Source organism: Streptomyces sp. NPDC104202, from assembly GCF_055584185.1.
Window position 1 is genome coordinate 1 of record NZ_JBVJMN010000056.1, and the last position, 57,671, is coordinate 57,671.

32 protein-coding genes (1 of these 32 running past the window's edge) are annotated in these 57,671 nt (G+C 74.1%); 7 read left to right on the forward strand and 25 right to left on the reverse strand.

The window, feature by feature from the left end; all coding sequences use genetic code 11:
- Positions 1 to 110: 110 nt before the first annotated feature.
- Positions 111 to 617 carry a MarR family winged helix-turn-helix transcriptional regulator gene (locus tag ACZ60W_RS28900; RefSeq protein ID WP_469758321.1) on the reverse strand — a complete coding sequence of 169 codons (507 nt, stop codon included), beginning with the start codon at positions 615 to 617 and terminating at the stop codon, positions 111 to 113.
- 107 nt (positions 618 to 724) lie between these two features.
- Here ACZ60W_RS28900 and ACZ60W_RS28905 point away from each other — a divergent pair, with 107 nt between their 5' ends.
- Positions 725 to 1,141: an HGxxPAAW family protein gene (locus tag ACZ60W_RS28905; RefSeq protein WP_469758322.1), complete on the forward strand. Its 417-nt coding sequence runs from the start codon at positions 725 to 727 to the stop codon at positions 1,139 to 1,141.
- A gap of 170 nt (positions 1,142 to 1,311) precedes the next feature.
- Here ACZ60W_RS28905 and ACZ60W_RS28910 read toward each other — a convergent pair whose 3' ends face one another.
- From ACZ60W_RS28910 to ACZ60W_RS28990, 17 genes are all read right to left on the reverse strand, one after another.
- Positions 1,312 to 1,848 (reverse strand): hypothetical protein, encoded by a 537-nt coding sequence (locus tag ACZ60W_RS28910; protein ID WP_469758323.1) that lies wholly within the window; start codon positions 1,846 to 1,848, stop codon positions 1,312 to 1,314.
- Positions 1,849 to 1,924: 76 nt separating this feature from the next.
- Positions 1,925 to 2,704 (reverse strand): MinD/ParA family ATP-binding protein, encoded by a 780-nt coding sequence (locus tag ACZ60W_RS28915; protein ID WP_469758324.1) that lies wholly within the window; start codon positions 2,702 to 2,704, stop codon positions 1,925 to 1,927.
- Positions 2,705 to 3,379: 675 nt separating this feature from the next.
- A complete protein-coding gene (locus ACZ60W_RS28920; RefSeq protein WP_469758325.1) occupies positions 3,380 to 3,976 on the reverse strand; it encodes a sigma-70 family RNA polymerase sigma factor in 597 nt (198 codons plus the stop codon).
- A gap of 206 nt (positions 3,977 to 4,182) precedes the next feature.
- A complete protein-coding gene (locus ACZ60W_RS28925; RefSeq protein WP_469758326.1) occupies positions 4,183 to 5,577 on the reverse strand; it encodes a S8 family serine peptidase in 1,395 nt (464 codons plus the stop codon).
- A gap of 8 nt (positions 5,578 to 5,585) precedes the next feature.
- The gene (locus ACZ60W_RS28930; RefSeq protein ID WP_469758327.1) at positions 5,586 to 9,008 is read right to left on the reverse strand and encodes a right-handed parallel beta-helix repeat-containing protein; all 3,423 of its coding nucleotides are present in this window, start codon (positions 9,006 to 9,008) and stop codon (positions 5,586 to 5,588) included.
- 93 nt (positions 9,009 to 9,101) lie between these two features.
- Complete coding sequence (locus ACZ60W_RS28935; protein WP_469758328.1) at positions 9,102 to 10,613, reverse strand: hypothetical protein; 1,512 nt, start codon at positions 10,611 to 10,613, stop codon at positions 9,102 to 9,104.
- 79 nt (positions 10,614 to 10,692) lie between these two features.
- Entirely contained in the window at positions 10,693 to 11,127 is a 435-nt protein-coding gene (locus ACZ60W_RS28940) for a hypothetical protein (protein WP_469758329.1), read from the reverse strand.
- A 102-nt stretch (positions 11,128 to 11,229) separates the two neighbouring features.
- Complete coding sequence (locus ACZ60W_RS28945; protein WP_469758330.1) at positions 11,230 to 27,954, reverse strand: WXG100-like domain-containing protein; 16,725 nt, start codon at positions 27,952 to 27,954, stop codon at positions 11,230 to 11,232.
- Between the two features lie 148 nt (positions 27,955 to 28,102).
- The gene (locus ACZ60W_RS28950) at positions 28,103 to 28,411 is read right to left on the reverse strand and encodes a hypothetical protein (RefSeq protein WP_469758331.1); all 309 of its coding nucleotides are present in this window, start codon (positions 28,409 to 28,411) and stop codon (positions 28,103 to 28,105) included.
- Positions 28,404 to 28,970, reverse strand: coding sequence for a YbaB/EbfC family nucleoid-associated protein (locus tag ACZ60W_RS28955; protein ID WP_469758332.1), 567 nt, complete (start codon positions 28,968 to 28,970; stop codon positions 28,404 to 28,406). Before ACZ60W_RS28955 ends, ACZ60W_RS28950 begins: the two co-directional genes overlap by 8 nt.
- A 47-nt stretch (positions 28,971 to 29,017) precedes the next feature.
- The gene (locus ACZ60W_RS28960) at positions 29,018 to 31,267 is read right to left on the reverse strand and encodes a hypothetical protein (RefSeq protein WP_469758333.1); all 2,250 of its coding nucleotides are present in this window, start codon (positions 31,265 to 31,267) and stop codon (positions 29,018 to 29,020) included.
- A 34-nt stretch (positions 31,268 to 31,301) separates the two neighbouring features.
- Positions 31,302 to 31,742, reverse strand: a complete 441-nt coding sequence (locus ACZ60W_RS28965; protein ID WP_469758334.1) for a hypothetical protein — start codon at positions 31,740 to 31,742, stop codon at positions 31,302 to 31,304.
- Between the two features lie 146 nt (positions 31,743 to 31,888).
- Positions 31,889 to 32,185: a WXG100 family type VII secretion target gene (locus ACZ60W_RS28970; RefSeq protein ID WP_469758335.1), complete on the reverse strand. Its 297-nt coding sequence runs from the start codon at positions 32,183 to 32,185 to the stop codon at positions 31,889 to 31,891.
- Positions 32,186 to 32,259: 74 nt separating this feature from the next.
- The gene (locus tag ACZ60W_RS28975) at positions 32,260 to 32,598 is read right to left on the reverse strand and encodes a hypothetical protein (RefSeq protein WP_469758336.1); all 339 of its coding nucleotides are present in this window, start codon (positions 32,596 to 32,598) and stop codon (positions 32,260 to 32,262) included.
- A gap of 101 nt (positions 32,599 to 32,699) precedes the next feature.
- The gene (gene eccB, locus ACZ60W_RS28980) at positions 32,700 to 34,172 is read right to left on the reverse strand and encodes a type VII secretion protein EccB (RefSeq protein ID WP_469758337.1); all 1,473 of its coding nucleotides are present in this window, start codon (positions 34,170 to 34,172) and stop codon (positions 32,700 to 32,702) included.
- A gap of 58 nt (positions 34,173 to 34,230) precedes the next feature.
- On the reverse strand, positions 34,231 to 35,610 hold the full coding sequence (eccD, locus tag ACZ60W_RS28985) for a type VII secretion integral membrane protein EccD (RefSeq protein WP_469758338.1): 1,380 nt from the start codon (positions 35,608 to 35,610) through the stop codon (positions 34,231 to 34,233).
- Between the two features lie 82 nt (positions 35,611 to 35,692).
- A complete protein-coding gene (locus ACZ60W_RS28990; RefSeq protein WP_469758339.1) occupies positions 35,693 to 36,073 on the reverse strand; it encodes a hypothetical protein in 381 nt (126 codons plus the stop codon).
- Between the two features lie 275 nt (positions 36,074 to 36,348).
- On the opposite strand from ACZ60W_RS28990, the gene eccCa reads away from it, so the two are divergent.
- Positions 36,349 to 40,425 (forward strand): type VII secretion protein EccCa, encoded by a 4,077-nt coding sequence (gene eccCa / locus ACZ60W_RS28995; RefSeq protein WP_469758340.1) that lies wholly within the window; start codon positions 36,349 to 36,351, stop codon positions 40,423 to 40,425.
- Positions 40,426 to 42,670: 2,245 nt separating this feature from the next.
- Entirely contained in the window at positions 42,671 to 43,123 is a 453-nt protein-coding gene (locus ACZ60W_RS29000; RefSeq protein ID WP_469758341.1) for a hypothetical protein, read from the forward strand.
- Between the two features lie 100 nt (positions 43,124 to 43,223).
- On the opposite strand, the gene ACZ60W_RS29005 is transcribed toward ACZ60W_RS29000, so the two are convergent.
- Entirely contained in the window at positions 43,224 to 43,565 is a 342-nt protein-coding gene (locus tag ACZ60W_RS29005; RefSeq protein ID WP_469758342.1) for a nuclear transport factor 2 family protein, read from the reverse strand.
- A 71-nt stretch (positions 43,566 to 43,636) separates the two neighbouring features.
- Between ACZ60W_RS29005 and ACZ60W_RS29010 the strand changes: the two genes are divergently transcribed.
- On the forward strand, positions 43,637 to 44,509 hold the full coding sequence (locus ACZ60W_RS29010) for a LysR family transcriptional regulator (RefSeq protein ID WP_469758343.1): 873 nt from the start codon (positions 43,637 to 43,639) through the stop codon (positions 44,507 to 44,509).
- Positions 44,510 to 44,549: 40 nt separating this feature from the next.
- Here ACZ60W_RS29010 and ACZ60W_RS29015 read toward each other — a convergent pair whose 3' ends face one another.
- Positions 44,550 to 44,990: a VOC family protein gene (locus ACZ60W_RS29015; protein WP_469758344.1), complete on the reverse strand. Its 441-nt coding sequence runs from the start codon at positions 44,988 to 44,990 to the stop codon at positions 44,550 to 44,552.
- Positions 44,991 to 45,255: 265 nt separating this feature from the next.
- Here ACZ60W_RS29015 and ACZ60W_RS29020 point away from each other — a divergent pair, with 265 nt between their 5' ends.
- Complete coding sequence (locus ACZ60W_RS29020) at positions 45,256 to 45,591, forward strand: SCO4225 family membrane protein (protein WP_469758345.1); 336 nt, start codon at positions 45,256 to 45,258, stop codon at positions 45,589 to 45,591.
- A gap of 48 nt (positions 45,592 to 45,639) precedes the next feature.
- Here the strand turns inward: ACZ60W_RS29020 and ACZ60W_RS29025 are convergent, their stop codons facing one another.
- The 3 genes from ACZ60W_RS29025 to ACZ60W_RS29035 form a co-directional block, all read right to left on the reverse strand.
- Positions 45,640 to 48,072: a bifunctional serine/threonine-protein kinase/ABC transporter substrate-binding protein gene (locus tag ACZ60W_RS29025; protein WP_469758346.1), complete on the reverse strand. Its 2,433-nt coding sequence runs from the start codon at positions 48,070 to 48,072 to the stop codon at positions 45,640 to 45,642.
- Between the two features lie 158 nt (positions 48,073 to 48,230).
- A complete protein-coding gene (locus ACZ60W_RS29030; RefSeq protein WP_469758347.1) occupies positions 48,231 to 48,836 on the reverse strand; it encodes a GOLPH3/VPS74 family protein in 606 nt (201 codons plus the stop codon).
- A 210-nt stretch (positions 48,837 to 49,046) separates the two neighbouring features.
- Entirely contained in the window at positions 49,047 to 51,947 is a 2,901-nt protein-coding gene (locus tag ACZ60W_RS29035) for an ATP-binding protein (RefSeq protein WP_469758348.1), read from the reverse strand.
- 652 nt (positions 51,948 to 52,599) lie between these two features.
- On the opposite strand from ACZ60W_RS29035, the gene ACZ60W_RS29040 reads away from it, so the two are divergent.
- Complete coding sequence (locus tag ACZ60W_RS29040; protein WP_469758349.1) at positions 52,600 to 54,207, forward strand: S8 family peptidase; 1,608 nt, start codon at positions 52,600 to 52,602, stop codon at positions 54,205 to 54,207.
- A gap of 98 nt (positions 54,208 to 54,305) precedes the next feature.
- On the opposite strand, the gene ACZ60W_RS29045 is transcribed toward ACZ60W_RS29040, so the two are convergent.
- Together ACZ60W_RS29045 and ACZ60W_RS29050 are read right to left on the reverse strand one after the other, a co-directional pair.
- Complete coding sequence (locus ACZ60W_RS29045; protein ID WP_469758350.1) at positions 54,306 to 55,763, reverse strand: hypothetical protein; 1,458 nt, start codon at positions 55,761 to 55,763, stop codon at positions 54,306 to 54,308.
- 377 nt (positions 55,764 to 56,140) lie between these two features.
- Positions 56,141 to 57,160 (reverse strand): metallophosphoesterase family protein, encoded by a 1,020-nt coding sequence (locus ACZ60W_RS29050; RefSeq protein WP_469758351.1) that lies wholly within the window; start codon positions 57,158 to 57,160, stop codon positions 56,141 to 56,143.
- Between the two features lie 275 nt (positions 57,161 to 57,435).
- Here ACZ60W_RS29050 and ACZ60W_RS29055 point away from each other — a divergent pair, with 275 nt between their 5' ends.
- Positions 57,436 to 57,671: the 5' portion of a hypothetical protein gene (locus tag ACZ60W_RS29055; protein ID WP_469758352.1), read on the forward strand. The gene runs 37 nt beyond the window's last position; 236 of the gene's 273 nt are visible here — the first part of the coding sequence; its start codon is at positions 57,436 to 57,438; the stop codon falls past the right edge of the window.

The following is a 57,671-nucleotide window of genomic DNA, read 5'->3' on the forward strand; positions in this document are numbered from 1 at the left end:
CGAAAGCGCGAGTACGTCCCGTACGAGCACTTCCCCCCGGCACACCGAGAGCACGCACCAGACGCCGCAGGGCCGCCCTTCGGGCAACGAGGGGAATTTGACGACAGGCCCTAGCGGTCGGCTCCGGGAGATCCGGCCCCGTCCTGGTGGATCTCCTCCAGGGAGTCCTGCAGCAGGTCTCTGGCGCGGCTGAACCAGTCCGCGAGTACGGCGATCTCGTCCGGTTCGTAGTCGGCGAAGAGCGTGCCCAGGCGCTCGTAGAAGGGTCCGTACGCGGCGAGGACGCGCTCCAGCGCCGACTCCTCCATCACGACCCGGACCTTGCGGCGGTCCTGCGGGTCGGGTCGGCGGTGGATGTACTGCGCCTTCTCCAGGCGGTTGAGGACGCCGGTCACCGCGCCGGTGGTCAGGCGGGCCCGGTCGGCGATGTCCCCGGCCACCAGCGAGGTGCCGGCCATGGATGCTTCGACGAGGAAGCCGAGGCAGGTCAGGTCCGTGACGTTGAGACCGAGCAGGCGTGCCATGTCCTGCTGCCCGAACTGCGCGGTCGCGATCATCCGGTCCATCGCGTAGAGCGCCTGCTCGGCCGTCGCCGGAGGGCGTACCTTGCCTTGCACCACACATCCCCTTAGCATCTAAGTAAATTATCTCGCGAGATAAGACATCTCCGGCCGGGTGCGCCCCGGCCGGCCGCTCCAGCATTTCATTTCCCGAGGAGAACACCGTGAGTGCGCACGGAGACCACGACCTGGGCCACACGGCCGCCGGCTGGACCGGCACCGGCATCGCCACACTCGGCTGCACCGTGATGGGCGTGGCCTTCGCCGCCCGCTCGACCGTCGGTTTCGTCCTGGGCGGCGCCCTCGTGATCCTCGCCGCCCTCGCCACCTGGCTCCTCCACCTGGCCGGCTGGGGCAAGGGCACCGGCCCGCGGCCCGTCGGCCGGCAGCCCTGGCGGGTCCGCGACGAGGCGGCCCGCCGGGGCCACCCCGACTGCCTCGGCTGCCGGCTGGCGGGGCGCAATCCCGCCGCGACGGCCGTGGCCCCCGCCGTCGCGGTCCCCGCTGCCCCGGCCCCCGTCGAGGGCCGCCCGGCCGCCGCGAGGCCGGTCGTGTCGATCCACCACGCGTCCGCGGAGTGACCCTCCTGGCCGTGGGGTGTCGGTGGTGCGCGACGCTTCGCCGTGAGCGGCTGTCGGGGGTGCGGGATGGAGGAAGTCCCCCGTGAAGGATCCGTCGGGCGTGAGGGCGGGCGCACGTGTCCGTGCCCCGTCCAGTGAGGGGGCGGACGTCAGGTGGCTGCCCGCGCCGGCTACCAGGGGCTGCTGCTGCTCGTGGACGTCGCGCCCCCGGAGGTCGCGGGCGGCGCGCCGAAGGCCGGGCCGCCCGAGGAGGAGCGGGTGGGGACGGCGGCGGGGGCGGCGGACGGGCGGTGGGCGGGGGTGTCGGCCACCGACTGCGTGACCGCCCGGGCCGGTGCCTGCCGGACCGTCTCGACGGGACGCTCGGCCCCCTCGCCGATCCGCTCCAGGCGCAGCACCAGGTTCCGCTCGTGCCGGTTGCCACCCGGCCAGTCCACGTCCTTGCTGGTGATCGTCTGCGTACGGACGCCGCCCACCGTCTCCCAGCGGCTCCTGACCGCACGGATGTTGGGCCGCCACCGGCCCTCGTGCAGGTGCTCCACCTCCAGGTGCCAGCTCGGGGCGTCCACGTGCCGGACCGTCCCCACCTCGCCGGGCACCTCGATCCGCGTACCGCGCGCACCGGAGACGGTGACCACCGCACGCTGCGGCCAGTCGGCGTCGAGACCGATGACGGTGATCCGGCAGGGGCCCTCGTACCAGGCCATGGGTGATCTCCAGAGTGCTCGGGGTCGTGGGAGGGGAATCGGCAGGGAGGCAGGGGAGCGCGGGGCGCCGGCGGGGTCAGCCGCGGGGGAAGTCCCGGGCGAGGAGGGTCGCCAGCTCGTAGTACGCGGCCCGCGTCCGCCCCCGCATCCACTGCGGGTCGACCTCGCCGCCCCGGGCCAGATGGGGGTCGTACGGGACGGTCAGCACGGCCCGGCAACGCTGGGCGAACCGGGCCGCGGCCTCGTCCGTCCGCACCTGGCGTCCCGACGAGGACCGCACGTTCGAGAAGACCGTCACCGCCTGGCGCGCCTTCTCCTCGTGGCCGAGGGCGGCCAGCCGGTCGAAGACGAGCCCCGCCCCGCTCATGCCGTCGATGCCCGGCGTGACCGCGACGACCAGCTGGTCCGACAGTTCCAGGACGGTGCGGAGGGTGTCGTGCGGCATGCCGGTCCCGCAGTCGGTGAGGACGATCGGGTACTGGCCGCTGAGCGTTCCGACGACCTGCCGGTAGTCCCGCTCGCCGAACGCCCGGGGGTCCGCCGGATCAGGGTCGTGCGCCACGACCTCCAGGCCGCTCGGAGTCTGCGAGGTGAAGGCACGGATGTCCATGTACGTGCGCAGCCGGGGGAGTGCGGCCACCAGGTCGCGCACGGTGGCGTCCGACTGGCGCCGCACCCGTCGGCCCAGGGCTCCCGAGTCGGGGCTCGCGTCGACGGCGACCACCCGGTCCGCCCGCTCCCGCGCGAACACCGCGCCGAGCGCCAGAGCGGCGGTCGTCTTCCCCGCCCCGCCGTCCAGACCGATCACCGCGATCCGGTGGCTGCGCAGCAACGGGACCCGAAGCGCGTCGGTCACGCCTCCCGGCGCCTCGCGCCTCCCGATCCGGAAGAGCGGGCGAACCGTGCGCCGCGCCGGCCGTGCCTCCGCCACGGGCCCCGACGGCCCGGTCGGGGCCGACACGAGCGGGTCGGCGGCTTCCGTGTCCGGCTCCGCCGCGGCTTCCCCCCGGTGCTCCCGATCCGGTTCCGGAGCGACGGGCGGTGGTGAGGGGCGGGGTGCGGACTCGGCCGGGGAGGCGTGTCCGGAGAGCGGGCCGGGCGCTACGGGCTCCGCCGCGGCGGGGGCCGCATCAGGGTCAGGGGCGGAGCCCGACTCCGGGCGCGCATCCAGGGTGGGGACGGGGGGAGAGGCCGCGTGCAGCTGCTCCCCGGACGCGGGCTCCACCGTCACGGGCTCCGCCGCTGCGGCCTCACCGGCCGGTGAGCGCCGCCCGCCCGCCGGTGTCTCCGCTGCTGCCGGCGTCTCCGTCTCCGCCACAGGCTCCGCCGGCGCCGGTGCCGGTGTCTCCTCCGCAGGCCCGTTCCGCCTCCGACGCCAGTGCTCGGGGCTGTAGTCGGGCGCGTTCATCCAGTGCTCCGGCGCGTCCATGTCGTTCCTGGCTACGACGGTGACCACCTCGGCCCCCTCTCGTCGGTCGTTGGGAGGAACGGCTGGGCGGGCGCGGGCGGTTCAGACGGCGGGGGGCCGAGGTCACGCCGGTGCGAGGCCGTGCCGTTCGAGGACGGGGCGGAGGGCGCGTACCGCGTAGAAGTTGCGGGATTTGACGGTGCCGGGCGGGATGCCGAGCACGGCGGCCGCCTGCGTGGTCGTCCGGTCCTTGAGGTGGAGTTCCACGAGGACGTCCCGATGGTGTTCGGGCAGTTCGGCGAGTGCGTCGTCGACGACGTGCGCGGTCACGATCTCCTCGTACGGGTCGTCCGGGGCCGCCCGGTCCTCCGGGGTCCCGTCGCCCAGTTCCTTCGCGCGGGCGGACTGGGCGCGGAACTGGTCGATGGCGATGCGGCGGGCGACGGTGAAGAGCCAGGGCCGGCCGTGCTCCGGGCCGCGGGTGAGTGCCTGCGGGTTCTGCCAGGCCCGGAGGAACGTCTCCTGGAGCATGTCCTCGGCCTTGCCCTTGTCCCCGCTGGTCAGACGGAGCAGGGCGCGCAACAGGGCGGAGGCGTGCAGCCGGTGGAGCTCCGCCAAGGTGTCGCGGTCCATCGTGGGGCGTGTCCGCGCCTCCGCGGGGCTGCTGTGCCGGCTTCCCTCGCGGACCGTGCCGCCGACGCCGTGTTCGTGCGTTCCCACCCCGGTCGTTCCTCCCCCGCCGCGCGTCGACGACTCTGGGGCGACGGACGGCGGCATCGATCGGCCGACGGCTCCGGGCACGTCGGACTGGTCTGGAACGACCTTGGCAACCTCGGCTAATGCTGCGCTAATGTCCTGCCCGCGATCGCGGCGCGTGGGGTAACGCGCGGCTAAAGGGCCTGGACGACGGGTACGGGGGCGCCGTCTCAGGCCGGGTCCGGGGTCTCTCCCCCCGCTGTCTCCGGGGCTCGGTAGGTGCCCGGTCGCCACTGTCGGCGGCGGCCTCGCGGCACGACGGCGGCGGCGCCCGCCACCCCCGTGAGGGCGGCCACGGAACCGGCGGCCACCCACCAGGCCGACCCGGCGGCGGACGGCCCCGGCGCGGGCGGCATGACCACACCGGGCGCCGTCGCCCGCCTGCCGGGCGCCGCCGTTCCGGAGTGCTCCTCGGGGAGTACGGCCGTGACGGCGGCGACCGGGTCGACGGAGCCGTACCCCCGCACGCGGTCGGGCGCGGGTTCACCGGGGCCCGACGTGGTGGCACGGAGCCGGTGGACCAGCGCCCCGGCACTCAACCCGGGGCTGCGTCCCAGGACGAGGGCGGCCGTCCCGGCCACGAAGGCGGTCGCGTAACTGGGCCCGGTGGCCGTGAAGCTGCCCCGGCCGCCGGGTCCGGGGCCCGTGACCGCCGCGCCGGGCGCCGTCAGGTCGACGCGCCCGTCGGGAGTCTGCCCGGTGATCTTGCCGTCGGGGCCGGTCGCCGCCACGGACACCACCTCGGGGAGGGCCGCCGGGTATCCCGCGTCCGTCATGCCGTCGGGCGACACCGGGGCGATCACGACCGCGCCCTCGGCGGTCGCGTATCGCACGGCGTCCGTCAGGGCCGGGCTGGTCGACCCCGTCACCGCCATCACGGCGATCACCCGCGCCCCGCCGTCGGCGGCCGCCCGGATGCCCTGGGCGAGGAGCTGGGGAGTGGTGTTCCCGCGCCGGTCGGTGACCGGGACGTCGAGGATCCGCGACCGGGGCGCGATCCCGGCGAAGCCCGCGCCCGGGGTGCGGGCGGCTCCGATGAGCCCGGCGGTGAAGGTGCCGTGACCGGCACAGTCCGCGGCCGGCCCGGCGTCGAACCGGCGGGGCGTCCGCCGCAGCCGGCCGTCCAGCAGTCCGGCGGTGTCGTCGACCCCCGAACCCACCACGGCCACCGTCACCCCGGCCCCGTCGGACAGCGGCCAGACCGTCTCCGGGCGCAGCACGGCCTGGGGCCACGGCAGCGCCGTGACCGTGCGGTCCGACGCCTTGCGGCAGGTGTCGTCGGAGAGCCGTTGCGTGACGGCGGGCAGCGAGGCGGGATCGGGCCCCGCCTCCCTGGTCTCGGTCGCCGTACCGACTCCCGTACCGCTCCCGGTCCTGCTCGGGCGGGCACTCCCGTTCCCGTTCCCGGCTCCGGCCCCGGCCTCGACCCCCGCCCCACTCCCCGTCCCCAACCCGGCAGAGGCGCTGACCCCGTCCGCTCCCGGGGCGGCCGCCGCGCTCCCCGGCAGCAGGGTCAGCGTCCCGGAGAGGAGGGCCGCCGCGAGGGCGGCACCTCCGTCGCGCACGCCCCGGTTCACGCGACACCGTCCGGAACCCGGTCCCAGGGCACGTCCTGCGGCAGGAGCAGGCTGAGCTCGGCCACGTCGTCGACGTCGAGGCGGCTGAGGCGGCCGGCCTGGCGGGTGATCATCGTCTCCAGGACCTGGCGGGCGAAGCGGCCGTTGCCGAAGGCGCGGTCGCGCGGAACCGAGGCGAAGAGCTCGCCGAGCGCCGACAGGGTCTCGGGCGGGCACACGTATCCGGCCTTGTCGGACAACGCCTCGACGATCCGCACGAGTTCGTCGTCGGTGTAGTGCTCGAAGACGACGGAGCGGGAGAAACGCGAGGCGAGGCCCGGGTTGGAGTCCAGGAACCCCCGCATCTCGTCGGCGTACCCGGCGACGATGACGACGACCTCGTCGCGGTGGTCCTCCATGAGCTTCATGAGGGTGTCCACCGCCTCCTGGCCGAAGTCGTTGCCCGTGCCGCCCCGCGGCGTGAGCGTGTACGCCTCGTCGACGAACAGGACGCCGCCGCGCGCCCGGTCGAAGGCGTCCTTCGTCAACTGCGCGGTGTGGCCCACGAACCGGCCCACCAGATCGGCCCGCGCCGTCTCCACGAGCTGGCCGCCCGGCAGCACGCCGAGTTCGGCGAGCAGCTGCCCGTACAGCCGGGCGACGGTGGTCTTGCCGGTGCCGGGTGGTCCGGAGAAGACCACGTGGTGGCTGATGGGGGCCGTCGGGAGACCGGCCTCCTTGCGCCGGTTGACCTGCTTGATCAGATTGACCAGGTCCTCGACCTGCTCCTTCGCGGCCGGGAGACCGATCATGGCCCGCAGCTCGTCGAGGAGTTCGGTTCTGCGTTCCACCGGGGTGCCGGACGCCGCGGCCGCGGCCGCCGCGGCGGCCGTCGCGCCGACGTCGGCGGGCTTGAGGAGGGCCAGGTCGGTGGTGCCGATCTCGGGGAGCGCGGCCAGCCGGGACGCCTGGCGGTCCACCATCTCCTCGAAGACCTTGCGCGCGGCCCGGCCGTTGCCGAAGTCGGCGCCCTTCGTCATGGTCTCGAAGTGCAGGGTCAGCGCCTCGCGGGTGCCGTCGGCGAGCTGGTAGCCGTGCGAGGCGGCGGACATCGCCACGATGGTCGTCAGCTCGTCGTCGGCGTAGTTCTCGAACTCCACCGTGCGGCTGAACCGGGACGCCAGGCCCGGGTTGGAGTCGAGGAAGCCCCGCATCTCCTCCGAGTACCCGGCGACGATGACGACGACCTCGTCGCGGTGGTCCTCCATCAGCTTGACGAGCGTGTCGATCGCCTCGCGGCCGAAGTCGGGACCGCTGCCGCCCGTGCCCTGCGACAGCGTGTACGCCTCGTCGACGAAGAGGACGCCGCCCAGCGCCTGCTGGAAGACCTCCGTCGTCTTGATCGCGGTCCCGCCGATGACGGAGGCCACGAGGTCCGCCCGGGCGACCTCCACGAGGTGGCCGGAGGGGAGGACGTCCAGCTCGGCGAGGATGGAGCCGTAGAGCCGGGCCACGGTCGTCTTGCCGGTGCCGGGCGGCCCGGCGAAGATCAGGTGGCGGCTCATGGGCAGCGCGGGCATCCCCGCCAGTTCCCGCCGACGGGCGAGCTTGTTGAGGTTGACCAGGGTGGCGACCTGCTCCTTCACGCCGTCCAGGCCGACCAGCGCGTTCAGGGCCTCCAGCGGGCCCTCCGGCTTGCGCGAGGTGGCGGGCGGCGCCGCCGTGTCGGCGCCGTCGGACGACCCGCCCGCCATCCCGCCGTGCTCCTCGACGCCGGGTGAGCCGTCCACGGCCGTCCCCGCGGCTCCGGAGACGGCGGCCTCCCCGTACGCGTCGGGCAGGTCGTTCTCCGTGCTCGTCAGGTTCTCCACCGAGAGCCGCGCCGACGGCTTGAGCCGGCGCAGCCCCGAGCCGCCGTTCCCGGAGACCGCGCAGTCGTGCACCCGGACCGCCTCCGTGGAGTCGACGCGGATGCCGTCGCCGGTGTTGTCCACCGCCTCGCACCGGGACAGCGTGGCCCGGCCGCCCTCCGCGACGCGGAAGCCGTACCGCCGGCAGGACCGCGCGCGGGTGCGGGCCGCGGTCAGCTCCCCGCCGTCCTCGACGAGTACGCCCTCCTGCGGCCCGTCGGCGACCTCGCAGTCCCGCAGCGTGGCCACCCCGCCCGCGCCGACGGACACGCAGGCCGCCCCGGTCTCCCGGACCGTGGTGGTGCCGACGTACGCGTCGCCGCCGTCGGCGATCCGCACCCCCGCCTGCCCGGTGGCCGAGATCTCCGAGCCCTCCACGCGGCCGCGGCCGCCCCGGGTCACCTCCACCCCGATCCCGGCCACGTCCGACACGTCCAGCCGCCGCAGCATCGGGTTCGCGCCCTCCAGCACGCGTACCCCCGCCGCCGCGCCGCCGCGGACCTCGAGCCGGTCGAAGTCCGGCGCGCTGTCCCCGGTCAGCTGGACCCCGGCCTCCTTCGGGTCCCGCACCGCGCACCGCTTGAACGACGGGCCCGAGGACTCCTCCACCCAGATGCCGGTCCCCTCGGCGCCGGTGACCTCGCAGTCCTCGAAGGCGCCGCGCGAACGCCCCGTCACATGGATGCCGTTGCCCTTCGTACGGGAGACCCGGCAGCGGCTCACCAGCGGATCGGTCCCCTCGGCGAGCGCGATGCCGTGCACCTTCGTGGCGGACACCGCGCACTCCTCCAGGACCACGCGCTCCTTGGAGCTGACGAAGACGCCCAGCAGGCAGTCCCGCACCGAGGTGCGGACCACCCGGGTGGCGCTGTTCTCCTCCAGGGCGATGGCGGGCTTGTCGGTGGCCGAGATCTCGCAGTCCTCGATCAGCCCCCGGCCCTCGCCGTTGGCGCACACGCCGTTGCCGCGGGCGTCGCGCAGCACGCAGTTGCGGAAGGTCGGGTTGGCCCGCTCGCCGATGACCACCGCGGAGGTGCCCAGGTGCTCGACGACGCAGCCGTCGATCACGCTGGTGCCGGTCGACGTCTCCACGATCCCCGCGCCGCCGGGGTTGGTCACCCGGCAGCCGCGCATCGCCAGCGAACCCTGCTGACGGGTGAGGACGGCCGTCCAGGCGTTGCCCACCACCTCGCAGTCCTGGAGCGCCGCCTGACCGCGCGGCACGTCCACGGCGGGCAGCTCGTCGTCGAGTCCCTGGAGCACCAGCCCCGTCAGCTGGACGGCCTCGGCCACCACCTGCACCACCGTCCCCCGCGGAGGGACGATCCGCACGGTCCCGTGCGGGTCCTCCGCGGTGATGGTCACCATCTTGGTGATGACCAGGTTCTCCTCGTACCTCCCCGGGCGGACGGAGATCACCGCACCGCCGCGCGCGGCCTCCAGGGCGGCCCCGATCGTCCGGTACGGGCCGCCGGCGGACGGTCGGTCGTTCTGCGCCTCGGCGCTCACGGTCAGCACATGGCGCGACATGCGTGGATGTTCCCTTCGTGGTGGGCCCCGGAGACGGGCCTCAGGAGCGTGGTGCCCGGGTGCCGGCCGACGGCCGGCGCAGGCCGGACCGTCTCAGGCGGAGGTGCACTGGACGCGGGCGGCGTCGCCCGCGTGGTGGGCGTACGTCTTCTGCGAGCCCGACCAGTCGACGCCCCGGTCGTGGAGCTTCACCGTCAGCACGCCGCCGGTGATCCGGACGCTGCCCGCGCTCACCCACTGGCCCCGCCGGGACGGCTGGTCGACGGTGAAGGACCGCAGGATGGGGTCGTTGCCCGTGGCTCCCGCGTGCACCGTGTAGTACGACGGCCTGCCGCCCACCGCCTTGATGTCGCCGTTGGCCGGGACGTGCACCGAGACCTCGCAGCTGCCCGAGGTCACCGCGCCGGTGCGGAAGGTCCAGCGCAGCGCGTTGCCCGCGTCCGAACCCGCCTTCCCGGACATCGGCAGCGAGAAGAAGCCGCCGTTGCAGCCGCCGCCGACATACCCGCCGGAGCCGTACTTCTGCCAGCCCTCCTTGCCGTCCGTGAACCAGCCGCTGTAGGTGAAACCGGACCCCGAACCGGCACAGTTCGGCCCCGCCACGGCCGTGTACTGCTGCTTGGCGGGCGGGGCCGGGGGTGCCTGGGTGGCCGGCTTCTGCGGGGTGCCCGCGGTCGACCCGGGCCTCGCGGGGGCCTTGGTGGGCGAGGAGCCGCCGCCCGCGGCGGAGGTCGGGCCCTGCGACGGACCGCCGCCGGGGTTCGCGCCCTGACCGCTCCCCGGAGCACCGGAGGACGTGGAGGTCGGGCCGACGGGGGCACCGAGCCCCACCCCGGCACCGATGCCGGCGACGCCCTTGGCCAGCGGACCCTTCCCCGTGCCGGCCGAGGCGCCCGGCGCGACGGCCCCGGGCAGGGAGGAGCCCTTCTCGGGTGCGTCGGCCCTCGGGACGAAGCCGCCCGGACCGCCGTCGGCCTGGTTGTACCCGGTCGGGCGCGGCGGCACCGGACCCGGCCCGGAACCGCCGCCGCCGAGCTGCGAGAGCAGCAGGGGCACTCCCATCAGGACCACGCCCGAGGTGGCCGCCGCCGCGATCATCGGCTTCGAGAGCCGTCGGGCGGGCCGCGCCGCGGGCCGGGCCGCCGCCGGAGCGACGGCCTCCGCCGCGAGCACCTCCGCGTCGGCGGCCGCCGACGCCCCGCTCCCCGAGGAGCCCTCGCCGTTCGTGCCGGAGCCGGTCCCCGTCCCGGCGCCCGTGTCGCCGCGGGTGTCCGTCCCGGCCTCCGCTCCGCCGTCGGTCTCGGCTCCGGCCTCGGTCGTGCCGTCCGTCCCCGTCCCGCCCTCGGCGGCGGGAACGGCGGGCGTGGCGCCGGAGGGTGCGGCAGAGGACGACGGCGAGGACTCCGGACCTCCCGCGCCCGCCGGCTCCGGTGCCGGGACGACGGCACCCGTGACCGGCGTGCCTCCGGACGTCCCCTCGGGCTTCCCGTCCGGCGCGCCGCCGTCGGGATCCTCGCCCTCCTGCTGCCAGGCGACCGTCGGCAGGCTGATGGCCGCCGCGGCCTGCCCGGCGGCGTTCCCGGCCCGCACCTCGTTGTCGTCCACCGTCATTCCCCTCGGTCGTCGCGAAGCCTCCGCGCACGTACGAACGGACCGGCGGCGCCCTGCGGTTCACCCGCCCCGGTCACGCCAGCGGATGGACCTCCGTCCCCTCCGGCGCCGGCGTCAGGACGAAGGCGGCCGCGCGCTCGACGACGTCCTGACCGAGGGGGCCGGGAGCCGTGTACCCGGGGTCGCTCAGGTGCGCGAGCAGCTCCGGGTCGGGCGCGAGCGCGTAGCGCTCCAGGTAGTAGGTGACGGTGTCCGTCCACACCCACCGCCCGTCCGTCCGGAAGGTGAGCGGCACCTCCCCGGTCCGGGAGGGGTCCAGGACGTCGTCCATCAGCACCGGCGTCGCGAGTACGGGCGTGCCCGCGGCCAGGCGCTCCAGGAGCAGGGTGTGCAGCGCCGGGTCCTCGACCACCGGGTGGTCCGTGGCGAAGCCCGGCCCCGTCACGGGGTCCGCGTGGTCGAAGACGGAGGCGAGCCGGAACTCCGGCCGGGGCGCGGGGTCGGTCATGACGGGGTCCTGTCCTGGTTCGGGGCGCGCCGGCCCGGCGGCCGTACGCTCCCGGGGGAACGTACCGGCCGCCGGAGTCGGTTCACGGCGGGCGGAGGCGGATCAGAGCGACCAGTCCACGGACGGCAGGGCGACCGCCACGGGCGGCCGGCCGAGGCGCAGGTGCCAGTCGTCCTCGGGGAGCCCGTACTCGTCCCCGACCGCCGCCCCGAAGGCCCGCACCGCCTCGGCCTCGGCCCGCGCCAGGGCAGCGGGGTCGCGCCCCTCCTGCCGCAGCCGGCGCAGGTCGGCCAGGGCGCGGGCCAGCACCGTACGGGGCTCCGTGCGCCCGGGGTCGGCGCCCTCCAGCCTCTCCGCGACCGCGTCCAGCTCCGGGCCGTAGTGGTCGAGGTTCGTGTCCACGGCGCGCCGCATGTCGGCGTCCCGCCGGTCGGGACGGGCACCGCCCGAGAGCGTGACGTGGTGCCCCCCGGCGTCACCCGCGACCACCAGGGGGACGGAGCCGGGATCGCCGCCCCGCACCGTGACCCGGAGCAGGGTGTGCTCCGTGCCGTTCAGGTCGAAGCGGACGTGGGACCGCGGGTCGACCTCCAGGCGCGTCCCCGCGGCGGGGGACAGCAGGGACCGCGCCTCCGCGACGGCGTCGGGCGTGGCGTAGAACTCCCCGGCTCCCCGCCGCTGGTCCGGCACCGCGAACCGGCCGTCGTCGGACACCTGGAGCGCGGGCCGTTCCTCCGCGGCCCCCATTGGCCGGACGGGCCGGTAGGCGGGGAAGGACCCGGCGTCCCTCGGCGGCCCGGTCAGGGCGAGCGCGATCGGATCCACCCCCGCGACCGGCTCCACGCGCGCGTCCCCCTCGCGGCGCGCACGCGGCGCCGGTCCCTGCGTCTCGTACACGGTGACCCGGAGGCCCGGGGCGGCTGCCAGGAGGGGAGCGTCGGCGGGCGGGGTGAGGGTCACGCCGGGCACGGGGCCGGGCGGGGTGGCGGGAGGGGCCAGCCGGGTGGGATCGAGGGGCGCGGACGTGCCGCCGGGAACGACGGAGGCATCCCCGTCCCCACGCCTGTTCGCGTTCCCGTCGGTGGGAGGTGTGACGGTCACTCCGGGCACGGGGCCCCGCGGAGCGGCCGGCGGGGACAGCCGCGCGGGGTCGAGCGGTGGGCCGGAGGCGCGGATGCCGGCGTCGTCGGGCGGGGTGACGACGACCGACGGCGGAGTCCGCTCCCCGCCCGCCTCGCCGTCACCCTGTTCCGGGCCGTCGGTGTCCTCGCGGGTGACCGGTGCGGCCTCACCGTCGGTGGCCGGCTCCGCCCGCGGCCCCACGACGAGGTCGTCGTGCCGCTCCGCCAGGACGCCGGCCTGGTCGTCGTGGAGCAGCCCGATCAGGCCGCCGTCCACGTCGATCTCCACCGTGGTGCGCCGGCTGCCGGTGAGGACCCAGGTGACGTCCGAGGTGTAGTAGTGCTGGGTCTGCTTCCTCTTGTCCCGTTCGTCGACGGTCTCGCTGCGCGTCGTGCTGAGCGTGGTGCCGTGCTCGCCGCCGATGCCCAGGGGCGCGCCCAGGTTCGTGGTCGCCCCGGCGACGCCCGGGCCCTCCGGCGCCGTGGGACCGGAGGTGCCCGCGGGGCCGTCCGGGGTCACCGACCCGGACCAGGCGAGGGTGGTCCGCTCCCGCTCACGTTCGGTCTCCCGCTCCCGAACCTGCGTCTCCCCGCTCGAGTCGAACTCCGCGGAGGCGAGGTGGCGGGTCCTGCGGACGACCATCCGGACGGTGACGTGCTCGCCGTCCGCCACGGGCACCGGGTAGCCGTCGCCGAGCAGTTGCCGGACGTTGGCGCGCAGGTTCCGCTCGGTCGTCAGCAGGTCGGTCCGGAGGCCCGCCAGGGTCGCCGGGGCGAGGTCCGCGCGGAGGTGGGTGCCCGTGTCCTCCGCCGTGACCCGGCGCGGGAGGGCGGCCGCGGTCGGCAGCCACCTCACGACCCCGCCGAGTCCGGGCAGGGACAGGGCACGCAGGGCCGGGGCAAGGTCGTCGGTCAGCCTCCGGACCTCCGGGGCCACGGCGGTGGGGCCCTTCGGCCGGACGCGGCCGACCGGTTCGGTCCGCTCCGGGGCCGTCACGCCCGGGCGGGTCAGATGGTCGGGGACGAGGAGCCGGACCTCGCGGTCCGCGATCGTCCTCGTGCCCGCGGGCTTGTGACCCGAGGGGAAGACCTTCTCCCACTCGCCGCCCCACTGCTCGGCGAACCACCGGCCGGCCCGGCCGTCCGTGACCCGGTCGACGAGCCGGGCCGGAGCGGTGAGCGCGGCCCCCGCCAGCCGGACCATCTGGTGGGGCTCGGAGGCGTCGAAGACCTGGACCGTGTACGCGACGGGGTGGCTGAACTCCTGTGCCGTACCGCTGACCTCGAAGCCGTGCTGGTCGCGTGCGGACGTGGTGACGGTCGTGGTGCGGCCGGCGGACGTGTCCGCCCCGGCGCCGAGCTTGGCGCCGCCGCGCGACATGCCGTCCGCGCCGGTCGCCTTCAGGGTGACCGACACCTGCCCGCCCCCCTTGTCCGACACACCGGACGCGGAGGCGGTGGACCGGGTGGCGGCGGCGCCCAGGGCGAGCGTCACCCGGTCACGGGGGCCCCGGTACGTGGGGTCCCCGACCCGGGCGGTGACCCGGACGCCGATCATCCGGGCGCCTCCGCCGGGCTGCCGCAGCTTGATCACCTGACGGACCGAGGTGGTGCTGAGGGCGGCGAAGGAGGCGCGCAGCGCCTCCGGCGAGAACACCGTCTCCAGGGCGCGGGAGAAGTCCGTGGGCGTGCCGTCGCCGAGGTGGTCCGGGATGCCCTTCAAGGTGCCGAGCAGGCTCTTCACCTCGGCCAGCACGTCGTCCGCGCCGAGCTTCTCGACGTGGGAGACGGCCTTCGCCAGGTCGGCGTCCACGTACGAGCGGGGCTCGTGCGTCACCTCGGGCCGCGGTGCGGTTCCGGGCAGGCCGAGGACGTGGGCCTGGTGGTCGGGGACCGTCAGCTCCACGCCCCCCTCGACCTTGACGTACCGCGTCCCGGAGGAGGGGTCCGCAGGGCCCGTCGAGAGGCGGCCGTCGGGCCGCCAGGTGTGGTGGGCGATCTCGTAGTAGGCGTCGGCGCGGTAGCGGTGGCTCGTGCCCTTGTACGTGGCCGTCGACGTGCCCGTGCCGGTCGAGGCGAGGGTGCGCGCCCTCGTGTGCGTCCGGGTGACCTCCGCGGACACGGCGGCGGCGACCGACTTCCCGGCCAGGGAGGCGTGGCCGCCGAGGCTGAGGCCGCCGCCGTAGGTGAGCGAACGTGTCTTTGCCGTACTGGACTTGGTGCCCGTCTCGGTGGTGTAGGTCAGGTTGGTCCCCGTGCCGGACCCCTCGTGGGCGGGTCGGCCGAGCCGCAGTCGGACCACGAGGGCCTGCGCGCGGCCGGAGGGCGCCGGCGGCAGCGGGAACACCGCGCCCTCCGGGCTCGTGAGCTGTTCGAACCGGGACTGGAGGAAGTTCGGGGTGAGCGCGTCCTCCAGCTCCGGCGTCAGGCTCCGGCGCAGGGTGCCGAGGTCGTCCCCGGAGTGCCGGTCGAACTCCTCGTCCCCGTGGCGGGGCTGCCCCGCCCGGCCGTGCTCGGCGACGAGCGCGACCACGGAGCCGGTCAGCAGCCGGGTGCTCAGGAAGTCGGGGTGGATGCCGCCGAGGCCGTCGCGGGGCAGGACGAACTCCCTTTCGTCGGTGGCGCCGAGCCAGTTCGGGTCGTCGTTCCGGGCGACCTCCGTCAGGACTCCGGGGGCCGGCCGGTCGGCGGTCGCGGCGTTCGCGAGGTGGTCCTCGCCGACGCGCACCACGGCGGTGACGTCGTCGCCCTCGACGCGCAGCGCCGAACCCGACAGCCGGTCGCCCCGGGCGTCGTGGACCGTGGCGGTCAGGTGGTGGACGGCCGTGTAGGTGAACTCGGTGTGCCGTCCGCTGGTCTCCTGCTCGCGCGAGGCCTTGAGGGTGGTGGCGACGGAGTCCTTGACGTTCGAGGGCGTGGCGCCGAGGCCGACCTTGCCCCCGGGCTCGAACCGCTGCTTCTCGCGGGTGTCGACGCGCACGGTGCCCCCGACGGTGGCCGCGACGGACACCTGGTCGCCGACGCCGACCGTCTGGTTGGCGCTGCGCGTCACCGCGCGGGTCAGCGACAGGTCGCCCGTCTCGGTTCTGCCCCGGAAGTCGAGCAGTTCCGAGCGCAGGTGCAGCCGGAGTTCCCGGTCGCCCGCCCTCAGGACGAGCGGGACGCCGGAGCCGAGGAGCTTGGGGAAGCGGGCCCGCATGCCCGGGGTGCCGAAAGCGGCCGAGAGCTCCCGGTGGAACTGCGCGTACTGCGCCTCGCTCAGCCGCTTCCTCAGGCCCGAGCTCTCCAGGTGGGCGTCGAGCCAGGTGCGGGCCGTCGTCAGGACCCGCTGGGAGCCGGGGAGTTCGCCGACCACGCCGGGACCGAGCCCGGTGCGCGAGGCCAGCGCCGGGGGCTCCAGGGGGTCGGTGTCCGAGGACCGCTGGCGGAAGGGGCCGAGCAGGGCGCCGTTCCCGTCGACCCTCAGCAGCCACGGCGTCGAACGCCGGGGGTCGCTCTCCTCGCGCAGCACCAGCCGCGGGTGGCCGGCGAGCCCCGCGGTGAGCGCGTCGTGGCCGCCGTACCCGGCGTCGACGCGCACCTCCACCGCACGGTGACGGACGGCGAAGCCCTCCAGCTCCTCCAGGACGTCGGTGAACACCCGCGTCGGCCGGTCCGCCGCCGCGGCGTCCTCGACGGCGAGGTTGCGCACGATCTGTTCGACCGGGTGGCGCAGCGAGCCCTCGACGTCGAGCCGTCCGCCGCCGTCCCTGCGGACGGTCAGCGTCAGACGGTCCGCGCCGGGAGGGCCGGGGATGTGGAGCGGGGTGCCCGTTCCGTCGTGCACCGTGAAGCCGAGCCAGGGCCGGTCGGCGGCGAGCCGGGTGAGCTGGGCGATGCCGGCCTCGCCCGGCTGCAGCGTGCCGAAGAGTCGGCCGAAGCCGGACGTCCGCAGGCGCTGGGCCGCGGTGACCTCCCCCGAGGAGTCCACGTGATAGCGGAAGGCGGTGTCGGGCTCGCCCGCGCCCGCGAGCGAGTAGACGTCCCTACCGGTGACGAAGGACACCCGGGGGTGCGCGCGCAGCCTCGTCCAGGCGGCTCCGTCCGGGAGCGCGTCGCCCGAGGGCGCGATCTCGATCGGATGCCGTCTCGCGATCCTCAGCAGCCCCGCCGCGTCCGGCATCCCACCGCTCGGGAACGGCCGGAGCCTGCCGACGTCGGTGTTCGCCGAGGGTTCCTGCCGGGCGAGCGTCAGCAGGTCGCGCACGGCCCGGCCCATCACCCGGAGGCGCGTCGGCGGAGGGGTTTCGGGTGCCTCCCGGTTCGGCTCGCCCGTCTGCTCCGGCACCGCCTCCGGCGTCGGGCCGAGGAGCCCGGCCTCGAAGGCGTCGGCCTGGGAGCCGGGCACGCCCACGGCGAGGTCCAGCGTCGAGTCGAACGACAGCGTCGTCCGCCGCGAGGAGGACACGAACTCCACCTGGAACACGGCGGTCGCGCGGTACTCGACCTGCGGCTCCTCGGTGTGCTTCAGCTTGACCTTGGTCTTGTCCGAGCCGCCGACGTCGGAGTGGTGCGAGCGTGCCGCGTTGACGGCCAGTTCCACGCTCGGGACGACCATGGGTCCGTCCGGGTCGGTCAGGAAGGAGGCGCCGACGGCGAGCCCGGACTTGTCGCCGAACTTGCTGCTCGACTTCACGCCGAACGCGTCGGAGAAGTCCTCCCGCACCCGCACGTTCCCGCTGGTCCGGCCCATCCGCCGCAGCCGGGTCAGTTCGGCGCCGACCAGGAAGTGTCCCGAGAGCGACTTCCTCGGGAACCCGCCGGCGGAGTGCACGCCCGAGGTCAGGCTGCCGGTGCTCCACCACTGGTTGCCGTCCTTCAGCGCCTTCTCGTTGAAGACGTCCGAGGCCACCTTCGAGAGGAAGGCGGAGGTGGTGTCCGCGGGAAAGCCCGCCTTGGTCATCGCCGAGGCGAGATCGGTCAGCAGGGGGCCCGGCGCGATCGCGTTCACGGTGGAGAGGACGGACTTGAGCGCGCCCGGCGCCGCGACCTTCCAGAGCGTCCGGTCGCCCGACGCGTCGGTGCCTTCCGGGAGGGCGAGCCGCAGGCGCGTGGGGTGGGCGAACCCGGTCACGCTCGACGCGTCCCCGTCGAGCACGCGCACCTGGACGCGGACGGTCCCGTCGAACTCGTGCACCTCCTTCGGCACGGTCCGCCCGGCACCCTGGGTGTCCGCCGTGGAGGTCCGGGCCGAGGCGTACGTGGTGCCCGCGGAGACCTTGACGGACGGGGTCGTTCCCGTCACGTTCGTCATGTTCGCCAGCTTCACCACGGAGTCCACGCCGCCCGCCGCCGACTGGTTGCCACCGGCGGTCACCGCGCGGTTGGTGACGCCCTGGTTGCCCGAGGCGTACGGCGCCATGTGCTCCTTGGCCTGGGTCGCGTGGTGCGCGAGGTCGACCGGCCCCGCGGTCACGATCACCACCTTGCCGCCGACGGCGAGCACGGCCCCGTGGCGCAGGAAGTCGTTCCAGACGTCGGCGTCGGCGCTCGTGAGCAGCGGCTCGATCCGCTTCAGGACCCTGTCGGCCGTCCTGGCGCCCACCGTGGCCCTCAGCTCGTTCCGGGCCTCCTTCAGGGCGGAGTCCGGCCGGTCGGGACCGGTCACGGACACCACCCGCCCGTCGCCGAGCGCCGTCCCGTCCTCGACGTACCAGGGCGGGCGCGGGGCCGGGGACGCGGAGCCGTCCGAGGAGGCGTCCGGCGGTCGCGGCGGCTCCTGGGGGCGCGTCGACGAGGAACCCTCGTTGAGCTCGGCAGGCCCGAACGCGACGGCCTCGGCGACGTCGCCTGACTGCTCGTCACCGTCGGCCAGGTAGCCGTCGGGCGCTGCCGCCGTCGCCGGCACGCCGTCGTCCGACAGCAGGCCGTCGGGCGGCATGTGGGCGTCGAGCAGCGTCGTCTCGACCGTGGCCCCGCCGCCCGTCCGCAGGGAGAGTCTGACCCAGTGGTCGGGGACCAGGCGGGGCCTCCCGTCGGCGCCCCAGACGACCTTCCGCGCCACCGCCGTGTGGCCGGGGCCGTCGGTGTCCGTCGTCGACGCGCCGGTGACCGGGGGCACGAACCACAGGGTGGACCGGGGCGCGTACGCGGTGAGGGGGAGGTCGGGCCGTAGGTCCCGCAGCGCGCGCAGGGTGTCGGCGGCGTACGACCGCTCCAGGTTCTCGCCCAGCCCGCAGGCGGCGAACTGCAGCGGCTTGGCGGTGTCCCACACCCCGTCGTCCGCCAGCCGGGACAGCACGACGGCCAGCTCGGCCGCGGGGACCCTCCGGCCGCGCCAGGTGGGCGCCCCGTCGGTCCCCGCGATGTGGCTCGCCAGGGTGAAGAACCGGTCGTCCCGCGGGAAGCGCGCCACGGTGCCGCGGATGCGGTCCGCCTGCGCCGGATCGGTGTCGGGGTCGACGAGGTGATGGGTGTCGTTGGCCTGCCGGGAGCGGGTGAGCGACCCGACCAGCTCCTCGATCCGCTCGGTGGAGGACGGGGAGACGGTGGGGGTGGGTGCGGGGGTGTCGCCGCCGTCGGAGGCGAAGAGGTCGAACAGGTCGTCGTCGGCGGAGTCCTCGGGCTGCTCCGACGTCTCCGGCGAGGTCTCCTGCGTGCTCCGCGGCGGCCTCGCGTTCGCCGTGTCGCCCAGCTTGGCGGCCTGGACGCGGAGACGTTCGCTCCCGATCGCCTCGAAGTGGGTCCGCACGGTCTCGTCGTCGGCGAACATGCCGGCCAGCCGGCCGTACATCGTCTCGTAGGCGGACGCGTTCGGGCCTTCGGGGATGTCGGCGAACCGGAACCGGCCGTACTGCGGGAAACCGTCCGCCGCCTCCCCGGCCGCCGGCGGTTCGGCCAGGCTCGGCCCCTGGCCGGGCGACGATCCGGCCGTCTCCGGTGCGGCGAAGTAGTGGTCGAAGGTCTTCGTCCCGATGTGTTCCTCGCCGTACGAGCGGTAGCTGCTGTAGCGCGTGTAGGAGGAGAGGTCCGCCTGGTAGTACTGGACGAACTCGTGGAAGAACTTCCGGATGTCCGTCAGCGCCGCCTCGTCGAGCGGGGCGGGGCGCCGTCGTGCGTCGTCGAGGACCGTCAGCGGCCTGCCCGTCAGCCGCAGCGCGGTCTCGGCGAGCCAGAGGAACGTCTCGTTCTCGTCGTTCTTCTTCCTGAAGTAGAAGCCGAGCGGGTCGGAGTCGACCAGCTGGAGAGCGGCGCGGAAGGCGAAGTCGGCCCCCTTGTCGAGCGGTCCGCCCCAGAGGTACCGGTAGCGGTACATGAGCTCGACGGCGCCGCGGTGCTCCGGCTCCGCGTCGTGCGCGGTCTTCCCCTTCCCGTACATCGCCTTCGAGTTCAGCTTCTCGATGTCGTGGAAGAGGATCGCCTTGACCACCGCGTCCGCCGGGATCAGCCGCGTGCCCGTGGCGCCGGTGGCGGCGGCGAGCTTGCGGAACTGTCCGGCCACCATCTGCGCGTGCTCGTAGAACCGGTACTCCTCGGTCGGGGCACAGATCATCTCGTACCGGTCGAGGAGTTCGGGGGACTCGTCGGCCAGGAGGTCGAGCATGCGGTGGGTCGGCTCCCCGTCGGCCAGGAAGCGGCTCAGTTCGCGGCCCACCTCCGTCTGCCGGTCGACGACCCCCTGCCACGCCGCGCGCAGCGAGGCGAAGTCGTGCCACACGATCTCCTGCCGCACGTCGAGGTCGGCCGTGACCTCGGTGTCCTGACGGGAGAGTTCGTGGGCGATCGCCGCGTGGGTGGCCCACAGGAGGACGGGTCCCTCCATGAGGCCGGTGACGGAACCCGGGTCGTACCGGTCCAGCGCCTCGCCGCCGGGGTTGGTGATGTCGAGCAGCCTCTCGTGCTCCTTGAGGAAGACGCCGAGCTCCTTCACCCGGGCCTCGTACGGCAGCTTGCCGTCGTCCAGGATCGGGTCGGGTACGCGCTGGTGGGGCAGCTGGAGGGAGTGCTTCCACGTGACATGGTGCTGGCGGAGCTTTCGCGAGATCCGTTCGAGCGCGGTCGCGCTGTTCTGGTGCGACGTGCCGTTGAGCCACGGGTTGTAGGCGCGGCCGAGCAGCGGGCTCTCGGAGTCGGGCATCCCGACCCGGTCCCGCAGCTCGTTCACGTGGAGGTGCTCGCCGTGCTTCGGATAGGTGTGCCCGGCCAGGACGGAGTCCTCGCTCATGTGGTCCGTGGCGCCGTCGTAGTACGTGACGAGGGAGAGCGCCACGGCCTTCTCGCGCAGGAGGTCCAGATCGTCCCCGCGGATGCCGAACTGGTTGCGGTCGCCCGAATGGTCGACGCTCAGCGTGGCCGCGCCGGCCTGGGGGTCCGTGAAGTCCCGCGCGGCCTCCGTGATCCGGTGGTAGACCGCCTGGGGGACCAGGTAGGAGCGGATCAGCGGCTTCAGCGGGACGTACCCCGGCCGCTCCGCGTTCGCCGCCTCGGCCGCCTGGTACTTCATCATCCAGGCGACGGAGCGCAGGGGAGTGCCGACGCTCGTCCAGATGAGGCTCGCGTTGCCGGTGTGGATCACCACCTCGCCCGTACGCGGGTCCTGCTGGATGTCCTTGTGGTCGCCCCCCGTGGACGAGGCCAGGGCGCCGCCGTCCTCCGGGACGGCGAGCGGGACTTCCGCGACCACGGCCGTGTACAGGCGTACGTGCGGCTGCCCGTCGACCAGCTCCACCTCCACCTCTCCGCGGTGGACGTAGAACTTCGAGTCGAAGGTGTAGTTCTTGCCGTTCCAGTGGGGCCCGGTGGCGGTGGGACGGCTCGGTCCCGCGTAGCTCATGCCCGGGACGCCGATCACCGGGGCGTCGGGATCCGTCCGTCGGGACGGTCCCCGTACGGAGCCGACGGGCTCCGCCGGATCCACCTCGCGGATCTTGACCAGGGCCCGGCCGCCCGAGGCACGCGTCACCGACCTCACCTCGTAGTGCGCGCCGGGCGTGAACGCGAAACGCAGGGCGTCGTGCTCGCCGCCCGCGGACCAGCCGATCAGCGGGTGCACCTCGATGATCGCGTCGTCGGCGGCGGGAGTGTGCCCCTGCCGGGTCGTCCAGGCGGACGCGGAGGCTGCGGGGAACAGCGTGTCCAGGGAGTACGTCTCCTGGCCGCGCGTCATCTCCTGCAACTCCCCCAGTCGCTCGGGAGCGAGCACGGCGCCCGTCTGCACCGGGTGCCAGTAGGGCCTGATCCGGCGGTGGATCTCGGCGAGGTCCTGCGGAACCCGCCGCTCGGCGCCACCCTCCTCGCGGCGCCCGACCGCCTCTTCCCTGGCGTGGGCGATGACCCTGGCCAGCCCTTCGGCGTCGACACCGGTGCCGGGCAGCTTCGCCAGCAGAGCTCGCGCCTCCTCGACGTGCGGCGTCGGCGGCGACGTCGAGATCGGCCAGTCGCCGGCGACGGGCCCGGTCGTCGTATCGCCCTCCTCACCGAACCGCACCGCGCCCTCGTGCGCGGGACCGTCGGCGTCCCGGGCGCGCACGGCGTCGGCGGGGGCCCCGTCGTCCCCGACGGGGGTACTCGCGGCGGTGTGGTCGGGCGCGCCGGTGTCGCTGTAGCGGTGCCAGTCGGCGCCGTCGCCGAAGACGGTGACCCGGCCGTCGGCCGTGACGCCCACGTGGCGCGCCGTGAACAGCCCGTCGCCGCCCGGCACGTACCAGACGGGGGCGTCGGCGGCGAGACCGGTGAGCGGCCCGGCCTCCGCGTCCGTCGCGGCGCGGTGCTTCCACAGGCCGCTCATGACGGTCCTGACGGTGCTCTCGTGAAGAGGCGTGGCCAGGTCGCAGCCGGTGAACCGGATCTCGGTGACGTCGTCCAGCCGCCCCTGGTCGTGTGCCTCGGTGAGCGCCCTGAGGACGACGTCAGGATCGTGCGGGGTGTCCGGGTCCGTGTGCATGCCGACGACGAAGACGCCGGGGCGCGGGGGCACCGCCCGGAGGGCGGCGGTCCGGGTGGCGGACAGGGGGCCGACGGCGATGCCGGCCGGGATGCTCCGGACCGGCCCGTTCCCGGGTGCGGTCCACGAGCCGGGACCGGCGTTGTCGTGGAGGACCGAGCCGGACTCCGACACGTCCTCGACGGCCTCCAGGTAGCGGTGGGGGAGGGTCCCGTCAGGCAGCGCGGCCGTCGCCATGACCCCGGACGCGTCGGCCCGGCCGGGCGTGTGCCGGAACAGCGTCTCGGCGTCGTGGTAGCGGTCGGGCAGCCCCGCGTAGTGCAACAGCTCGTGCAGCAGCATGGCGTCGTCACGCAGCCGCGCGTCCGGGGCCGCGTCGTCGGCGTGCAGCCGGAGGTGCAGCTGGTCGGACCGCGTTCCGGGCCCGCCGTCCCGGCTGACCGTGACCCAGTCCTCGCCCCTGGTGCCGTCCCGGGGGACGGGCATGGGGTCGAGCCGCACCTCCATGTGGAGCTGATCCCGGCTGCGCGGCAGCCGGAAGCCCAGGTTGACGTGGGTGTCCAGGAGCCCCTGGAGCCGCTCCCGCAGCGCGGCGACGTCCGCGGCCGCGTACGAGTGGTCGACGGCCACCGGGAGCGTGACCCTCACCAGGCGCACGGTACCGCCGGGCGCCCCGTCCCCGTCCGGGGGCACCGTGAAGCGCTGGACGTCCGCGCTGATGAGCGTGCGCCGCCCCGCGAGCGTCCCGTCGTCGTTCCGCCGGTCCGCCGTGCCGGGGAACGGGCCCGTGGCCGTCGGGTCCGCCGCCGGGTCGAAGCGTTCGGTGCGGACGCGGGCGGGTGGCGGCACGTCCTGACGGCCGGGCGTCCACTCCCACGCCGACCAGCGGTCCGCGCCGATCGGGCGGTCCGCCGGCGCAACCTCCTCGGGGTTCAGCTGCCCCGGCCGGCTGAGGGAGGAGTCCTCGGGAAGGTGAGGACTGCTTCCGGGCCGCGGGCGCTTGGACTGCATGACGACGTCGCCGTCGCCGTCGGAGCCGCCCGCGCCGCCGTCCTCCCCGCTGTCCTCGCCGTCCCCGTCCCCGTCCTCGTCGAAGGGGAACCGGCGCTTGGACGTCGGCGGATCGAGGTCCATGTCCTCGGGGCCCCGCGTGCCCTCGCCCGCCCCGTTCCGTGACCGCCGCTCCTCCTCCAGATCGCGGCGGTGGTCCGCGGCGATCTCGTCGGGGAACCTGCGGTCCACCGCGACGTGCCTGCGCAGTTCGTCTTCGCTCAGCGGAGAGAGGGTGTGGTAGTGGGCCCAGTCGGGCACGCCCGACGCCGCCGGTGCGGGCGTGAGCAGTCCGGGCACGTCGAACTCCGCGGCGAACACCGAGGAGCCGTTCAGCACTTCGGGCAGCGAGTGGTGGCCCTGCCCGACGAAGGTGGCGATGATCGCGAGCCGCAACGCCTGGTGGTCGACGGCGACGCCCCACCGCTCGGCCATCAACTGGGCGTACTGGTGGAAGTAGTAGCCCGAGCCGGACGTACCGGTCCTGACCAGCCGGCCGTGCTCCTCGCTGACGTTCTGGAGGGGGGAGGTCATGCGGAGGTGGGACCGCTGGGCTCCGGTGATCCAGGTCAACTGCCCCTTCTTGTTCCGGCCCTTCTCCTTCTCCCGGTCGCTGAGGGCAGGCTTGACGTCTTTCGCGTCGGCCTTGTAGAGGCGCGCCGCGACGTCCTTCCACTCGGCATGGGTCTCTGCGTATTCCTTCGTGTTGTTCCGCTTCTCCTGGGTCATCGTGCCGAGTGCCTTGAGGAGGGCGTCGTGCTTCTCGGGATCGGGAAGGACTTCCCTGTACTTGCGCTCGGCCTGAATGACCTGAGGGTACTGAGGCAGACGGTCGAGAGCACGGGGCAGCGTGGACGTCGAGATGGACCTGAAGATCAGTGTCATGCGTTCACGGAGGTTGCCGTGCTCGACCACGTGGGACAGGCGCTCCGCGCTCCGTCCCACGGCACCGGGCAAGGAGTAGTTGTCGGTCCCCAGCCTCTCGCGGTACCGGGGTTCGACCCTGTCCCAGATCGTGCGGGCGAGGACCCGCGCGACCTCGTTGACGTCGTCCCGCGTGGAGAGATACGCCGCGAGCCGCCTCTCGAACTCCTCCGACGCCTGCATGTAGCGGATGCGGACGAGGTCGTCGACGGAGGCGTCGTCCTCGTCGGTGAACGGCCGGGAGGGGGCGCCCGAGCGCCTCGCACCCGAGCTGGAGCCCTCGCCGTTGTCCGTCGGCGTCGAGCCGCCGGGGCCGAACGCGACGGCGTCCGGGTGCTCCGCGTCGACCGCGGGCGTGCGGAAGAGGAAGCGGACCGCGTCGTCGGGCAGGGCGTCGGCGTCGGGGGTCGTCCGAACGGGCGTGTGGTCGGGGTCGCCGCTGTCGCCGTAGACGTGCCAGGCGCCCTCGTCGACGACCGCGATCTTCCCGTCCGGGGTGAGCCCGACGTGGCGCGCCGTGAGCAGGTGGGCGCCGGCCGCGTCCCCGCCGGTGGTGGGCACGTACCAGACGGGGGCGTCGGCGGCCCGGGCCGTGAGCGGGTCGGGGGCCGGCGTACCCTTCGCGGCGCGGTGTCTCCACAGGCCGCTCATGACGGTCCTGACGGTGCTCTCGTGGACGGGGGAGGCGAGGCCGCAGGCGGTGAACTGGATCTCGGTGACGTCATCGAGCCGCCCGTCGTCGTGGGCGTCGGCGAGGGCTTGCAGGACCGCGTCCGGATCGTGAGGGGTACGCGGATCGGTGTGCATGCCGACCACGAAGACGCCGGGGCGCCGGGGGATCGCCTGGAGCGCCGTGGTCTGGGCGGGGGTGAGGACGCCCACGGCGATGCCGGAGGGGATGTCCCGGACGGTGTCGTCGGGCGGGGTCGTGCCGGCGTCCTCGTCGTCACCGGGGCGGACGATGCCGTCGGTGTCGCCGCGGGGGATGCCGTCACCGTCACCGTCACCGTCACCGTCGCCGTCGTGGTCGCGGCCGCTGTCGAGCGGGGCGGCCACGGGGTCGGAGGGAGGTGTGGTGTCGTCGGGATCCGCGTCGTCGTGCACGGGCAGGAGGTAGTCGAGTCCCTGCGCCCTGGCCCTGTCGGCTTCGGCCTGGAGCGGGTGGGGCCTGCGTCCCGTGGCCGTTTCGGTCGGGGCTGACACCTCCGTGCGTGCGGGGTCACCCGTCTCCCGCGGCACGGACGGGGTGAACCGGTCGCCGCCTCCGCTCTCGGTCACGGGGCGGGCCTCGGTGCGGTCCCGGCCCTGCTCCGCCGGGTTCGGCGTCAGGGCCTCGGTGTCGCCGCCCAGGAGCGAGGAAAGATCCGACGAGACGGTGGCCTGGGACGGCCGGGGGACCGTGCCCTCCTCCTCGTCCGGCTTCGTACCGCCGTCGTCCGAGGGCGCGTCGCCGTCCGACTCGGTCCGGAACAGGGGGTCCCGGGCGATCTCGTCGGCGAACGACGGGCCCGCGTCCAGGACGAGCGGCGTGAAGGCCCCGTCACCGTCGCTCTCGACCGTGACGTCCGGCTGCTTGGGCAGGTCGGAGAAGAAGGGGGTACCGGTGATGGGGTTCGAGAAGACCCACTTCACCATGTCCTTCATGTCGCGGGCGAAGCTCGTGTCCTGCGCCTCTGACGTGGGGCGGGGGACCGGCCAGGGGGCCGGGTTGCCCGTCATGTTCGCCACGAACGAGGCGATGTTGATCGGGTGCAGCAGTCCGAAGTACTTGCTGTCGTGCGGGTTGTCGGCGTGCTGGTGGGTGAGGACCCAGTTCTGGTACCGCACCGTGATCGGCTCGAACGCGCGGTGCAGGCCGGCGCTCAGCGCGCCCATGGCCACGCCGGTGGCGAACGGGCCGCCGCTGACCTTGAACTCGCCGTCCCCGAAGATCAGGTTGTAGAAGCCCTCGCTCAGCATCTCGTTCGTGCCCTCGTTGAGCAGGCCCGCGACGGCTCCGCCGAGCTGGTACATCGGGTTGCCCTGGAGCGGGTTCTCCTGCTTGAAGATGCGGGCCAGGGCGTTGCTGTGCTCGGAACGGGCGAACAGGTTCGGCATCGCGTCGGCGAGGTTCTTCAGCGGCGCCAGCGCGCCGAAGTCCCCCATCGCCCTGGTGAGCAGCTCGGGCAGCTCGGTGTGGTCGGCGCCGAGCCGGACCCACTTGCGGGCCAGCATCTCGCCGAACGCCTCGCCGGCCTCCCTGGCGCCGGCTTTGCCGAGGTGCTCGGAGAAGACGTCGCCCATCTTCTTGGAGAACGAGTCCGCGATCGTCCCCTCGCCGAAGCGCATGAACCCGGTCTCCAGGTTACGGGTGACGCCGCCGAGGAGTTCGCCGACGTCCTTGGCGAACGCCGACCGTGCCTCCGGGGTGGAGAGGATCTCGTCCAGCGGGTTCCCGGCGTCGCCCGCGGCCCGGCCGGCCGTCGACGTGTCGGGAGCCTTGCCGGACGCCCCGGCCGTGGGCGCGTCCCCGGCGGCGGCCTTGCCCGCGCCCGGCACCTCGTTCCCGCCGACACTCTCCGTCTTGTGCGGGGACGGCACATCGGTCTTGTCCGCGGAGGGCGCGTCCGGCCTGCCCGCTCCGGGTGCGTCGCCCTTGCCGGGGGCCGGGACCTCGCCCCTGCCTGTCGTGGGGACGCCGCCCTTGCCTGTGGTGGGGGGTACGTCTCCCTTGCCCGCGGTCGGCGGGGTGGTCCCCTTGCCCGCGGCGGGCGCCCCCGTCGCGGGGGCGTTCGGCTTGTCCTTGGCGGTGGCGCCGCCCGGCGTCTCCGCCTTGGGCCGGCCGGGCGTGGGCGACGGCGCGGGCACGATGCCGTCGCCGACGGTCTTCGGCGGGACCGGGGGAGGAGTGACGCCGGACGGTGCCTTCTGGGGCGGGGTCGGCGGAAGGTCCTTGTCCGTCTTCGACGCGAGGTCGTCCAGCTTCGACCTGGTCCCGGCTCCGGCCGCCGCGCCCGAGCCGCCGGTCGGGACGTCGGGCTTCGGGTTGGGCGTGATGTCGTCCAGCTTGTCGTCGATCTTGTTCACGACGTCGTCGAGCCGCTTGCTGATGATCGATTCGGGAGTCTTGCCGATGAGCCGGCCGAGCAGCTTGCCGCCGTAGTGGGACAGGATCTCCAGCGGACCGGCGACGACGCCGCTCAGCGCGCCCTGCTTGACGGAGTCGATCAGCGACTCCGTGTTCCAGCTCGTGGTGTGGCCCGCGCCCAGCTGGTAGAGCTGGATCACCGTGTCCTGGAAGACGCCGCCGACGATGCCGATGAACGTCTGGCTGATGATCGTCTGGAGCAGCCACCGGAACAGCTGGTGGAGGCCCTCCCGCGTCGCCGCGAACAGCGCCGACACCGGGCCCCAGACCGAGCCGAAGGTGAAGGCGGAGAAGAGCGTGGCGAACAGGATCTCCGCCAGTAGCTGCACCAGCTGGAGGATCGCCATGATCTTCGTGTACTCGACCTGGTTGGCGACCTTCAGTGCCACCTCGGACAGCTGACGGGACAGCTCCGCCGTCTGCTCCAGCTGGTTCGCTCCCGCCGTCTGGCCCACCAGGTCGTTCATGGACAGCAGGAACGAGTCGGCCGCCTCGCCCTCGAAGTCGTTCTTGACGATCGGGATGAGCTCGACGACGTACCCGGACAGCGTCTCCAGGTCGCGTGCGATGGCACCGTAGTGCTCCGACACCCGCCGCATGAGGTCCTCGTCGGCCTCGGGCCACTCCATGCCCGACACGAAGGCGAGGAAGTCGGCGATCCCTTCCGGCGGGTTGATGGCCATGGCGTGGGGGTCCTCTGATCGGGCGGACGGCTGTGCCCGGAGGAACGGGGAGGACCGTCCGCGGGGTTCAGCGGGGGCGGGACCACGCGGACGCGGCCCGCACCCGCGGGCCGGGCGGGAGACCGCCCGGCACCGGCGGTCCCCTGCGTCAGAACCCCTCGGAGCGAGAACCGGCCTCCTCGTCCGACTTCGCCATGATGTCGGTGGTCTTGTTCCCGGCGTCGACGACCATCCCGAGCCGCTTCCTGACGTACTCCAGGGTCTCGGTCAGGTTCTCGGTGGGCCGGTCGACCTGCTGGTGGTAGGTCTTGCCGATCTCGTCCTGCCCCGCCGACTGCTTGTTGATCCGGTTGATCTCGACGATCGCCCGGCTGAGGTCGGTGAGGCAGCGCGTGTAGTCGTCGTAGTGCGCGAACTTGTTCTTGAGGTCGCTCAGGACCTTCAGGTCGTCAGCCACTGAACTCCTCCTGCTTTCCGGTGGGGATGCGGCTCTCGGCCTCGGCGGCGAACTCCTCCTGCTGCGCCTTCTGTTCGGAGGCACGGCCGGCCTTCGTGTCCTCGTCGGCGGCGAACTCCTCCTGCTTGGCGGCCTTCGGCACGCCCAGGGTCTCCTCCAGACCGAAGGAAGGGGCCATCGCCCGCAGCGGCTTGAGGAGTTCGTCCATCTCGACGGGGGTCCCGGCGAGCCCCGTCACGCTGCGCAGGTGGCCCCCGAAGTCCTGGAAGCCCTTGATGCGGTCGATGACCTGGCTGCCCATGGCGGCCCGGGCCTCGTTGAGGACGGTGACCAGGGCCGCGGCCAGTTCGGCCGGCGCCATCGACTGGTACGCCTGGGTGTGGAAGGTCATCGAGACCACCTGGCCCTGGGGGCCGACCGTGACCGACACCATGTGGTCCTTGGAGGTCGCGGACGCGGTCGCCGCGTCCAGCTCGCGCTTGGCCGCGAGCATCCTGTCCCGCTGGTCGTGCAGGGCCGACATCGCGTCCTTGAGGATGCCGTCGAAGTCGAGGGCCATGGGCCGCCTTTCGTGAGAGGAGGGGGAGGGAGGAGGGACGGACGGCCTCAGCGGCCGATGACCCCGCTGACGGATCCGGTGTCGGTGCCCCAGGTGTCCTCGTCCTCGGTGAGCCAGGTGGTGCGCTGCCGGTCCTTGCCCTGGTTGGGCTGGCCGCCGGCGCCGGCGCCGGGGTTCATCGGCGGCATCATCGGCGACTGCGTGGCGGGGGCGCCGCTGCCCGTACCGCCTCCGGTACCGGTCCCCGTCCCGCCCGGCGCCTGCCGGCCGCCCGTCTCCCCGCCGGCCGAGGCGGTCGCGCCGGAGCCCGGCGGGGGAAGGCCGACGGAGCGCGCCGCCCGGTCGCCGAGCGCGGCGGTGCCGCCCGTCGCGGTGCCCGTGAAGCTCTTGGCGCCGCTTCCTCCCGCGCCGCCGCCGAACTGGTCCAGCAGTCTGCTGTGCGCGGTGCCGGGGCCACCGCTGGTCGCGGGGTGCGGCGTGGGACGGGAGTTGAGGGCGTGCTCGGCGTTGGTCAGCAGCTGGTAGGCGCGGCTCAGGGGCTTGCCGCTGGTGTCGACGACGATGCCGTCCTTGAGGGTGGCCCCCTTGGGCAGCGCGTAGGGGTTGCCGTTGGAGTCGAGGAGCGGTTTGCCCTTGGCGTCCACGACGGTCCCGTCCGGAAGGACCTTGGCGCCCTCGGGGAGACGGATCTGGTCGTAGCCGGAGCCGGGGAGCCCCTTGCCCGGCGTCTCGTCGGGAGAGGTCTGCGGCTGCCCCACCTTCGCGCCGGGCGGGGCGACGATCTGCTTGCCGTTCGAGCCGAGGACCGGCTTGCCGTTCGCGTCGTAGACCTTGCCGTCCTTGCCGATGCGGGAGCCCGGGGGCAGGACGACCGGCTTGCCGTCCGCGCCGGTGACGGCCTTGCCGTTCTTGTCGAGCAGCGGGGCCCCGCCGCCCGCAGTACCGGTCCCGGGCCGGGTCGGCGGGGGAGTACCCGGTCCGCCGCCGGTGCCCGACCCGGGGAAGCTGTCGGGCAGCCCGGTCTTCGGACCGCCCGAGCCGCTTCCGCCGCCCGTGCCGCCGCCGATCCCGCCGATCCCCCCGCTCCCGGAGCCGCCGCCGGTCCCACCGCCGACGCCGCCACCCGCACCGCCTTCGCCGATGCCGCCGATGCCCCCACCGGCACCGCCGCCCGAGCCGGCACCGCCGCCTCCGGGGGGAGTCTCGGTCGAGGGACCGCCCGCGCCGCCGCCGGTGGGCATCTGGAGGCGCGGCTGGTAGATGCCCTCGCGCAGTGCCCCTCCGAGGGCGAGGTACTTCGTGTCCACCTTGCCCATCTGTGTGTTCGCCGCCGTGTCGAGCGGCGCCAGGTTGTCCAGCCACTTCTTCTTGGCCTTCAGCTCGACGCCGTCGAGCCAGAACTTCTGGCTGACGTCGGACCCGCCGCTGTCGACGACCTTCGGGTTCGACGGGTAGTAGTAGGTCTGGCCGGGCGCGCCGCTGTTCTGCGTCCGCCACGTGAAGGTGCACGTGGCGCCCGTCATGACCTCCGTGAGCGCGTCACGGCTCAGGGTCACGGGGCTGGAGGCCGGGCCCAGCGCTTTCGAGTTCGCCGGCCGCCACCAGTTCTCCAGCGCGACGTACATCGCACAGAGGGAACTGTTGAGCTGCTGCTTGGCATCGGCGATGAGGGTCTCGTACCCGCTGTTCTTCGAGAAGTCGAACGTGGTCGGATAGCCGGTGGCGCCCTGGGGCAACTGGGGTTGGGCGAGGTCGAGCTGGACCTTGCTCATCTCCGTGGAGACGACGTCGAGGAACTTCCGGAAGGCGCCGGCCGCGCTGCCCTTCCACTCGCTCTCGTCGGCGTCGACGCTCTCCTCCCAGCGCTTGAGGATCGGGGTCCACTTCGCCAGCCAGGCGTGGGCGCCGTGGACCACCTCCGCCGCGGCGTCGAAGGAGGCGAAGCTGACGGCTCCCGTGCTGCGCGTCTGGGAGAAGACGAGTTCCGTGAGCGCCTTGTCGGCGTCGCTGTGGAACAGGTTGAACTTGGACTGGGGGCTGTCGAGGACGTTCTTCCAGTCCAGGTTGAACCCGACCACGCACGAGTACACGGTGCTCACGTACTGGTTGGCGGGGATGGGGATGATGTAGGAGACGTCGAACTTCTCGGAGAGGGACCTGCCGTCGCCGGACACGATCTCGACGTGCGCGGTCTCCGAGGCCCGCCACTTCTCGCCCGTCACCGCCTCGCGGTTCGTCAGGGAGTTGGTGTCGGGGAGGAGGACCTTGATGGCCTGTTCCCAGGTGAAGGTGGTCATGGGTGCGGGAGTCCTTCCGGAGGCGTCGGCGGCGTCAGGGCTTCGGGGCGGCGCCGGTGCCCGACCCGGCGCCCGAACCGCCCGAGCCGCCGGAGTCCCGCTGGATGTCGTTGAGGATCTCCCACATCTCGGTGACGTCGACGGACTCGTCGTCGGAGTTCTGGAAGGTCTCCTTGACGAACATCAGGTCGAGGTTGGCCGACTTGGCGATCCTGCGGAACGCCTCCAGTGCCCCGTTCAGCTCCTTGCACAGGGACGCGAAGCCCTCCTGCACGGACAGGGCGCTCACCATCTCCTTGACGTTCCCCGGCAGGAGCTTGCTGTTGCCGACGCCCTTCTCCCAGGACAGCAGCGCCATCACCGACGGATCCTGGAAGTCCTTGAGGAGCGTGTCGAACTTGAACGCGAAGTCGCGCAGCACGTCGTCCGTGATCGACGTGACCGTCTCGTCGTGCGGTTGCGGGGTGGATCCCATGAGTGCTCTCCTGCCGAGGTCTCGCTCGTACGTCGCTGCCGTCCGGCACGGAGAACGCGGGCCCCGCACCACGGGGTTCAGACCTGCCCGGGAACGACGGAACCCGGCGAGCCGGCGAGGGCGGCGGGCCGGGTTCCGGAGGGGGCTCAGCGCTGGAAGAGGTAGGCGCTCTTGCGGTCGCCGTTGCGGATGATGCCGTGGGCGTCCGCGAGCAGGTCCGCGCCCTTGTCGAACTGCTCCGAAAGCCTGAGGTCCAGATTGCTCACGGCCTGCTTGAACTCGGTGAACTCCTTCGCGGCCTCACCCGTGAACTCGGTCTGGATGGCGTCGAGGCGCTGCACGATCGTGTGGAGGGCCGAGTTCATGGTGGCGGCCACCTGCTTCATCTGCGCATTGGCGTCCTCCAGCGCCCCGTGCTTGATGTCCATGTTCATGTCTTCCATGCGCGTTCCTTACCGAGAAGAGGAGGGGAGGGAAGGGAAGGCGGCGGAGGCTCGGGAGGCACGCCGCCCTGGCGTCACTTGCTGAGGATGTCGTAGACGTCGCCGCTCCAGAGGTCCATGTTGGCCTCCGCCTCGCCCGCGGTGTCCGTCATGACCTTGCTGGTGGTGCCGACGGCGTCCAGGAGGTCCTTGTACTCGGCCATCACCGTGCGGTAGCCGCGCTGCCAGTTCTCGATCTTCGCGATGAACTTGGTGCCGGCGGTGGACTTCATGCTGTCCGCGACCTGCTGGGCGATGTCCTCGGACTGGGTGTAGGCCCGCTCCATGGTCTGGAGGTGCCCCTCCAGCTCGCCCAGGGTCTGGGTGAGCACCGCGGACGACACCTTGAGGTTGTCGTGGGGAATGTCGGTCACCTGATCTCCTTCGATCGTACGGTCGTGGGGGTTCCGGCAGGGGGAACGGGCCTTTCAGCGCCCGGGGTTCACCGGTCTCCCGGTGGACGCGACCGCTGCCGTCAGCTCTTCGGGTCCCGCCGCGCCGCTCCGGCGCAGACCGGATCCGCCGCGGCCCTGGCCGAGTCGACCACCCCCGCCGCGGCCAGGGCCGCCGGGTCGAGGGCCGGCCCCGAGGGCAGCATGGTCAGCAGCGTCGCGGGCACGCCCACCGCGACCGCGCCCCCGTAGCCCAGGGTCTTCGCGGACTCCGGTGTCGGCAGCGGGTACTTCACCCCGTTGTCCGCGACCAGGTACGTCGTCCCTGTCGCACCCGCCCCCGACAGCGCCCGCACCAGCGCGCCGCCGCCGGGCCGTACGGAGACCAGGTCCGCCGCACCGCACGCCGCCGTCACGCCTGGCTGCGGCGTCACGGGCCGGCCCGCGACCGCCGCCGCGTCGACCACGGTCACCAGGGTGCCGGGGCCGCCGTCCGCGGCGGGTCGCACCGCCGTGCACACGGCCTGCCCCGGGTCCGGCCGCACGAGCTCCGGCGGAGCCGCCGGAAGGCCGACGTCCGGCAGGGTCCCCGCCGGTGCCGCGTGGGCGGCCAGATCCGCCGCGCCCACCTCCACGGCGACCGCCGGCGCGCCCGCGTACGCCTCCCGCTGTGTGCGCGGGTCGCCCCGCAGCAGCTCGAACCGGGTGCGGTCCAGCGCCGCAAGCCCCTTCCGGGTCAGGACGTACGGCTCTGCGCCGGGGCCCGTGAACAGCCGGCCGATGCGGGTCTCCCGCCCGGCCAGGACGGGACCGGGCGTGCCGCGGCCCGCGATCTCCGGCAGGGCGAGGTCGGGTCCCGCCGGCAGCGAGTTGAGGTACGAGGACGCCACCGGGAACGGGGCGGACGTGCGGTAGCCGAGCGCCGCCCCTGCGCCCGCGCCGAGGCGCAGGCGCCGCCCCTGCCACAGGAGGTGCTCGGTGCCGTCCGAGGCGGCCACCAGCACCGCCTGTCCGGGTCCCGGCGCCCGGCCCGTGACGGCCGCGCCGACGGCCACCGACACGACCGGACCCGGCTCGCCGGTCCCCGCGGCCTCCGTCAGACCGCACACCAGCCAGTCGCCCCGGCCCAGCGCGGACGCGGCCGGGAGCCCGTCCGGCGCCCCCACGATCCCCACCGGCCCGCCGCGCGGCACCGCGCCGAGCGAGTTCAGCCCGACCTGCGTGACGGTCATCTTCTCGCCGGCCACCAGCCGGGCACTGGCCTGGTTGAGCACGGGCCGCAGCTCACCGCCGACGAACAGGTACCGGGCGCCCGTCTCCTTGACCACGACCAGCGTCCCCGGCTTGGCCCAGCCCGTCGCTCCACCGGGCCTGATCGCCCCGTACAGGCCCATGACGAGCGCGATCACCACGGCGATGAGCAGTCCGGAACGCACCCCCCGGGTGGTCCGGCGGGTCGGCAGGTCCAGGGCGTCGGGCTCGCCCCGCAGCATCCCCGCGCCGAGCCTGCTCATCACGAACAGGTGGGCCTGCACCTGGTCGCGTCTGGACTGCATGGGAACTCCTGGGGTGGGAAGGGGACGTCGGGGGTCGGGGTGTCGCCGGTCGGGCCGCTCAGCCGGTGAGCCCGCGCACCCACGCGAACACCCCGGCCTCGGCCAGCGCCAGCGGGAGCAGGCTCAGCGCCAGCGCACTGTGCAGCAGGTCGGCGGCCCGGCCCCAGTACGGCAGCAGCCGCCGCCCCGGGACCGTCCACGAGAAGATCGCGAGCGCCGCGGCGGCCGCGACCAGACCCGTCAGCAGCCCGAGCCGGCCCGACGCGCCGAGCGCCGCCGCCCAGCCGGCCGCGAGCAGGACCAGCCCGTACACCCCCGGCAGGATCAGGGCCAGCCGCTGCCACCGCGAGCCGACCTCCCGCACGTGCAGGACCAGCAGCAGCGACAGCACGGCCGTCAGCGCCACCGGTGCCCAGCCGGGCGCGGGCGCCATCAGCGTCAGGCAGCCGGCGCACAGGACGCCCGTCACCCCGTGGAAGGCGGTCAGATAGCCGTCGGCGACGGCGCTGCGCTCCACGACCTCCTGCGCGGGGTACGGCTCGATGTCCTCCTGCAGCTCCTCGGCCCGGCGCGGCAGCGCCGGCAGCCTCAGCCCCGAGAGGCGGAAGGCGAACCCCGGCAGGAACGCCCCGAACGCCACCACGAGCACGGCCGTCACCCCGGCCGTCTCCGAGGCCGACAGCCCCGCCAGGACCAGCGCCCCCGCCGACGACGAGGCGACCGCGGTGACGAGCAGCCCGAGGAACAGCGGCGCCGAGCAGGCCACGGACGCCAGCGCCAGGACCGACGCTCCCGCCGCCGCCGAGCCGCCCGCGAGCAGCCGGGCGCCCATCAGGCCGCCCTCCCCGGCCGGCACCAGCGCCCCGGCCAGCGCCAGATAGGGCACCGCCGCCGCGCCGAGCGCCGTACCCGCCCCCGCGTCGCCCACCGCCCGCGCCGCGCTCCCCGCGCCGAGGAGCAGCAGCATCCCGGTGCCCGCCGCCGCGACCACCCGCAGCGGCCCCAGGTCGCCGGAGAGCGCGAGGAGGACGAAACCCCCCGCCAGCGCGAGCAGCGCCACACCGAGCGCCAGGTGGTGGGTCAGTGCGGGGTGCCAGCCGTCGCCGCGCCGCTCCAGACCCGCCGCGACGCCGTCGACGACATCGTCGAAGTGCACCTCCGGAAGGGCCTCGCGGCGCATCCGCAGATAGAGGCGCTCGCCGTCGCGCAACCCGAGGGCCTCCGCCGTCCGCTCCTCGTCCAGCGGCTCCTCGCCGAGCCGCTGGAGCACCCAGCCGCCCGCCTCGACGGCCTTCTCGTCCAGATCGTCACCGGAGTACCCGACGATGGTCGGCAACAGGTCCGCCAGGGGGACGTCGGCCGGTACGGAGAGCTCGACCACCTTGTGCGGCCCGTGGAACCTCAACCGGCACAGCCCCGCCACCGCGCTACCGCTCACTGCCCGCGTGTCCTTCCTGCTGTCCAGCCGAGGCCGGAAAGCCCTCGGCGGACAGGGGAACGGAAGGACCCCGCCGACGGGTTCAGCCGCCCCCGGGCGGACCACCGCGCAGCGCGCGCACGAGCGCCTCGACACCCGCCTCGCCGTGCCGCGCCACGAGCACCGCGGCGAGGTCGGTCACCGACCGCCGTTCGCCCTCGCTCCAGCCGGCCGCCGACGGATGCTCCTCCACCACGAACGCGCGCGCGATCAGCCGCGCCCCGGGCTCCGGGACATCGCCCGGCGCCGCGGTCCCGAGCAGCCGGACGAGCGCGTCCACCACCGCCGACGCCGGGGCCGCCGGCACGTCGAGACCGGTCACGGCCCCGCCCTGCGCGTCCTCGACCCCGAGGCCGACGCCCGGCAGCCACGCCCGCAACAGCGCCCGCACCTCGTCCACCTCGTCGCCCTCGTCCTCGTGCACCGCTCTCCCCCCGACCCGAACCCGACGTGCGTGCGCACACCGCCTCGCCCACCCCGGCGACCCGCCCGGCATCCGCACGCGCACACCTCCACGACGATCCCTCCGTGCCGCAGTGGTCAACGCGCCCGTCCGCCGACCGGGTTCATCCGGCGTTCAGCGGAACCCACCGTACGGACGGGGTGAACCGTCCCGCACCACCCGTCCGTTCCCGACTGACGAGGAAACCGCGGAAAGTCGGCCGCCGGGCGGAAGCCGGGCGTGAGGAGCGTTGATCGTTGAGCGTGGTGCAAGTCAACCGCCCGCCGCGGCGGCCGGGACCCGAGATGCCCGACGGCGAGATCCAGCTCCAGGAGCCCCCGGGTCTGCCGGAGAAGCAGAACGGCATGGGCAGCATCATCACGATGCTGCCCATGGCGCTGTCCTCGCTCTCCATGGTCTTCATCTTCCTGCGCCCCAACGGCGGCATGATGACGTACATCGCCATGGGCACCATGGCCGTCTCCGCCATCGGCATGGTCGTCACCCAGATCATGCGCGGCAACGCCGACCGCAAGCAGGAACTCACCGGCGAACGACGCGACTACCTCCGCTACCTGGCACAGATGCGGCGGCAGGTACGCAAGGAGATCCTCCGCCAGCAGGAGGCCCTCGCCTGGCGCCACCCCGACCCGGCCGAACTGCCCGCCCTCGTCCGGACCTCGCGCCTCTGGGAACGGCGCTCCTCCCACCCCGACTTCAGCGACGTGCGCATCGCCCTCGGATCCCAGCGCCTCGCGGTGCGCCTGGCCCCGCTCGCCACCAAACCCGTCGAGGACCTCGAACCGCTCAGCGCCCACGCACTGCGCCGCTTCATCCACGCCTACGGCTCCATCGCCGACCAGCCCGTCGCCATCCACCTCCGCGGCTTCGCCCACGTCCTGATCCGCCCCTGCGACCGGTCCACCGACCCCGCCGAGGCCGGCCCACGGCCCGAGGGCGGCCCAAGGCCCGAGGGCGGTACCGCTCCCGCCCCCGACGACGACCGGCCGCGCGCCCTCGCCCGCGCGCTCCTCGCCCAGCTCGCCACCTTCCACGCCCCCGACGAACTGCGCGTCGCGGTCGTCGCCGCACCCGAGCGGCGCGCCCACTGGGAGTGGACCAAGTGGCTCCCGCACGCCCTGCACCCCCACGAGACCGACGGCGCCGGACCGCTGCGGCTCGTCGCCGGCAGCATCGGCGAACTGGAACAACTGCTGGGCGAGGAGTTCGGGGCCCGGCCCGCCTACGAGCCCGACGCCACCCCCAGCCGCGACGAGCCCTACACGGTGATCGTCCTCGACGGGGCCGTCCTCGGCTCCCCGCACCGGGTGGCCCTCGGCGGCTACCGCAACGCCACCGTCGTCGACGTGGGCTCCACCCTGGAATGGAAGCACGGCCGGCTCACCCTCCGCCTGCGGATCACCGGCACCCCCGGCGGCCCCGCCGCCCTGGAGATGGTCGGCGCCGACCGCAACCGCAAGGACCAGAGCACCCCGCTCGGCCTCCCCGACGGACTGACCCCCGCGGCCGCCACCCGGCTCGCCACCGTCATGGCGCCCTACCGCCTCGGCGACACCCTCGACACCGGCGAACCGCTGGAGACCGACTTCGACCTGGCCGGCCTGCTCGGCATCCCCGACCTGCACCGCTTCGACGTCAAGGAACAGTGGGCGCGGCGCAACCAGTCCAACAAGCTCCGGGTCCCTCTCGGCCTCGGCCCCGACGGCACCCCCATCGACCTCGACATCAAGGAATCCGCGCAGGGCGGCATGGGCCCCCACGGCATGCTCATCGGTGCCACCGGCTCCGGGAAGTCCGAACTCCTGCGCACCCTCGTCCTCGCCCTGGCCCTGACCCACTCCTCCGAGATCCTCAACTTCGTCCTCGTCGACTTCAAGGGCGGCGCCACCTTCCTCGGCCTCGACGGCCTGCCCCACACCTCCGCCGTCATCACCAACCTCGCGGACGAGGCCGACCTCGTCGACCGCATGCGCGACGCGCTCCACGGCGAGATGATCCGCCGCCAGGAGCTGCTCCGCGCCGCCGGAAACTACGCCTCCCTCCTGGAGTACGAGACCGCCCGGGCCGCCGGCACCCCGCTCGACCCGCTGCCCACCCTCTTCGTCGTCGTCGACGAGTTCTCCGAACTCCTGGCCGCCCACCGCGACTTCATGGACCTCTTCGTCATGATCGGGCGCCTCGGCCGCTCCCTCGGCGTCCACCTCCTGCTCGCCTCCCAACGCCTCGACGAAGGGCGTGTGCACCAGCTGGAATCCCACCTGTCCTACCGGATCGGCCTGCGCACCTTCTCCGCCATGGAGTCCCGCGGCGTCCTCGGCGTGCCCGACGCCTACCAGCTCCCCTCCCAGCCCGGCAACGGCTACCTGCGCAGCGACATCTCCACCCTCACCCGCTTCAAGGCCGCCTACGTGTCGGGCTCCTACCGGCCCAAGCGCCGCGCCACCGCGCGCCGTTCGGTGATCGAGGGCCAGGTCGTCGCCCTCGGCACCGAGTACGTCGCCCCGCGCGTGCTGCCCGCCGCCCCCGACCCGGAGGAGGAGACGCCCGCCGAGGCCACCGGGACACTCCTCGACATCGCGGCCGAACGCCTCGTCGACGCGGGTCCCCCCGCCTACCAGGTGTGGCTCCCGCCCCTCGACGTCCCACCCACGCTGGACGAACTGCTTCCCCCGATCGGCCCCGACCCCGAACTCGGCTTCACCGCCGAAGGCGACCTCCGCGGCACGCTCAAGGTCCCCGTCGGCGTCGTCGACAAGCCCTTCCAGCAGGTCCGCGACCTCCTCGTCGCCGACCTGGGCGGCGCCGACGGACACATCGGCGTCGCCGGCGCCCCGCAGTCCGGCAAGTCCACCCTCATCCGCACCCTCATGACGGCACTCGCCCTCACCCACACCCCCGCCGAAGTCCAGTTCTACTGCCTGGACTTCGGAGGCGGTGCCCTGTCCGGCCTGCGCGGCCTGCCCCACGTCGGAGGCGTCACCGGCCGCCACGACCCCGACCGGGTCGTCCGGACGATCGCCGAGGTCAACGCGGTCATCACCCGACGCGAGAAGTACTTCGCCGAGCACGGCATCGACTCCGTCGCCGCCTTCCGCCGCAGGAAGGCCGCCGGAGAACTCCCCGACGACCCGCACGGAGACGTGTTCCTGGTCATCGACGGATGGAACACCCTGCGCCAGGAGTTCATGGACCTCGTCCAGCCCCTCACCCTCATCTCCCAGCGCGGCCTGAACTACGGCGTCCACCTCGTCATCGGCACCACCCGCTGGGGCGAGATCACCGGCGCCCTCCGCGACCAGCTCCAGACCCGCTTCGAACTGCGGCTCGGCGACGCCGTGGACTCCGTCGTCAACATGCGCGCGGCCTCCAAGGTCCCCAAGATCCCCGGCCGCGGACTCACCGGCGAACAGATGCACTTCCTGTGCGCACTGCCCCGCATGGACGGTATCGGCACCGCACACGACCTCAGCGAGGGCGTCGCCGACCTCGTCGACGTCGTCGCCGACCACTGGACCGGCCCCCGCGCCCCCGAGGTCCGGATGCTGCCCCTCGTCCTCGACGCCGCCGACCTCCCCGCACCCCACGGCTCCCTGCGGATCCCGCTCGGCGTCGAGGAGAACGACGTCCAGCCCCTGTGGCACGACTTCTCCCAGGACCCGCACCTGATCGTCGTCGGCGACAGCGAGACCGGCAAGACCAACCTGCTCCGGCACATCGCCACCCAGATCATGCGGGCCTACACCCCCGACCAGGGCCGCCTGATGCTCGTCGACTTCCGCCGCGAGCTCTACGACACCGTGCCCGAGGAGTACCGCCTCGGGTACGCGGTCTCCGCGGACCCGCTCCGCCAGATGATCACCGGCGCCGGCAAGGCCATCGCCAACCGCGTCCCGGCCGCCGACATCACCCCCGACCGACTCCGGCTGCGCGACTGGTGGAGCGGCCCGGAGCTCTTCGTCCTCGTCGACGACTACGACCTCGTCGGCAACTCCCTCTCCGCCCATCCCTTCGCCGCCGTCCTCGACAACCTCGCCCAAGGCGCCGAGATCGGCCTCCACGTCATCGTCGCCCGCTCGGCCAACGGCGCCGGCCGCGGCCTCTCCGACCCCCTCCTGCGCAAGCTCCAGGACGTCAACACCCCCGCCGTCCTCCTCTCCTGCCCGCCCACCGAGGGCTACCTCTTCGGCGGTACGAAACCCAAGGTGCTCCCCACCGGACGCGCCCAGCACATCACCCGCCGCCGCACGGTGCAGCTCCAGACCCCCCTGCTCGACCCCGACGGCGGGACCCCGCAGAACGGACTCCCCGGATGACCACCACCCCCGCCACCGCGTCGGGCACCCACCCCGTCGGCCCCCACCTGGTCATCGCCTCCGAGGAGACCGCCGCCGCCCTCACCCCCGTCCTCAGCGCGCTGCCCCCGGTCCCCGGCGCCCTCCTCGTCCTCGCCGCCGCCCCGGACGCCGCCCCGGCACTCCGCCGCGCCCTGCCGGACCTCGTGCACCTCGCCACGGAGCGCGGCGCCACGCGCCTGATCCTCGGCGCCTCCGGCCTCGCCGCCCGCGGCCCCGACGGCACCCGTCCGGTCCGTACGGTCGCCGCGGCCGCCGCCTTCACGGTGATCGCCCCGGACGGCGTGGTCACCGTCGATCCGGACGGCACCCTGCGCCTCGCGGAACCGGGCACCTGGTGGCGGGCGGAACCGGGGGAGGAGCCCCGCGCACTGGGGGCGGGGTGGCCGCCGGAGCAGGCGACGGAGGCGGGGGAGGGGACGGAGGAACCGGCGGGACCGGAGACCGAGACGTCGGGTACGGAGGCCGGAGATCCCGAGCCAGGGGATACCGGGGGTCGTTCCGAGGCGCCGGACGGCCACGGGCCGGAGGGGCGGGAAACGCCGTCGCTGCCCCCGCCCCCCGCGCCCCCCGTGCCCGTGGTGGCGGTCTCCCAGGGGGGCGCCCACGGATACGCGGCGTCGCCGACGCCGACGCCCGCGCCCATCACCGTGCCGGCGACGACGCGGGAGTCCGGGGAGCGGGGGCTCCCTGCCGAGTCCGTGGAACCTGCCCGGTCAGCCGGTTCGCCGGCGTCGGCAGGGCCGGCCGGGTCGGAGAGGCCGCGGGGGCAGCAGGCCGGGGGCCGTCGTCCCGTCCCGGGCGGAGTGTGGCTGGGCGATCTCCCCGAAGCGGTCGAACCGCTGATCGGCGTCGCCCCGGACACCTTCCTCCTGGGCGTCGGCTCGCCCGCCCACCCCACGCTGCCCACCCCCGAACTCCTGGACCGGGTGCCGACGGACGCGGCGGACCACACGCACCTCCTCCTGGCCGCCCCGTGGGCCGCCCCGTCCGACCTCGTCGCCATGACGGCGGCCCTCGCGGACCGCCTCGACCGCACGGTACGGGCGGCGATCGGCCTGCCCGTACGGACGGCGGACGACCACGCCACCACCTATCTCGACGGCCGCGGCGCACCCACCTGGCAGCCGCCGCTGCTCGCACTCGCCGCCTCCCCGGTCCACCACCGCGTCGTGCCGTCCGCGTGGCTGGAGCCCTCGGGACCCGAGGGGACCGCCCCGGCCGTGTACGCGTGCCCGGACGCCGAAGGCTGGGCCCTGGAGCTCGTACCGGCGGGAGTCTGGCTGCGCCCCGCGGCCCCGGTCCGGGACACCCGCCCCCGGACATGGCGTCCCGACCCGTCCCACCCCGCCCTGATCGTGGGCGACGGGGAACGCCCGGTGGACCCCGTGCTCCGGGACGTACTGCCCGGCCTGCCGGCCGTGCTGCCGGACCTGGGCGCGACGGAGCCGTACGGTCTGCTGCTCCACGGCGACGCGACCGACGAGGACCGCCTCCGGCTCTGGGCCGAGGAACGGAACCTCCGCTGGCTGGGCTCCACGGGTTCCCACCCGCCGCCGGCGCGTGAGGCCGCCGCCGGCCCGGTTGCCGTGCTCACGCCCGTGCCCGTGCCCGAATCGGTCCCTGCGACCCCGAACGCTCCGGCGCTCGCCCCCGGCGCCTCGGAGGAACCGGAGTCGCCCGTGGAGGAGACAGCGGCGGCGCCGGCCCGGCAGACCCCGGAGGGCCGGGTTCCTCCCGAGGTCCCCGTCGTCCCGCCGGTGCCGGTCCCCTCCTCGACGCCGGACGGCCCGCCGAAGTCCGTCGTCCACGCGCCGACGCCGGGCGGCCGCAGCGGCCCGGACGACCGGGCGGCCCTGCGGGAACTCCTGGGCGAGAAGTACCACATCCTGGCCGGCAAGGCGGAGTTGCTGGCCTCGCGGCTTCCGTCGCTGCGCTCGCCGGCGCAGGAGGGCCTCAAGCCGGATCTCGTGGCCATCGCGCTCTACCAGGCCGACGCGTCGGACCCGGGGTCCCGCGCGGGTCTGGCCGAGGCGGGGGGGGGGGGGGGGGGCGGGGGTCCCCCCCCCCCCCCCCCCCTCTCTCCCCCCCCCCCCCCCCTCCCCCCCCCCCCCCCCCCCCCCCCCCCCCCCCCGGACCCTTCACCCCGCTCCTGCGCTGTCTGGAATCGGGCCTGCGCCGCCTCCCCGGGCACTACGGGGCGGTCATGCTCGCGGTGCCGGCCGAGCGGGTGCCGCTGGACCGGTACGTGCCGGGCGCGGTCCTCGTCGAGCCCGCGGCGGTGGCGACGGTCCCCGCGTGCGACGTGGAGCTGGAAGGCACGGTCGAGTTCGGCATCTGGTCCACCACCGGCCGCCGTACGTCCGTCTTCGCCGGCTCCGACGACGAACCGGAAGTGGTCTTCCCTCCGGGCACGGCCTTCTCGGTCCTGGACCTCCACCTGTCGGAGGACGACACGGCGCCGATCCGCGTCCTTCTCCGCGAGATCTCCCCCGCGGAGACCGAAGGCCCCGACGACCGCTCCCGCAAGCGCGACGAACAGGCCCGCACCCGCCTGACGGACTGGTTCGCCCGCCGGGACATGCTGGAGCCCTCCGACCGCCGCCCGCTCCCGCACCCCACCCGCTTCCACGTGGCCCCGGGAGGCTCCCTGGGCTGAGGGCCGCGTGGTGGCGGCGATGTCCCGCACACCGGCGCACGCCTCTCGGGAGCCGGCGGGAGAGGTGGGGGCGTGGCGTGGTCGGCGGGCACGGCGATCGTCAGCCGAGCAGGGCCCTCGGGTCGAAGGTCACCCGGATGCGGGTGATCCTCCCGTCCTCCACGTGCGTCCAGTTGGCCGTCGGGGTCGGCGGGGCGCCGGTGGTGTGCAGGTCGAACCAGGTGATCACGTCGGTGTCGTCCGCGACGCGCGCCTGCACGTCGATCCGCTCCAGGATCTGTCCCAGGCCGCGCAGGCCGTCCAGACACTCCTCCACGCCGGACGCGCGGCCGAGTGTCCCGACGAAGTCGACGTCGTCGGCCAGCAGGCCGCGGAGGGTGCCGAAGTCGCCCGCCTGCCACGCGGCGAAGTACTGCTCTGCGATCTGTTCCGGAGTGCTCATGCGACCAAGGGTTCCGGAGAGTGATCCATACGTCCAACAGATGATCCGGATGATGCGTATCATCCATGGTGATGGAACTGCACCAGCTGCGCTATCTCACCGCGGTCGTGGACGAGGGGACGTTCACCGCCGCGGCCGCCCGCCTGCACGTCAGTCAGTCGGGGATCAGCACACAGATCGGGAAACTCGAACGAGAGCTGGGACAGCGGCTCCTGGAGCGTTCGGGGCGCCGCGTCCTGCTGACGGCGGCGGGTGAAGCGGTGCTGCCGCTCGCCCGCGAAGTGCTGGAGACGCTCGACACCATCGAGCACACGGCGTCCCGGTTCGCGCAGGGCGTCCGGGGACGAGTGCGCCTCGGCATGATCGCCGGCTGCTCCGTCCCCGCCTTCCTCGACGCCGTCGCCGACATCGGCCGCACCCACCCCGACATCACCCTGAGCCTGCACGAGGACGACTCCCGCGCCCTGCGCGCACAGGTCCTCACCCGCTCGCTCGACCTCGCCCTGGTCGCCTTCGCCGGGGGGACCGAACCCGATCCGGACATCGACGTGATCATCGACGAACCGATCGCCGCGGTGGTGCCCGAGGGACATCCGACCGCCCGCGCGTCCCTGCGGCTGGCCGACCTCCAGGGCGAGAAGGTGCTCTGCCTGCCGCACGGCACGGGCATCCGCGAGGCCTACGAACGGTCGTGCGCCGCCGTCGGCCTCCCGCCACGCGTGGACATCGAGGCCAGTGCGCCGCAGACCCTCCTCGGCCTCGCCCGCCGCGGCGCCGGCATCGCCGTCCTGAGTCCCTCCTCCGGCGCCGGACCCGGCACCCGCACCGTGCCCCTCACCGACGCCGCCACCCACGCCTGCCTCGGCCTGGCCGTGCGCCCCGACCAGCGTTCCCCGGCAGCCCGCCTCGTCCTGACCCGCCTCCGCGCGGCGCTCGTGCCCTGATGCCGGGGGAGGTCCCGCTCCTGGGCACGACGGGCCCCGCTCAGTTCAGCTGTTCGGCGAGCCCCACGATGATGCCCTCCGGGCCGCGGACGTAACAGAGCAGATAGACGTCCTCGAACCGGGCGATCTCCCCGAGGAGTTCGGCGCCGTGCGGGCGGAGGCGGGCGACGGTGTCCTCGATGTGGTCGACGGCGAACATGACGCGGTGCGTGCCCAGGACGTTGTGCGGGCGGTCGCGCGGCTCGGGGATGATCGGCGCCGGATTGAGGTACTTCGCCAGTTCGAGCCGGCTGTGGCCGTCCGGGGTCCTGACCATCGCGATCTCGCAGCGGACGCCGTCGAGTCCGGTGCACTGGTCGGCGAAGAGGCCCTCGACCTCTCCCCGCCCCTCCAGTTCCATGCCGAGCTCCAGGAAGAACGCGACGGCCGCGTCCATGTCCTCGACGACGATGCCCACGTTGTCCATCCGCTGAATCGCCATGCCGATGTCTCCTTCTTCTCCGTGCTGCCGGTGTGACCGCCGATTGTTCCCGGGACGGAGCGGCAGCGGCGTTCTCGACATCCGCGGACCATGAAACTCCGGAGAATCCGGATCCGGACAGCCCGTCGCCGTGTCGGCAGCTGAGGCAACGCGCACGCACCCAGCAGGGTTTGAGTAGCGCTACTCAGGTGCCGGCAGCCGCCCCCGACAGATGATCGAACCGTCGCCGACACGGTGCAGCCCATCCGCTCAGGAGGAATCGATCATGCGAGACAGCCGCCCCCGCGCCCTCGTCCGCCTCTCGTTCGCCAACCCGGCCTCGCTGGTCTACCTCGGCCTGGTCGCCGTCGCGGCCCTCCCCATGGCGTTCGCCTCGCTGAACGACGACTCCGGCTTCGCGGCCGTCTGGGTCCTCCTGCTGACCGCGCCCACCAGCATGCTGCTACTCCTCCCCGACGTCGCGAACGGCGACTCCGGCCTTGCCACCGCGTACTTCATCGCCGCCCTGGCCCTCTCCGCCCTGTTCCACGCCTGCCTCCTCGGCCTCGCCTACCGGGCACTCCGCGGAAACCCGGCCCGCCAGGCCCGCGCCGGCGCATGAGACCCTCCACCCCGGCCATGTGGTCGTCGGCACCTGGTGGACGCCGCGTCAGGGCGTGGAGGTCCCCGTCGTCACGGCCTGCCAGGTGCCCCCGTCCACCCGGTAGACGGTCACGGGGCGGTGGACGGGGTCGCCGTCGCCGTCGAAGGCGACGGGGCCGGTGACGCCGTCGAAGGCCAGCTGTTCGACGGCCGGCGGCAGTTTCGCCCGGGTGTCGCCGGCGAGGGTGCCGCCCTCGGACTTCGCGACGGACCTGACCGCTTCGATGAGGGCCCAGGTCGCGTCGTAGGCGTAGGGGCCGTACCAGCCGGGTGGCTGGGCGTAGCCGGCCTTCTCGTAGCGGGCGAGGAAGTCGCGTCCGGCCGGGGAGCCGGTGGCCGGTGCGCCGATCTGGGTCGCGAGGTCGCCGTCGGCCTGGGGGTTGCCGGTGAGGTAGGACTGGTCGAAGATGCCGTCGCCGCCCATGAGGGGGACGGTGACGCCTGCCTGCTTGAGCTGCCGGGACAGCGGGGCCGCGGTGTCGTAGTAGCCGCCGAAGTAGACGGCTTCGGCCCCGGAGGAACGCACCCGGAGGGCGAGGCCGGCGAAGTCGCGTTCCGCGGGGTCGACTTGCTCGGTGCCGACGACGGTTCCGCCGAGCTTCCTCCAAGCCGCGGTGACGCCGGAGGCGACGGCGGCGCCGTGGGGGCCGGCGTCGTCGACCACGTAGAGCTTGGTCTTCCCGGCGTCGTGCAGGTACCGGGCGGCGAACGGCCCCTGGTCGACATCCGTGCCGACGGTCCGGAAGTAGGTCCGGTGCGGACGGCCTCGGGTGCCCCTGGCCCAGTCGGGGCCCAGTGTCAGCGCGGGGTCGGTGTTGCCCGGTGACACGTTGACGACGCCCGCGCGGGCGAGCGCCGGCACCATGGTGCGGGCGACCGTGGAGTTGAGCGGGCCGACGACGCCGACCAGCTTGTCGTCGGACACGAAGCGGGCGGCGAAGGACGCGCCCTTGGCGGGGTCCGCCTCGTCGTCCACGACCGTGAGCTCGAAGGTGACGCCGGGGACGTGCCCGGTCTCGTTGGCGGTCCTGACCGCCAGTTCCGCGGAGTTCCTCACACCGGCGCCCATCGAGGCCAGCCCGCCGCTGAGGGGCGCGTCCAGCCCGATCCGCACCGTGACGGAGGACGCCGCCGGCCCGCTGCCGCCGGCCCCGCCGCCCCGGGGGGCGTCGTCACGTGTGAGGGACCACGTCAGCAGGGAACCCGCGGCGAGCACGGCGAGCGCCGTCCCCAGGACCGCGGAGCGCCGGGTGAGGCCCCGCCCTCCCGCGGGCGCCCGCTCTGCCCGCTCCGGGGGAACCGCCGCGCCCCGCGTGGGCGGCTGCCCGTCCGGGGTGTCCGGGGGTACGACGACGGGCGGCGCCGTCGGCGGGTCCGGCACGGGGCGGGGCGCGCGGCCCGCGCCCGGCCCGGAGGAGTCCGGGACCGTGGGGGTCGGTACGGACGGCGTCGGCGCGGGAGGCTGCTTCGGCATCGTGGGGAGGGAGGACCGCTCCACCCCCGCGTCCGGTGGCGAAGCCGCCTCAGGACCGGGGGAGGGAGCCGGAGCAGAACCGTCGTCCGGTCCGGTCTCCCGCGCCGGGCCCGGTCCGTGGCCCGCGTCGGTACCGGTCGGGGCGGAACGCAGTACGTCCCCGAGCATCGCCGCGGCCTCCGCGGCGGCCACGCGCTCCGCAGGATCCTTGGTGAGCAGCGCGTCCAGCAGCGGCGCGAGGGGGCCCGCGTGGACCGCGGGCCGGTGGGGGCGGGTGAACACGGCCACGGCGAGGGCGTGGAGACCCTCCGCCTCGAACGGAGGGTGTCCCTCGACGGCGTGGTACAGGGTGGCGCCCAGGGCCCACAGGTCGTTGGCCGGGGTCGGGCGCTTGCCGTCCAGCTGCTCCGGCGGCATGTACTGCGGCGTGCCGATGACGATCCCGCTGTGGCTCAGCTTGGTCGTGGCGTCGGCGAGATGGGCGATGCCGAAGTCGGTCAGGACGACGCGGTCCTTGGCCAGGAGGACGTTGTCCGGCTTGATGTCGCGGTGGACGATCCGCGCCGCGTGCGCCTCGGTCAGGGCGTCGAGCACGGCGGCGCCGATCTCCGCCACGCGCCGTACGGGCAGCCGGCCGTGGCTGCGGATCGCCGCGGCCAGGGACTGGCCGCGGACCAGCTCCATGACGATGACCGGGGCGCCGCGATGCTCCACGACGTCATGGACGGTGATGACCCCCGGGTGGCTGAGAGTGACCGCCGCGCGTGCCTCGCCGGTGAACCGCCTGAGCAGCGCCTCACGGTCGGCCTCGTCCATCCCCGGAGGGAAGAGGATCTCCTTGACGGCGACCTCGCGGCCGAAGAGCTGCTGGTCCAGGCCGCGCCAGACCCGGCCCATCCCGCCCTGGCCGATGCGTTCGACCAGCTGGTACCGGCCGGCGATGAGTTCGTGGTGGTGCTCCGTCACGCGCACACTCTAGAACCTGTCGGGCCGGTCAGGTGACGGAAAGACGGCTTGATCACGCCCCTGGAGACGAAGGGGCCGGGCGGCGGCCATCGGCCGCCGTCACGACCGTCGCCGGGCCCGCCGGCCCGACCCGCGTCACGACGTGCCCATGGCCGGCGTCACGGCCCGCGCCAGAGGTTCGCGAAGGCCGCGTTCTCGATGGTCCGCCGCTGGCGGACGGCCTCCAGTTCCATGACCGCGTCGTGCACGGCGGCGACCACGGCCGTCACCGCGTCGTCGTCGAGCCCCGGCTCCTCGTCGGACGGTTCGCCACCGATCCCCACGACCGAGGCGAGGGCCGTCAGAACGGGTTCCCGCCGTTCCCAGCGGTCGACGGCCCCGTGACGCGCCGGGGTGTCGACCGCCTCCACGCGCCGCGCGCCGAACGACAGGCGGCCGACGGCCTTCGGCGTCAGCTCACCGTCCTCCTCCAGCGCCGTCTGGTAGGTGGCCGCGAGGTCCTTGCCCCGACGCCACAGCCAGTCCTCGACACGCTCGTACGGCGTCCGGCGGACGATCCGCGCGCCCGCCTCGCCGAGGAGCCGGTCGCCGGGGGCCGGCGCCTCGCCCGGCGCGAGGACGTCGCCGTCCAGGGCGAGGACCCCGGCACCGAGGAGGTCGATCAGCTCGGCACCCGCGAGCGCGAGCGACAGGTCCCCCTGTCCGACGGCCCGCTCCCGCCCGGAGTCCATCGCGACGATGAACAGGTCTTTCGCCGTGGTCATGAACGGCTCCCCTCGGAGACATCGACGAAGGCGCGCCCCGCCCGCTGCCCGGCCCAGGAGGCCGTCGCCGCTCGTGCACGCCGCCCTTGCCAGTATCGTCCCGTCCGGTCGCTCCCGTCACGGAGTCCGCCGAATCGCGATCAACGGGTGTCCCCGCGCACAGGGGGCGAGGCGGTCGGGGGTGACCCGCGCCCGAAGCCACCTCGTCCCTCACGGCAGGGCGATGTCCCCCCTCGACGCGGCGTGCTGTTTCCGCATGATCCGGGCCACGTGGTGCTCCACGGTGCGGGTGGACAGCACGAGGCTCTCGGCGATGTCCCGGTTGGCGCGCCCCTGGACGACCAGACGGGCCACCTCCTCCTCGCGCGGGGACAGCCGGTCGCCGTAGCCGAGACGGCCCCGGCGGTGCGTGGTGACGATCGCGTGGCGGCGCAGAAGCCGCTGGCAGCGGGCGACGTCCCAGCGGGCGCCCAGCCGCCGGTAGACCTCCACGACGTCCTGGACCCCCTGGGCGGCCGCCTCTCCGTGCAGGTCGAGCAGACAGCGCCCGCGGGCCTCCGCGGCGCGGGCGGCGTCGAGCGGGCGGTCGAGGAGCCGCCACCGCTCCTCCGCCTCCGCCAGCAGGGCGACGGCCTCGTCGGGCCGGCCCGCGGCCTCCGCGAGCAGCGCCCGGCACACGGTGAGCGCCGCGCGGGCGGCGGGCGCGTCGGTGTCCGCGGAGCCCGCGGCGAAGTCGGCGACGAGCCGCCGGGCCCGCGCCGTACGGCCGCTGCCGTGGAGGGCCTCCACCGCCACGGGCAGCACCTCGCTCGCCCACACCCAGCCCCGCGTCCGTTCGATCCGGCGCAGTACGTCCTCCACGGCCTCGCACGCCTGCCCGGGCCGTCCCGCCTCCAGGTGGACGCGGGCCGTGGCGGCGGCCGACGAGGTGAGGATGAAACCCGTGTCGTAGCAGGCGGTGCGGGCGGCCTCCGCGAGGTCGTGGCGGGCCCGGGGGACGTCGCCGAGCACGTGCAGCGACGTCAGCGCGCGCACCAGCATCGCCTCGGCGGTCAGGTCGGGTATCTCCCGGTAGAGCCGGGCGGTGCGGTCGGCGGCCGCGTGCAGACCGTCCCAGCGGCCGCCGTGCCAGGCGAGGACCAGCCGGGCGGTCTCGACGAGCCCTTCCAGGTACGGACTGCTGCTGTCGGCGAGACCGGCGACGGCCCGGTCGAGGAAGTCCCGCGCCCGCGTGCCGTGTCCGAGCGCGCTGGCCGCGTGCGCCAGGTTGGTCCAGCCCCGGGCGTGGTGCGCGGCCTCCATCGCGGATGCGGCGGGCCCGCGCAGCGCCTCCGCGGCGTGCCAGGCGCGCGGGTCGCCCACGAGCATCAGGGCGGTGGCCCGGTTGGCGGCGATGGCGGCCCGCGCGACCGGATCGGTGACCTGCTCCGCGAGAGCCTCTCCGCGGTCCAGCCAGTGCCGGTGCCGGTCGACGGGCCAGCCCTGGATGGAGGGGATGGCGGCGACCGCCATGGCCCGCGCCGCGGTCTGCGGATCGGACGCCTCCAGGTCGGGAATGGCGCGGGCGACCTCTTCGAGGCTGTCCAGCGCCCCTCCGGTCTGGTTGCGCAGGACCACACTGAGGTGCAGCCGGATCTCGCCCCGCAGGCGAGGCGGCGGATCGTCCTCGTCGAGGACCGTGCGCACGGCGGCCACCACCTGCTCGCCGGCCCGCGCCAGTTGGGCGGTGCGGGCCAGCTTCGCGGCGGTGCGCACCCGTCCCCCGGCCCGCGGGTCCTCCTCGACGGCCCGGGTGTACAGCCGGGTGGCGGTGGCGTAGTCGCCGGTGGCCGCCGCGCGATCGGCGGCCACCACCAGACACCTCAGCCCCTCGCGTACCTGTCCGGCGGCCGTGTACAGCCGGGCGAGATCGACCAGGGGCACCGGCCCGTCACCTCCACGGTGCAGGACGCGGGTCGCGCGCAGACCGAGCCGTGCCACCCGCGGACCCGGCACCCGCGCCAGCGCGGCCCGGCGGTCCAGCGGGTGCCGGAAGGACAGCGACGCCCCTTCGGCCCGGAGCACGGACCGCCGTACGCACGCGTCGACCGCCGCCGCCGCCGGCCCGGGGGGACACTCCGCCACCTCGGCGAGGACGCCCACGGAGGCCGGCCGGTCGAGCACCGCCGCCGCCTCGACGATCCGCCACGCGTCCGCCGTGAGGGGCGCGCACCGACGGGCGAACTCCCGGGCCACCCGCCCCGGCACCCCCGCCTCCCGCACGGCCGCCGGCGCCGCGCCCCCTCCCGTGCCCTCCTCTCCGTCGGCCGACAGCAGCTCCCCGGTGTCGTCGAGGAGAGCGCCGGCGGCTCCGGGCAGGCCACCGGACAGCTCGTGCACGAGCGCCGCGAGCTCCGGCACCTCCTCCGGCCGCACCCGCGGGCACCGCGCCGCCCACAGGCGGACGAACTGCTCCGTCTCCTCCGGACCCCAGGGGCGTACCCGGATCTCCTCGTACCGCCCCGCGGCCGGGGTACGGACGCCGAGGACCGGCAGCCCGGGGGCGGCGTCCTCGGTCACGACCAGGCGCAGGCCGGCGGGCAGGTCGCCGGTCAGCCGGTCGAGCAGCCCGAGCGTCGCGGCGTCGGCGAGGTGGACGTCCTCCAGGACCAGCACGGTGTCACCGAGCGAGGCGAGCAGCGCGCTCACCGCTCGGGGCAGCAGTCCCCGGCGCACCTCCGGGTCCGCGGCCGAGGCGGGCGGGTCCGGCAGGCGGTCGGCCACCTCGGGCACGACGAGCCCCACGACCCCGGCGACCGTGGGCATCCGCCCGGCCGGGCCGGGAGCGTAGGGGAGTTGGGCCAGGGCCGAGGTGACGGCCTCGAAGGGCAGCGGCTCCGCGCCGTCCGGGCACCTTCCGCGCAGCTGGGTCCACTCCGCGAACTCCGCCCCGCCGAGCACCTCGTCCACCAGCCGCGACGTCCCGGCCCCGGCCTCCCCGCGCATGACGACGACCCCGCGCCCCGCGCGCAGGGCCGCCCGGAACCGCCGTGCCTCCTCGTACCGGCCGACGAACCCGGGCCCCTCGGACCGCACTTCGCCGTGTGGCGCATCGAAGGGACGTCTCTCCACGGCTCCGCCTTTCGCCGGTCACGCACCCGGTGGCTCCGTCGGACGTCGTGGCGGCCCCCGGGGGACCGGACTCCACGCCTCGCAGTGCGGGCGTGGCCGCGGCGTCCGTCGGGCAGGTGGGTCTACCCGCAGGTGGTCTACCGGCAGCGGGGCCGCCGTCGCAATAGGGGGCGACTACCCAGGGAATGCCGCCGCCCCCCGTGGTCTCCGCCGGACGACGGGCAGCGACCGCCGTCCCCACTCTTTGGGTAGCGCTACGCATTGCTGGCCTCCTCCCGGGTGACCCAAGCTCTGGGCGGTCCGGTCGCGCCGTCCCCGTCCACCACGGTCCCCAACCGCCGGAGGCACGGGGTGGCAGCACCCCACGCAGTCGTACGGCGCGACCGGGTCCGTGCGCCGCGGAGCCCGCTCCGTACGCCACGTCACCCCGTCCCGCCGTCCCGGGCGCCGCCACCACAGGCGCCCGAACGACCGCCTCCGGCCGACGGATCGTCACGGTCCGCACCCAGACCGCCGTCTCGGCCGACCGGCGGCCACCCTCCGGGCGCGCCCTCCCACCCCTGACGGAGCGCGCCCGGAGCCACCGACGGAACGGATGCCGCCCCTCCGGACGCAGTGCCCGGTCCGGACACCTCCCACGAAGGAAGCAGTCATGGAGTTCGACGCTCGCGCCCTCCGGCGCCTGCTCGCCATCAGTACCAGTGCCGCCTTGCTCGCCGTGGCCTCCGCGACCACCGCGGCCACGGCCGCGCCCACACCGCCCGGCGGCGGGGAGAACCGCATCGTCGGCGCGGACCGGCCCGGCGCGGTCGAAGGCTCCTACATCGTCACCTTCAAGGGCTCCGTCACCCCGGCCGACGTGCCCGCCTCCGCCCGCGCCCTGGCCAAGCGCCACGCCGGCAGCCTGCGCTACACCTACACCGCCGCCCTGCGCGGCTTCGCCGTCCGCATGACGGAGAGCCAGGCCCAGGAACTGGCCGCCGAGCCCAGCGTGGCCCGCGTGGAGGCCGACGGCGTCGCCTACGCGGTCGACACCCAGCCCTCGCCGCCCTCCTGGGGCCTGGACCGCGTCGACCAGCGCAGCCTTCCCGTCGACAAGAGCTACACCTACGGCACCACCGCCTCCAACGTGAACGCCTACATCGTGGACACCGGCATCCGCATGAGCCACCGCGACTTCGGCAACCGCGCCGTCAGCGGCTACGACTTCATCGACAACGACTCCAACGCCTCCGACTGCCAGGGGCACGGAACCCATGTCGCGGGCACCGTCGGAGGCGGCTCCTACGGCGTCGCCAAGGGCGTCAAGCTCATCGGCGTCCGCGTGCTGAACTGCCAGGGCACCTCCGGCGACACCTGGGCCCCGGTCCTCGCGGGCATCGACTGGGTCACCAAGAACGCCGTCAAGCCCGCCGTGGCCAACATGAGCATCGGCGGCGGAAAGACCCAGTCGGTGAACGACGCGGTCGCGGCCTCGATAGCCTCCGGCGTCACCTGGGTCGTCGCGGCCGGCAACAACAACGCCGACTCCTGCTCCTACTCCCCGTCCTCCACCCCGTCGGCCATCACGGTCGGCGCCACCAACAGCCGCGACGCCCGCGCCACCGGCTGGTCCAACGGCCAGGGCTCCAACTACGGCACCTGCCTGGACATCTTCGCGCCCGGCGACAGCATCGTCTCCACCTCCAACTCCGGCGACACCGCCTCCCAGACGATGAGCGGCACCTCCATGGCCGCCCCCCACGTCGCCGGCGCGGCCGCCCTGCTGCTCGCCGCCAACCCGACCTGGACCCCGGCCCAGGTCCGCGACAAGCTGGTCGCCGACGCCACGCCCGACAAGGTCACCGACGCCCGCACCGGCTCGCCCAACAAGCTGCTCTACACCGGCACCGGCGGCACCACCCCGCCGCCCACCGGCAAGAAGTTCGAGAACACCGACGACTACCAGATCCGCGACAACGCCACCGTCGACTCCCCGCTGACGGTCACCGGAGTCACCGGCAACGCCCCCTCGAACCTCGCCGTCACCGTCGACGTCCGCCACACCTACCGCGGCGACGTGAGGCTGGAACTCGTGGCCCCCGACGGCACCGCCTTCGTCCTCAAGGACTACAACTCCGACGACAGCGCCGACAACATCCAGGGCACCTTCACCGTCAACGCCTCCGGCGAGTCCGCCGACGGCACCTGGAAGCTCCGCGCCACCGACAACTGGACCAACGACACCGGCTACGTCAACGCCTGGTCGCTCCAGTTCTGACCCGCCGGCCTCCCGCGTGAAGCGGGTCCCCGCCCCGGCGGCGGCCCGGTTCCCGGCGCACTCCGCCGTGAACCGGGCCGCCGCGCCGCGTTCCGGGATCAGCGCCCGGAGATGCGGACCACCCCGGTCTCCGTGCCCTGGTAGAGCGTGCCGTCCGGAGCGGCGGTCCCCCGCATCTGCAGGGGGTTGTACACCAGCCCTATGCCCAGGTAGGAGCTGCTCAGCAGGCTGCCGGTGGCCGGATCGACGACGGCGTGGTGGTACTGGGCGAAGGTGTTCAGGCCGGCACTGCCGGTGGGACCGGTCACGGAGACGGTGTAGATCTTCCCGTCCGCCAGCGAGAGGCGGGGCAGCGCGGCGGACTTCACCGGACTGTTCCACACCACCGCGCACCCCGTCCCCCGCGCGTCGACGTCGATCCGGCTCAGACCGCCGTCGAAGTTCGCCGAGGAGGGCTGACTCGCCGGAGCGCCCTCGGGCAGGGCCGGGTAGGGGTAGCCGTACGTGTTGGTCACGAAGACGCTCCGGCCGGAGGCGATCACGGCGTCCTCCGTGCCGCTGCGGGCGTACTGCGTGAGCACGGGGACGCGGCAGACCGGCTCGGGCCCACCGGACACCCGGTAGACGAGCAGGTTGCCGTGCGGGTCGGCGTTGTCGACGATGGTGACGTACTCGGTGCCGTCCTCCGGCCCGAAGAACGCGGGGGTGGTGCCGGTGCCCCAGCTCAGCTGACCGGGCTTGCGGGCCGGCCCCCGGTCGTAGGGGGCCCGCCACTCCACGACGGGCGTGCCGTCGGGACCGGCGCTCAGCAGGTAGAGGGCGTGGTCGGTGGCGACCGCGGTGCGCCCCGGGACGGTGGAGATGCTGTTCTGGACGCCCTCGCCCGTACGGATGGTGCGCACCGCGCCGGTGCCGGTGTCGGCGGTCCCGATCACCCCACCGCTGGTGGCGAACCAGACCCTGCCGTCCCAGGCCGGCGTGAGGCCCACGATGTCGTCTCCCGGGGGCACGGCGGCGCCGAGCGGGGTGGACTCGTCGACGCGCAGGGTCCAGCCGGACCCGGTGCGGTGATGACCGATGCGGACGAGGTCGTCGTTCCCGTCGACGACGACGAGACGGTCGGCGTTGTCGAGGTAGGCGTAGACACCGCCGAAGAGGGCGCCCTTGGGCAGGGCGAGCGAGGCCAGGTCCGCTCCGGTGTCGGGATCGAGCAGGTGCACCGTCGGCGTCTGGCCGAAGAGGGTGGTGCAGAGCGAGACGACGTAGCCGTCGCTGCCGACCACCACGGTGGGGCAGGCCGACGCGAGCGCCGTACGGGAGTAGTCGACCTTGCCCGTTCCGGGGCCGGGGTAGGGCGTGGTGCCGCTGGAGGCGCTGTCCCCGTGCATGGTCGCGGCGCCGTTGGCCGCGGTGGCCGGGTTCTGCGGCGGCTGCGGACCGTACGCGAAGGCCCGGTCGGCGGCCGAGGCGCCCCCGAGGCCGACGGCGCTCAGGGCCACGGCGAGGGAGAGGGCGAGCACGGCGAGGCGCCCGCCCGCAGGCAGGGAGGTCGGCATCAGAGGTCCTCAGGAAGGGGGAGGGGGAGGACTGCGGGGCACTCGGCCGCAGCGGTGACGCGCGGCACGGACGGCGCCGGGATGCCGGTGCCGCGGCCCCGCAGGAGGCCGACATCGTGGGATCGGTCCAGGGGGGCGGCGACGCCGGGGGTGAAGGCCCCGCCCGGTTCCGGGGGCGGTTGCCCCCGGAACGCTCTCAGGCCGTGACGCTAGCCCCCGCCCGCCCCTCCTGGACGGGCTCCGGGCACCCTGCCACGACCTGTTCATGCAGTTCACGCGCCCGCAGCACGCGTGCAACACGGTGGCCTGAGGACGGCGGGGGGTGACCGGACGGGCACGGGCCCGGGCGGGTACGCGGACCGGTCACGCCCCGGGGGTCAGATCCGTGTCGACAGGGGGACGGTGATCTGCTTCAGCCAGGAACCGGCGGAGAAGTCACGTGCCCTGACGACGACGCGGTCCCGGTGGACCTCGACCTGGAGACCCTGGTTGAACGTGCCGGGGACGGACACCTCCCCGCCCTTTCCGTCGTCCGTGTAACCGGTCTGCACGGCACCGGTGTTGATCACGGAGAACCCGTCCAGGTTGGCGGTGCCGGGCACGACCCTGCGGACGTACCAGTCGGACAGGCCCAGGTCCCAGTGCGTGTGTCCGCAGAAGAGGAAGACGTCGCGATGGCGGCCCAGGATCCCCAGGAGCCGGTCCGCCTGGAGGTAGTCGCGCGAGTAGAGCTGGTTGTGGCTGCCGGACACCGTGTTGGGGAGCGGGTGGTGGGTGACGACCATGACGGGCTTGCGGTGGCGGGCCCAGTACGCGAGACGCTGTTCGAGCCAGGCGAACTGCGCCTCGCTGATCCACACCTCGTCCCACAGCTTGGGGTCGTGGTAGTGCATGTACTTCTCGGTGCCGAGGCTGAGCACGGGAACGCCGCCGAAGGAGTGCTCGGCGTACACGGTGTTGCGGCCGGCGAACCCGTAGAAGCTCCTGAACAGCGAGTCCTCGGTGGCGCCGTTGGGCCAGGTGGCCTGGGCCAGCGTCGCCGGGTCGAGCCACTTGGGCACGTAGAACTCGTGGTTGCCGATGGCCCAGGCGACCGTCCTCGGCCGGGTGTGCCGGGCGAGTTCGGTGGAGACCGCCGCGTACTCGGCGTCGTACCCCCGCGGCGTGATGTCACCCGCGACGGCCAGCCCCGAACTCCGCGGATTGGTGCGGTTCATGTCCTCCAGCGCCACACCGAGGTCCCGGAGGTCGCCCTGGATGTCACTGATGACGTTGAACGTGGTGACGGGCCTCCTGGCACCGGTGTGCGCGGGCGCCGCCGCGCCCGCCGGTATCTGGGAGGCGGCGACCGCGCCCACCGCCCCTGTCGCGACGGTGAGCAGAGATCTGCGATCCACGGAGTTTCCTCTCGTACGGGCGGCGGTCACCTCCGGGCGCTTGTGGCATCCCGTCGGCTCAGGACCCGCGCCCCCGTGTCCTGAAACCACCGCTCTGTGAACTAGACCCGTTATGGATACGCAATCTGGACCACCGTTCCCCCGCGTCCGGATGGCCACGGAATGAACGAATCCGGACGGGTGCTCCGCGCGAGGCCGGGGCCCGCCGAGCCGTCTCCTCACGGGGACTGTCGCCAGGGCCGTTTGTTCGAGCCGTCACGGGCAAGACGGGGCCCATGAGAGGCATCGACTCCGTCATCAGAACCGTGGCCCACGTGTTCGCGGGCATCCTGGTCGCCTGGATACTCCTGGACCTGCTGGACGCCAACAGGGGCAACACCGTCGTCGGCTGGTTCCACTCGGCGGCCGACTGGCTCGCCGCCTGGTCGATCGGGCTCTTCGACGTCGCCGGGCACACCCTCCAGGTGCTCCTCGACTACGGCATCCCCGCGATCGTCTACGTGGCGATCGC

Excerpts from the sequence above, each read along its gene's own strand:
- ACZ60W_RS29045 (WP_469758350.1), bottom strand. The coding sequence starts at position 55,763 with ATGCCGACCTCCCTGCCTGCGGGCGGGCGCCTCGCCGTGCTCGCCCTC.
- ACZ60W_RS28960 (WP_469758333.1), bottom strand. The coding sequence starts at position 31,267 with ATGACCACCTTCACCTGGGAACAGGCCATCAAGGTCCTCCTCCCCGAC.
- ACZ60W_RS28910 (WP_469758323.1), bottom strand. The coding sequence starts at position 1,848 with ATGGCCTGGTACGAGGGCCCCTGCCGGATCACCGTCATCGGTCTCGAC.
- ACZ60W_RS29040 (WP_469758349.1), top strand. The coding sequence starts at position 52,600 with ATGGAGTTCGACGCTCGCGCCCTCCGGCGCCTGCTCGCCATCAGTACC.
- ACZ60W_RS29005 (WP_469758342.1), bottom strand. The coding sequence starts at position 43,565 with ATGAGCACTCCGGAACAGATCGCAGAGCAGTACTTCGCCGCGTGGCAG.
- ACZ60W_RS28965 (WP_469758334.1), bottom strand. The coding sequence starts at position 31,742 with ATGGGATCCACCCCGCAACCGCACGACGAGACGGTCACGTCGATCACG.
- eccB (WP_469758337.1), bottom strand. The coding sequence starts at position 34,172 with ATGCAGTCCAGACGCGACCAGGTGCAGGCCCACCTGTTCGTGATGAGC.
- ACZ60W_RS28970 (WP_469758335.1), bottom strand. The coding sequence starts at position 32,185 with ATGGAAGACATGAACATGGACATCAAGCACGGGGCGCTGGAGGACGCC.
- ACZ60W_RS29015 (WP_469758344.1), bottom strand. The coding sequence starts at position 44,990 with ATGGCGATTCAGCGGATGGACAACGTGGGCATCGTCGTCGAGGACATG.
- ACZ60W_RS28930 (WP_469758327.1), bottom strand. The coding sequence starts at position 9,008 with ATGTCGCGCCATGTGCTGACCGTGAGCGCCGAGGCGCAGAACGACCGA.
- ACZ60W_RS29000 (WP_469758341.1), top strand. The coding sequence starts at position 42,671 with ATGCTCGCGGTGCCGGCCGAGCGGGTGCCGCTGGACCGGTACGTGCCG.
- ACZ60W_RS28940 (WP_469758329.1), bottom strand. The coding sequence starts at position 11,127 with ATGACCGACCCCGCGCCCCGGCCGGAGTTCCGGCTCGCCTCCGTCTTC.
- ACZ60W_RS28955 (WP_469758332.1), bottom strand. The coding sequence starts at position 28,970 with ATGGCCCTCGACTTCGACGGCATCCTCAAGGACGCGATGTCGGCCCTG.
- ACZ60W_RS29010 (WP_469758343.1), top strand. The coding sequence starts at position 43,637 with ATGGAACTGCACCAGCTGCGCTATCTCACCGCGGTCGTGGACGAGGGG.
- ACZ60W_RS29020 (WP_469758345.1), top strand. The coding sequence starts at position 45,256 with ATGCGAGACAGCCGCCCCCGCGCCCTCGTCCGCCTCTCGTTCGCCAAC.
- ACZ60W_RS28945 (WP_469758330.1), bottom strand. The coding sequence starts at position 27,954 with ATGGCCATCAACCCGCCGGAAGGGATCGCCGACTTCCTCGCCTTCGTG.
- ACZ60W_RS29030 (WP_469758347.1), bottom strand. The coding sequence starts at position 48,836 with ATGACCACGGCGAAAGACCTGTTCATCGTCGCGATGGACTCCGGGCGG.